General features: G+C 65.0%; 52 protein-coding genes (1 of these 52 only partly in view). 18 read left to right on the forward strand and 34 right to left on the reverse strand.

Annotation, left to right across the window (positions count from 1 at the left end):
• Positions 1-313 precede the first annotated feature (313 nt).
• Together FAZ11_RS10655 and FAZ11_RS10660 are read right to left on the reverse strand one after the other, a co-directional pair.
• Positions 314-1,261, reverse strand: coding sequence for a hypothetical protein (locus FAZ11_RS10655; RefSeq protein WP_137279085.1), 948 nt, complete (start codon positions 1,259-1,261; stop codon positions 314-316).
• Between the two features lie 185 nt (positions 1,262-1,446).
• A complete protein-coding gene (locus tag FAZ11_RS10660; RefSeq protein ID WP_058762095.1) occupies positions 1,447-1,977 on the reverse strand; it encodes a dihydrofolate reductase in 531 nt (176 codons plus the stop codon).
• Positions 1,978-2,058: 81 nt separating this feature from the next.
• Here FAZ11_RS10660 and FAZ11_RS10665 point away from each other — a divergent pair, with 81 nt between their 5' ends.
• Positions 2,059-3,447 carry a DUF2868 domain-containing protein gene (locus FAZ11_RS10665; RefSeq protein WP_058773924.1) on the forward strand — a complete coding sequence of 463 codons (1,389 nt, stop codon included), beginning with the start codon at positions 2,059-2,061 and terminating at the stop codon, positions 3,445-3,447.
• A complete protein-coding gene (locus tag FAZ11_RS10670; RefSeq protein WP_058773925.1) occupies positions 3,444-4,820 on the forward strand; it encodes a GTPase/DUF3482 domain-containing protein in 1,377 nt (458 codons plus the stop codon). The genes FAZ11_RS10665 and FAZ11_RS10670 overlap by 4 nt, the downstream gene beginning before the upstream one ends.
• Here the strand turns inward: FAZ11_RS10670 and FAZ11_RS10675 are convergent.
• The 4 genes from FAZ11_RS10675 to FAZ11_RS10690 all read right to left on the reverse strand — a co-directional run bounded on the left by FAZ11_RS10675 (position 4,817) and on the right by FAZ11_RS10690 (position 9,489).
• Positions 4,817-5,710: a proline iminopeptidase-family hydrolase gene (locus FAZ11_RS10675; protein WP_058773926.1), complete on the reverse strand. Its 894-nt coding sequence runs from the start codon at positions 5,708-5,710 to the stop codon at positions 4,817-4,819. The genes FAZ11_RS10670 and FAZ11_RS10675 overlap by 4 nt on opposite strands.
• 1,153 nt (positions 5,711-6,863) lie before the next feature.
• Positions 6,864-7,025: a DUF2474 domain-containing protein gene (locus FAZ11_RS10680; protein ID WP_074529420.1), complete on the reverse strand. Its 162-nt coding sequence runs from the start codon at positions 7,023-7,025 to the stop codon at positions 6,864-6,866.
• On the reverse strand, positions 7,025-8,047 hold the full coding sequence (gene cydB, locus FAZ11_RS10685; protein ID WP_058765116.1) for a cytochrome d ubiquinol oxidase subunit II: 1,023 nt from the start codon (positions 8,045-8,047) through the stop codon (positions 7,025-7,027). The genes FAZ11_RS10680 and cydB overlap by 1 nt, the downstream gene beginning before the upstream one ends.
• Positions 8,044-9,489, reverse strand: coding sequence for a cytochrome ubiquinol oxidase subunit I (locus FAZ11_RS10690; RefSeq protein ID WP_058765114.1), 1,446 nt, complete (start codon positions 9,487-9,489; stop codon positions 8,044-8,046). The genes cydB and FAZ11_RS10690 overlap by 4 nt, the downstream gene beginning before the upstream one ends.
• Positions 9,490-9,787: 298 nt before the next feature.
• Between FAZ11_RS10690 and FAZ11_RS10695 the strand changes: the two genes are divergently transcribed.
• The 4 genes from FAZ11_RS10695 (at position 9,788) to FAZ11_RS10710 (ending at position 15,504) form a co-directional block, all read left to right on the forward strand.
• Positions 9,788-10,999: an MFS transporter gene (locus FAZ11_RS10695; RefSeq protein ID WP_058765112.1), complete on the forward strand. Its 1,212-nt coding sequence runs from the start codon at positions 9,788-9,790 to the stop codon at positions 10,997-10,999.
• A gap of 150 nt (positions 11,000-11,149) precedes the next feature.
• Complete coding sequence (locus tag FAZ11_RS25700) at positions 11,150-12,796, forward strand: methyl-accepting chemotaxis protein (RefSeq protein ID WP_240043545.1); 1,647 nt, start codon at positions 11,150-11,152, stop codon at positions 12,794-12,796.
• Positions 12,797-12,878: 82 nt separating this feature from the next.
• Entirely contained in the window at positions 12,879-13,682 is an 804-nt protein-coding gene (gene fabG / locus FAZ11_RS10705; protein ID WP_058765109.1) for a 3-oxoacyl-ACP reductase FabG, read from the forward strand.
• Positions 13,675-15,504, forward strand: a complete 1,830-nt coding sequence (locus tag FAZ11_RS10710) for a glycoside hydrolase family 15 protein (protein WP_058773928.1) — start codon at positions 13,675-13,677, stop codon at positions 15,502-15,504. Before fabG ends, FAZ11_RS10710 begins: the two co-directional genes overlap by 8 nt.
• Before the next feature lie 236 nt (positions 15,505-15,740).
• Here FAZ11_RS10710 and FAZ11_RS10715 read toward each other — a convergent pair whose 3' ends face one another.
• From FAZ11_RS10715 to FAZ11_RS10745, 7 genes are all read right to left on the reverse strand, one after another.
• Complete coding sequence (locus FAZ11_RS10715; RefSeq protein WP_058763782.1) at positions 15,741-16,049, reverse strand: chaperone modulator CbpM; 309 nt, start codon at positions 16,047-16,049, stop codon at positions 15,741-15,743.
• Complete coding sequence (gene cbpA, locus FAZ11_RS10720) at positions 16,049-16,993, reverse strand: curved DNA-binding protein (protein ID WP_058773929.1); 945 nt, start codon at positions 16,991-16,993, stop codon at positions 16,049-16,051. Before cbpA ends, FAZ11_RS10715 begins: the two co-directional genes overlap by 1 nt.
• A 64-nt stretch (positions 16,994-17,057) precedes the next feature.
• The gene (locus FAZ11_RS10725; RefSeq protein WP_058763785.1) at positions 17,058-18,065 is read right to left on the reverse strand and encodes a transporter; all 1,008 of its coding nucleotides are present in this window, start codon (positions 18,063-18,065) and stop codon (positions 17,058-17,060) included.
• Positions 18,066-18,353: 288 nt separating this feature from the next.
• Complete coding sequence (gene lysS, locus FAZ11_RS10730) at positions 18,354-19,856, reverse strand: lysine--tRNA ligase (RefSeq protein WP_058773930.1); 1,503 nt, start codon at positions 19,854-19,856, stop codon at positions 18,354-18,356.
• A gap of 66 nt (positions 19,857-19,922) precedes the next feature.
• Positions 19,923-21,018 (reverse strand): peptide chain release factor 2 gene (prfB, locus tag FAZ11_RS10735; RefSeq protein ID WP_099049418.1). Its coding sequence is split into 2 segments (ribosomal slippage): positions 19,923-20,945 and positions 20,947-21,018, totalling 1,095 coding nucleotides; the frame shifts between segments, so codons are not numbered across the junction.
• Positions 21,019-21,118: 100 nt separating this feature from the next.
• Positions 21,119-22,741, reverse strand: a complete 1,623-nt coding sequence (locus tag FAZ11_RS10740; protein WP_058773931.1) for an MFS transporter — start codon at positions 22,739-22,741, stop codon at positions 21,119-21,121.
• A 96-nt stretch (positions 22,742-22,837) separates the two neighbouring features.
• Positions 22,838-24,511, reverse strand: coding sequence for a GMC family oxidoreductase (locus FAZ11_RS10745; RefSeq protein ID WP_058773932.1), 1,674 nt, complete (start codon positions 24,509-24,511; stop codon positions 22,838-22,840).
• Between the two features lie 142 nt (positions 24,512-24,653).
• Here FAZ11_RS10745 and FAZ11_RS10750 point away from each other — a divergent pair, with 142 nt between their 5' ends.
• A complete protein-coding gene (locus FAZ11_RS10750) occupies positions 24,654-25,571 on the forward strand; it encodes a LysR family transcriptional regulator (protein WP_058773933.1) in 918 nt (305 codons plus the stop codon).
• A 3-nt stretch (positions 25,572-25,574) separates the two neighbouring features.
• Here the strand turns inward: FAZ11_RS10750 and FAZ11_RS10755 are convergent, their stop codons facing one another.
• Positions 25,575-26,276, reverse strand: coding sequence for a tellurite resistance TerB family protein (locus tag FAZ11_RS10755; protein ID WP_058773934.1), 702 nt, complete (start codon positions 26,274-26,276; stop codon positions 25,575-25,577).
• 193 nt (positions 26,277-26,469) lie between these two features.
• Between FAZ11_RS10755 and FAZ11_RS10760 the strand changes: the two genes are divergently transcribed.
• On the forward strand, positions 26,470-26,940 hold the full coding sequence (locus FAZ11_RS10760; RefSeq protein WP_058763802.1) for a nuclear transport factor 2 family protein: 471 nt from the start codon (positions 26,470-26,472) through the stop codon (positions 26,938-26,940).
• 45 nt (positions 26,941-26,985) lie between these two features.
• On the opposite strand, the gene FAZ11_RS10765 is transcribed toward FAZ11_RS10760, so the two are convergent.
• The 13 genes from FAZ11_RS10765 to ffh form a co-directional block, all read right to left on the reverse strand.
• Complete coding sequence (locus tag FAZ11_RS10765) at positions 26,986-28,089, reverse strand: NADH:flavin oxidoreductase/NADH oxidase (RefSeq protein WP_058773935.1); 1,104 nt, start codon at positions 28,087-28,089, stop codon at positions 26,986-26,988.
• Between the two features lie 125 nt (positions 28,090-28,214).
• Positions 28,215-29,936: a single-stranded-DNA-specific exonuclease RecJ gene (recJ, locus tag FAZ11_RS10770; RefSeq protein WP_058773936.1), complete on the reverse strand. Its 1,722-nt coding sequence runs from the start codon at positions 29,934-29,936 to the stop codon at positions 28,215-28,217.
• Positions 29,936-30,475 (reverse strand): YaeQ family protein, encoded by a 540-nt coding sequence (locus tag FAZ11_RS10775; protein WP_058773937.1) that lies wholly within the window; start codon positions 30,473-30,475, stop codon positions 29,936-29,938. Before FAZ11_RS10775 ends, recJ begins: the two co-directional genes overlap by 1 nt.
• Before the next feature lie 272 nt (positions 30,476-30,747).
• Complete coding sequence (gene thrC / locus FAZ11_RS10780; protein WP_058773938.1) at positions 30,748-32,157, reverse strand: threonine synthase; 1,410 nt, start codon at positions 32,155-32,157, stop codon at positions 30,748-30,750.
• Between the two features lie 46 nt (positions 32,158-32,203).
• Entirely contained in the window at positions 32,204-33,508 is a 1,305-nt protein-coding gene (locus tag FAZ11_RS10785; RefSeq protein WP_058768640.1) for a homoserine dehydrogenase, read from the reverse strand.
• Positions 33,509-33,568: 60 nt separating this feature from the next.
• Positions 33,569-34,294 (reverse strand): DsbC family protein, encoded by a 726-nt coding sequence (locus FAZ11_RS10790; RefSeq protein WP_058763816.1) that lies wholly within the window; start codon positions 34,292-34,294, stop codon positions 33,569-33,571.
• 206 nt (positions 34,295-34,500) lie between these two features.
• Positions 34,501-35,391, reverse strand: coding sequence for a site-specific tyrosine recombinase XerD (gene xerD, locus FAZ11_RS10795; RefSeq protein ID WP_058763818.1), 891 nt, complete (start codon positions 35,389-35,391; stop codon positions 34,501-34,503).
• Positions 35,388-35,801, reverse strand: a complete 414-nt coding sequence (locus FAZ11_RS10800; RefSeq protein ID WP_058768638.1) for an acyl-CoA thioesterase — start codon at positions 35,799-35,801, stop codon at positions 35,388-35,390. Before FAZ11_RS10800 ends, xerD begins: the two co-directional genes overlap by 4 nt.
• A gap of 71 nt (positions 35,802-35,872) precedes the next feature.
• Positions 35,873-36,223 (reverse strand): 50S ribosomal protein L19, encoded by a 351-nt coding sequence (rplS, locus tag FAZ11_RS10805; RefSeq protein ID WP_007160957.1) that lies wholly within the window; start codon positions 36,221-36,223, stop codon positions 35,873-35,875.
• A 42-nt stretch (positions 36,224-36,265) separates the two neighbouring features.
• On the reverse strand, positions 36,266-37,006 hold the full coding sequence (gene trmD, locus FAZ11_RS10810; protein ID WP_058763822.1) for a tRNA (guanosine(37)-N1)-methyltransferase TrmD: 741 nt from the start codon (positions 37,004-37,006) through the stop codon (positions 36,266-36,268).
• Positions 37,007-37,009: 3 nt separating this feature from the next.
• Entirely contained in the window at positions 37,010-37,546 is a 537-nt protein-coding gene (rimM, locus tag FAZ11_RS10815) for a ribosome maturation factor RimM (protein WP_058768636.1), read from the reverse strand.
• 5 nt (positions 37,547-37,551) lie between these two features.
• Positions 37,552-37,800, reverse strand: a complete 249-nt coding sequence (rpsP, locus tag FAZ11_RS10820; RefSeq protein WP_058763826.1) for a 30S ribosomal protein S16 — start codon at positions 37,798-37,800, stop codon at positions 37,552-37,554.
• A 250-nt stretch (positions 37,801-38,050) separates the two neighbouring features.
• Positions 38,051-39,430 carry a signal recognition particle protein gene (gene ffh, locus FAZ11_RS10825; RefSeq protein ID WP_058763827.1) on the reverse strand — a complete coding sequence of 460 codons (1,380 nt, stop codon included), beginning with the start codon at positions 39,428-39,430 and terminating at the stop codon, positions 38,051-38,053.
• A gap of 136 nt (positions 39,431-39,566) precedes the next feature.
• On the opposite strand from ffh, the gene FAZ11_RS10830 reads away from it, so the two are divergent.
• Together FAZ11_RS10830 and FAZ11_RS10835 are read left to right on the forward strand one after the other, a co-directional pair.
• Positions 39,567-40,367, forward strand: coding sequence for a cytochrome C assembly family protein (locus tag FAZ11_RS10830; RefSeq protein ID WP_058763829.1), 801 nt, complete (start codon positions 39,567-39,569; stop codon positions 40,365-40,367).
• 189 nt (positions 40,368-40,556) lie between these two features.
• Positions 40,557-41,861: an MFS transporter gene (locus tag FAZ11_RS10835; RefSeq protein WP_058772151.1), complete on the forward strand. Its 1,305-nt coding sequence runs from the start codon at positions 40,557-40,559 to the stop codon at positions 41,859-41,861.
• 59 nt (positions 41,862-41,920) lie between these two features.
• Here FAZ11_RS10835 and purT read toward each other — a convergent pair whose 3' ends face one another.
• The 3 genes from purT to FAZ11_RS10850 all read right to left on the reverse strand — a co-directional run bounded on the left by purT (position 41,921) and on the right by FAZ11_RS10850 (position 43,995).
• On the reverse strand, positions 41,921-43,102 hold the full coding sequence (gene purT, locus FAZ11_RS10840; RefSeq protein WP_058767427.1) for a formate-dependent phosphoribosylglycinamide formyltransferase: 1,182 nt from the start codon (positions 43,100-43,102) through the stop codon (positions 41,921-41,923).
• Between the two features lie 21 nt (positions 43,103-43,123).
• Positions 43,124-43,321: a DUF1289 domain-containing protein gene (locus FAZ11_RS10845; RefSeq protein ID WP_058763835.1), complete on the reverse strand. Its 198-nt coding sequence runs from the start codon at positions 43,319-43,321 to the stop codon at positions 43,124-43,126.
• Between the two features lie 65 nt (positions 43,322-43,386).
• Positions 43,387-43,995 (reverse strand): CoA pyrophosphatase, encoded by a 609-nt coding sequence (locus tag FAZ11_RS10850; RefSeq protein WP_058763836.1) that lies wholly within the window; start codon positions 43,993-43,995, stop codon positions 43,387-43,389.
• Between the two features lie 105 nt (positions 43,996-44,100).
• On the opposite strand from FAZ11_RS10850, the gene FAZ11_RS10855 reads away from it, so the two are divergent.
• Positions 44,101-44,655 carry an NUDIX hydrolase gene (locus FAZ11_RS10855; protein ID WP_058763837.1) on the forward strand — a complete coding sequence of 185 codons (555 nt, stop codon included), beginning with the start codon at positions 44,101-44,103 and terminating at the stop codon, positions 44,653-44,655.
• Between the two features lie 212 nt (positions 44,656-44,867).
• Complete coding sequence (locus FAZ11_RS10860) at positions 44,868-45,404, forward strand: L,D-transpeptidase family protein (protein ID WP_058772150.1); 537 nt, start codon at positions 44,868-44,870, stop codon at positions 45,402-45,404.
• A gap of 46 nt (positions 45,405-45,450) precedes the next feature.
• Here FAZ11_RS10860 and FAZ11_RS10865 read toward each other — a convergent pair whose 3' ends face one another.
• Genes FAZ11_RS10865 through FAZ11_RS10880 form a run of 4 tightly spaced genes read right to left on the reverse strand, consistent with a single transcriptional unit; the run spans position 45,451 to position 48,901 of the window.
• Entirely contained in the window at positions 45,451-46,605 is a 1,155-nt protein-coding gene (locus tag FAZ11_RS10865) for an ABC transporter ATP-binding protein (RefSeq protein WP_058772149.1), read from the reverse strand.
• A gap of 10 nt (positions 46,606-46,615) precedes the next feature.
• Entirely contained in the window at positions 46,616-47,275 is a 660-nt protein-coding gene (locus FAZ11_RS10870) for an ABC transporter permease (protein WP_058763843.1), read from the reverse strand.
• A 3-nt stretch (positions 47,276-47,278) separates the two neighbouring features.
• Positions 47,279-48,181, reverse strand: coding sequence for a glycine betaine ABC transporter substrate-binding protein (locus FAZ11_RS10875; RefSeq protein ID WP_058772148.1), 903 nt, complete (start codon positions 48,179-48,181; stop codon positions 47,279-47,281).
• A 9-nt stretch (positions 48,182-48,190) separates the two neighbouring features.
• A complete protein-coding gene (locus FAZ11_RS10880) occupies positions 48,191-48,901 on the reverse strand; it encodes an ABC transporter permease (RefSeq protein ID WP_058772147.1) in 711 nt (236 codons plus the stop codon).
• Positions 48,902-49,625: 724 nt separating this feature from the next.
• Here FAZ11_RS10880 and FAZ11_RS10885 point away from each other — a divergent pair.
• From FAZ11_RS10885 to FAZ11_RS10910, 6 genes are all read left to right on the forward strand, one after another.
• Positions 49,626-49,817, forward strand: a complete 192-nt coding sequence (locus tag FAZ11_RS10885) for a hypothetical protein (protein ID WP_137279086.1) — start codon at positions 49,626-49,628, stop codon at positions 49,815-49,817.
• Between the two features lie 406 nt (positions 49,818-50,223).
• The gene (locus FAZ11_RS10890; protein ID WP_240043546.1) at positions 50,224-51,159 is read left to right on the forward strand and encodes a glycoside hydrolase family 5 protein; all 936 of its coding nucleotides are present in this window, start codon (positions 50,224-50,226) and stop codon (positions 51,157-51,159) included.
• Between the two features lie 287 nt (positions 51,160-51,446).
• Positions 51,447-52,622: an acyltransferase family protein gene (locus FAZ11_RS10895; RefSeq protein WP_058772145.1), complete on the forward strand. Its 1,176-nt coding sequence runs from the start codon at positions 51,447-51,449 to the stop codon at positions 52,620-52,622.
• A gap of 134 nt (positions 52,623-52,756) precedes the next feature.
• Positions 52,757-53,839, forward strand: a complete 1,083-nt coding sequence (locus FAZ11_RS10900; protein ID WP_137279087.1) for a helix-turn-helix transcriptional regulator — start codon at positions 52,757-52,759, stop codon at positions 53,837-53,839.
• A gap of 147 nt (positions 53,840-53,986) precedes the next feature.
• Positions 53,987-54,901: a hypothetical protein gene (locus FAZ11_RS10905; protein WP_137279088.1), complete on the forward strand. Its 915-nt coding sequence runs from the start codon at positions 53,987-53,989 to the stop codon at positions 54,899-54,901.
• 123 nt (positions 54,902-55,024) lie between these two features.
• Positions 55,025-56,031, forward strand: partial view of a peptide chain release factor 3 gene (locus FAZ11_RS10910; RefSeq protein ID WP_058763855.1) — the 5' portion only. The gene runs 577 nt beyond the window's last position; 1,007 of the gene's 1,584 nt are visible here — the first part of the coding sequence; the start codon lies at positions 55,025-55,027; its stop codon lies off the right edge, out of view.

The following is a 56,031-nucleotide window of genomic DNA, read 5'->3' on the forward strand; positions in this document are numbered from 1 at the left end:
AGGGAGCCGGCAGGCACATTCTACGAAACAGCATCGAGTGCTCAGGTTGGGTAGGTGCTCAGCCGGCTCCGGGTAATGAGGTAGCTAATCTCATTACCCAGGAGAGATACAAGGTTGGGTTGAGACGGCTCCATCGTCGAAGCCCAACAAATGGGCACGCTGCCTGTGTTGGGCTTCGCTGCGCTCAACCCAACCTACGCCTCGGAGCTTCCGTAGGTTGGGTTGAGACGGCTCCATCGTCGAAGCCCAACAAAAGGACGCGCTGCCTGTGTTGGGCTTCGCTGGCGCTCAACCCAACCTACGCGCCTGGGGCTCAAGCGCGATAGGCATCTATCTGCCGATAGAGCGAGAGCGCCGGCGCGACCTGTGGATTGGTCAGGGTGCTGGCATTCATCTGCGTCAGCACGGCGCCATTCAAGGTGTCGCGCTCATCGGCGCCGAGGTCCTGCAAGCCATAGCGGGTAATGGACTGCATCTTCCAGCTGGGACTGCCGTCGGCATCGGTGGCGATGCTGAACACCGGCTGGGTCAGCCCCTGGTCATCGGCCTGAGAGGCCGGGGCGACGCCGACCGGACTCACCTGGTCGAGCAACTGGGTGGTTTCCTGGCCCGGCCGCCAGGTGGGCGAACCCGGATTCACCGTCGCGGCGAGTTCGGAATCCAGGGTATCGGCTGGCGCCCAGGTCCAGGGCTCGGCCCCGTCCTTGGCGTTGGGCGCGGTCACTACCGAGAAGGCAGCGTTCTGGTCGTCGGTGCTACGCCCAGCCATTGCGAAGTAGGCCACCTGGCGTTCCGCCGGGGTGAAGGCGCCGGAGTCGTCGCGGGCAATGCGCGACAGGCTGTCGCCGTCCAGGCCGGCGAAGGGATTCTTGCTCGAGGCATCGCTGTAGCGACTGGAGTCGCCATAGAAGTTTACCAACAGATAATTGGCGGCCTGCTTGGCCAGTTCGGTACGCCCTGGAGTGGCATCATCCGGCAGTTCGCCGAGCACTCCTGCATCCTTGCCCTGGGACTGGATCTGCTGCTTGAGGTCCTGCATGAAGGCGTCCAGCTCGCCGCTGTCTGCCAGGCTGCTGGAGGGCTGCAGGGGCAGCAGGTTGGAGACCAGTTGTGCCGACGCCGACAGGTCCACCGCCACATCGGCGTCACCCGGGGTAACGCCAGGATTGGCGGTGGAACTCACGGCCAGACCGGCCTGGGGTTGGGTGACGCTGGCCAGGCTAGTCCCGGTCAGGTAAGGGTCCGTACGAATCGCCATCATCGCTGATTCCTCCTCGCACTGCACAAAGCGGGTTGAAACCTTCCCGGCAACGGCGGCGCCATGAACAGGGGGAAGGCTGCAGGTTCCGTTATGCCACAGCCTGGCTTAGGGTTGCCTTAAGCCCGGGCCAGAGCGGCTCGTCCCGCTCCGACGCCCTTGCCCTCGATGTTCCTGGCGCGTCGATGCTAGCGGGCGCTCGCGTGCTCGCGCCGCTCCCACACCTCGCAGGCATAGGCCGGGCGATCATCCTCGGCCGGATGCTCCTGCCGCGAGACGAGTTGCCAGTCGCGCTCGTCCCACTCCGGAAAGAACACATCCCCTTCCGGCGCCAGGGCGACGCGGGTCAGGTAGAGACGTTGTGCCACCGGCAGGGCCTCGGCGAACAGCTGGGCACCGCCGATCAGCATGATCTCGCCTGCCTCGCGCTCGAGTGCCCAGGCCTCGGCGCGCGCCACCGCCGCGGCCAGTGAGGAACGGACTTCGGCACCTTCGGCCAGCAGATCAGTCTGACGGGAGACCACCAGATTCAGCCGTCCCGGCAGCGGGCGGCCAAGGGAATCCCAGGTCTTGCGGCCCATGACCAGCGGCTTGCCGAGGGTCACGGCCTTGAAGTATTTGAGCTCCGCCGGCAGATGCCAGGGGAGGCGGTTTTCGATGCCGATGACACCGTTTTCGGCCACGGCGACGATCAGGCTCAGGGGAAGAGAGGTTTTCATGGTGACAGAGCATAACAGAGCCGTTAACAGCGAGGGCGCCAGGGACTATCCTCACGGTTTCTGCCGCAAGGGCACCCCCGCGTGACCGCTACTCCCCCTCCCGCCTTCGACGATCTCTGGCTCACCGAGGCCCTGCGCCTGACCGAGGAAGACAGCGGCCCCCTGGAAGACGCCGAGGCCAATCGCCAGGCGCGCGCGGCCGGCGGTCCCTTCGAGGCGCGACTGGTGACACGCGCCCGGCTGCTCGCCCAACGCGACGGCCTGCTGGCCGCGCGACGCCGCTGGCGCCAGGGCGCGGTACTCGCCGCCTGGCTCTTGGGCATAGTGGCGCTGTTCTGTGGCGCCGGCCTCGCCGCCGGAGCCCTGGGTGACGGCAGCCGGCCGGTCAATGTCTTCTGGGCCCTGGGCAGCCTGCTCGGGCTGAACCTGCTCAGCCTCGCGGTCTGGGCCATCGGGCTGCTAGGTGGCGGGCGGCAATTGGCCTCACCCCTGGCGCGCCTGTGGCTGTGGCTCTCCGGACGCCTGGCCCGGGATGCCCGGGCCCTGTACCTGGGCCCGGCGCTGGTCGGCCTGCTCGGGCGCACGCGCCTGCTGCCCTGGGCGCTGGGCGGCCTGGTCCACGGTCTCTGGCTGCTGATCCTCGGCAGTGCCCTGGCGACCCTGCTGGCGCTGTTGTCCGGACGCAGCTATCTGTTCGTCTGGGAGACCACCCTGCTCGGCAGCGATACCTTCGTCTTGCTGACCCAACTCCTGGGCGCCCTGCCCCAACTGCTCGGCTTTCCGCTGCCGGACGCCGCCAGCATCGCGGCCAGTGGCGATGCCGCCAGCCCTCTGGCTGCAGCGCGGCAGGCCTGGGCCGGCTGGCTGTTGGGCGTGGTGCTGGTCTACGGTCTGCTGCCGCGCCTGCTGCTCGCCCTCATCTGCCTGTGGCGCTGGCGCCAGGGACGCCGCCGCTTGCGCCTGGACGTGGAACGCCCCGGTTATCTAAGGCTGCGCGAGCGCTTGCTGCCCACCAGCGAACGCCTGGGCGTGAACGACGCGGCCCCCGCGCACCTGCCGGTACAGGATGCCGGTGGCCTGGTGCGTACCGGCGACGAAGCGCTGCTGGTAGGCATCGAACTCACCGACCACACCTGGCCGCCACCGCTGCCCGAGGGGGTGAGCGATGCCGGCATCCTTGACGACGGCCAGGGCCGCCGCCATCTGCTGGAACAACTGACCCGCTACCCGGCCCGCCGCCTGCTGATCGCCTGCGACCCACGGCGCTCACCCGATCGCGGTACCCTGGCCCTGTTGGCGGAATTGTCGCGCTGCGCCACGGCGACTCGCATCTGGCTGCTCCCCGCGCCCCTGGGCGGCAAGCTCGATCCGATCCGCCTGGACGACTGGCGCCAGGCGCTGGATAACCTGCGCCTGGCGCACTGCGAAGGGGGTCTCGAAGAATTGGCCTGGCTGGAGGCACATCCATGAGCGGCCCCCTGCGCCTGGCGCTGGTCGGTCACACCAACGTCGGCAAGACCTCCCTGCTGCGCACCCTGACCCGTGACGTCGACTTCGGCGAGGTCTCCCACCGCCCCAGCACCACGCGGCACGTCGAGGGCGCGCGGCTATCGGTGGACGGCGAAGCCCTGCTGGAGCTCTACGACACGCCCGGCCTGGAAGACGCCATCGCCCTGCGCGACTACCTGGAACAACTGGAGCGCCCCGGCGAACGCCTGGACGCCGCTACCCTGCTCGACCGCTTCCTCGACAGCGTGGAAGCCCGCCAGCGATTCGAGCAGGAAGCCAAGGTGATCCGCCAGCTGCGTTCCTCCGATGCCGGCCTCTATGTGATCGACGCTCGCGAGCCGGTGCTGGCCAAGTACCGCGACGAACTGGCGGTGCTGGCCGGTTGCGGTCGCCCCCTGGTGCCGGTGCTCAACTTCGTCGCCGCCGAGGGTCATCGCGCCGACGACTGGCGCGCCACCCTGGCCCGCCTCGGCCTGCACGCCCTGGTGCGCTTCGACAGTGTGGCGCCGCCCGCGGACGGCGAGGCGCGCCTCTACGAGAGCCTGGCGACCCTGCTGGAAAGCGGCCGCCCGGCGCTACAACGGCTGATCGCCGACCATGCCGAACAGGCCCAGCGGCGCCACCACGAAGGCGTACGGCTGATTGCCGAACTGCTGGTGGACGCCGCCGCCGCCCGCCGCAGCGTGGCGCCCGGCGAGGCCGAGGTAGCCACGGCGACGGCTGAACTGCGCGACGCCCTGCGCACCCGCGAGCAGCGTTGCGTGGAAGAGCTGTTGCGGCTGTTCGGCTTTCGCCCGGGCGACGCCCATGCCAGCGACCTACCGTTGCTGGACGGGCGCTGGGGCGACGATCTGTTCAATCCGGAAACCCTGCGGCTACTGGGCATTCGCCTGGGCGGTGGGGTGGCAGCCGGGGCGGCGGCTGGCGTCGGTCTCGACCTGCTCGCCGGCGGCCTGACCCTGGGTGCCGCTACGGTGCTGGGCGCCCTGGCCGGCGGCCTGGCGCAGACCGGCGGGCACTACGGCCGGCGCCTGTTCGGCAAGCTGCGCGGCGGTCGGGAGCTATCCATCGACGATGCGGTGCTGCGGCTATTGGCCGTGCGCCAGCGCCAGTTGCTGGCCGCCCTGGAAGCCCGCGGTCATGCCGCCCAGGGTGCCATCGAGGTCGCTGCGCCGGACGAACGACGCTGGCGGGAAGGCAAGCTGCCGCCCGCCGTGCAGGTGGCTCGCGCCCATCCGGAATGGTCGGCGCTCAATCCGCGTCCGCGCCTGCAGGCCGACGACCGCCAGACCCGCATCGACGAGATCGCCGACGCCCTGGACGCTGACGCCTAGCCGCGCTCCACCTCGGCGAGGAACACCGCCACCGTAGCCATGCAGGCCTCACGCTCTTCCACGTGGGGCATGTGGCTGGATGCCTCGAAGATGCGCCAGCGCACGTTCGGAATGAGTCGGTCGAAGGGCTCGACACAGGCCGGTGTGGCTTCATCAAAGCGCCCGGAGATCAGCAGGGTCGGCACCTGGATTTGCGCCAGGCGGTCGATCACGCTCCAGTCCTTGAGACTGCCGATCACATGGAATTCGGTGGGGCCGTTCATGGCGTGATAGACGGTGGGATCGGCATCGATGGCGGCGAAGGTGCGCGCCACCTCGGCGGGCATCGGCTGTACCCGGCAAACGTGACGGGCATAGAAGACGTCGCTGGCGGCGCGGTACTCGGGTGAGTCGGTGGTACCGGCGGCCTCATGTCGATCCAGGGTAGCCTGCACCTCGGGCGGCAACTCGGCGCGCAGTCCCGCCGCCGCCTCGCGCCAAAGCGCCATGGACGCCGGCGAGTTGGCGATGATCAGCCCCCGCAGTCCTTTCGGTTGGCGGACGCCATGCTCGGCACCCAGCATCCCACCCCAGGATTGACCGAGCAGCACGTACTCGGCGATGCCCAGGTGCTGCAGCAGATTGTTCAACTCATCGAGAAACAGCTCGACGGTCCAGAAGCCGGGATCGATACCCCGCAGATGGGTGGAGCGGCCATTGCCGAGTTGGTCGTAATGCACCACCGGCCAGCCGTACTCGGCCAGGTCCTTGAAGCTGTCGACATAGTCATGGGTACAGCCGGGACCGCCATGGGCCACCACCAGCGGCAGTCGCCCACTGGCTAGATCACCGGTGACCCGGTACCAGGTCTGGTGGCCTTGGAAATCGGCGTAGCCTTCTTGAACCTGCATGGATGCCTTCCTCGTCACGATGGGAACGGGATCAGGCTAACGGGCGGGAGAAAGGGGGATAACTGGGAAAAGTTGTAGGTTTGGGGGAGACTCTTCACGTTGGTGGGCCCCCTCTCCCGCGTGCGGGGGAGGGTTGGGGTGGGGGCGCTCAGCTCAGGTCGCCAAGCTAATTTTAGGAAGCTGCTGATGCTCTTTGTTCCGCCCCCGCCGGGCGGGTCACTTTTTTCAATCGCGAAAAAAGTAACCAAAAACGCTTGCCCCGACTGGCCGGTCCTGCGCTTTGCGCAGGATGCCCTCACGCCAGCGCCACTCCAGTGGGCCGGGGCCGAAGGACCGTCCTGGCCCTCGGCCCCTTTCGCGGCATCCATGCCGCTCACCCACTTCCGCGACACTGCCGTTCGGCCGGCCAGACGGGGCACTGGGGTGCCGGCTGAAAGTTGGGCTTTATAAAGGCGGTCTTGGTGCATCGAGCGGCTGCTTGTTGCTGTGAGTCGACGCTAGATTTGGCACCTACGCGGTATTGGCCACCTGAGTTAAGTCGGTTAAAAATCAGCAACTTGCGCCGTTATTCGGTGCCAAATAGCACGCCAAGGAAAATTGCGATTTTTCGTCATTTCTACTCACTCTTGCGAGACTTTTGGCACTTAAAATCGTTTCTAACCCGCGTGTTTCCTAGGGGTGCCAAAGCCATCATCTCCTCACACGGAATAAACCGCTTTTAAAAAGACACTTCCAGCCCGCACCCAGCGCCCTGTTCAGGAGGCCGAACGTAGCCGTCGTGGAGGTGGGTGAGCGGCAGGGATGCCGCGAGAGGCGTCGAGGGCCAGGACGGCCCTTCGACGTCGGCCCGCCGGAAGGACGGCGGAGCGAGGGGACCCGGAGCGCAGCGTAGGGCCGGATGACCAGGGCAAGCATTTTTGGTTACTTTTTGGGCGACTGCAAAAAGTAACCCGCCCGGCGGGGGCGGAACGAAAGCTATCCGAAAACGCCGTAAATCAGCTTGGCGACCAAGCTAAACGCCCCCACCCCAACCCTCCCCCGCAAGCGGGAGAGGGGGCGGTCCGGCAGGCGGGATTACCTTCCAGCACTGGACCAGGCCCCCGCGTAGGCTGGATGACGGCGCAGCCTCATCCAGCGCAACACCCAAGTCAGGTCAGTGCGACTTCAACCCCGCCGCCGTCAACACCAACCGCAGCACCCAGGCCACCACCCCCAGGGCGACCAGACTGCACGCCCAGATACCGGCCATCCAGGCCAGCCGCTGCCAGAGCGGCTTGCTGTCGGCGGGATTCGGTTCGCGCGAGCGGCCGGCCATCAGTGGTAACCCTCCCCTGCGCGCACCTTGCCACGGAACACGTAGTAGCCCCAGAAGGTGTACATCAGGGTGATCGGGATGATGAACAGGGTGCCGATGAGCAGGAACAGCTGGCTCTGCGGCGGCGACGAGGCCTCCCAGATGGAGACCGCGGGCGGGATGATGTTCGGCCAAAGGCTGATGCCCAGACCGCTATAGCCGAGGAAAATCAGTGCCAGGGTCAGCAGGAAGGGCGCATGGTGCGAGTCTTCGCGCAGGATGGCACGCAGCAGGGCCAGGGTCACCACGCCCACCAGGATGGGCACCGGCAGGAACCAGAACAGGTTGGGCATGCTGAACCAGCGATGGGAGATGGCCACATGGGTCAGCGGCGTCCAGATGCTCACCACCACGGTAAAAGCCAGCAGCAGGAACAGCAGCGGCTTGGTCAGGCGGCGCATGGTGGCCTGCAGTGGCCCCTCGGTCTTCATGATCAGCCAGGTGCTGCCCAGCAGCGCGTAGGCGGCGATCACGCCCAGGCCGCAAAACACCGAGAAGGGCGTCAGCCAATCCAGCGGACCGCCGACGTACTGGCGATTCTCCACCGGGAAGCCTTCGATGAAGGCGCCCAGGGCCACGCCCTGGCAGAAGCTGGCCAGCAGCGAGCCGAAGATGAAGGACTTGTCCCACAGGGCTTCCTTGCCTTCATGGACCTTGAAGCGGAACTCGAAGGCCACGCCGCGGAAGATCAGGCCGATCAGCATGAAGATCAGCGGCAGGTAGAGCGCCGGCAGGATCACCGAGTAGGCCAGCGGGAAGGCGCCGTACAGCCCTGCCCCGCCGAGCACCAGCCAGGTCTCGTTGCCGTCCCAGATGGGCGCCACGGTGTTCATCATGACGTCACGGTCTTCCTTGCCCTTGACGAAGGGAAAGAGGATGCCGATGCCCAGGTCGAAGCCGTCCATGACCACGTACATCATGAGGCCGAAGATGATGATGATCGCCCAGATCAGCGGGAGGTCGATGCCAGGGATGCCGTTCATGCGCGGTCTCCGGTCAGCTGGTCTTTGGGATTGTCTTCTTCCAGGCCGTCATCGGCGCCGGACAACGGACGCTTGGGATGGCGATCGGTACCCGGACCACCGGAGGTGGGCAGATCGCCTTCGCCGGTATGGGGCCCCTTGCCGATCATGCGCAGGGCATAGAGGGTGCCGATGCCGAACACGGCGAAATAGACCACCACGAAGGCCACCAGGGTGATGCTCAGCTGGGTGACGCTGTGGTTGGACACCCCATCCTTGGTCCGCAACAAGCCATAGACGATCCACGGCTGGCGCCCCACCTCGGTGGTGAACCAACCGGCCAGCAGGGCGATCAGGCCCACCGGGCCCATGCACATCACCAGGCGCAGGAAACCGCGGGTCTCGAACAGCTTGCCGCGCCAGCGCAGCCAGGCGCTCCACAGACCGGCCGCGATCATCAACAGGCCCAGGGCGACCATGATGCGGAACGACCAGAACACCACGTAGGCCGGCGGCCGGTCTTCCTTGGGAAAGTCCTTGAGGGCCGGGATCGGCTCGGTGAAGCTGTGCTTGAGGATGAGACTGCCGAGCACCGGGATCTCGACCTTGTAGAGGGTCTTCTCCTGCTCCATGTCCGGCCAGCCGAACAGGATCAGGGGCGTGGGCTCACCGGGCGGATTCTCCCAGTGCCCCTCCATCGCCGCGATCTTGGCCGGCTGGTACTTCAGGGTATTGAGGCCATGGGCATCGCCGACGAAGGCCTGCACCGGCGCCACCAGCAGGGCCATCCACATGGCCATGGAGAACATCTTGCGCACCGCCGGGTTGTCGTTGCCGCGCAGCAGGTGCCAGGCGGCCGACGCGCCGACCAGGAAGGCCACCGACAGGTAGGCGGCGATGGTCATGTGCGCCCAGCGGAAGGGGAAGGACGGATTGAAGATCACCGCCAGCCAGTCCGCCGGAACGATGCGACCGTCGAGGATCTCGTAGCCGGCGGGAGTGTGCATCCAGCTGTTGGAGGCCAGGATCCAGAAGGTCGACATCAGGGTGCCGATGGCCACCATCACCGTCGAGAAGAAGTGCAGGCCGCGGCCGACGCGATTCCAACCGAACAGCATGACGCCGAGGAAGCCGGCCTCGATGAAGAAGGCGGTGAGCACCTCGTAGGTCAGCAACGGCCCGGTCACGGCGCCGGCATAGTCGGCAAAGCCGCTCCAGTTGGTGCCGAACTCATAGGCCATCACCAGACCGGACACCACGCCCATGCCGAAGAAGATGGCGAAGATCTTCAGCCAGAAGTGATACAGATCTTTGTAGACGTGATTGTCGGTCTTCAGCCAGAGGCCCTCGAGCACGGCGAGAAAGCTCGCGGTGCCAATGGACAACGCCGGGAAGATGATGTGGAAGGACACGGTGAAGGCAAACTGGATCCGCGCAAGGTCCAGGGCTTCAAGGCCGAACATAAACTTTCCTCTCAGGCACGCCGGCCGTCGAGAGCGGCCGATCGAGTTGACGTTGACCGAAGTTCGAACCACTGCCATGCGGACGGTTCTAGCGAAACGCGCAAAAAACCGCCCTGGCTAGCGTCTTCAGCCTACCGCAAAGCTGACCTGGATCAACGTCAGGCTTTAGAGTAGTCCTCCTGGATACATTTGCTTACGTGGTTCGATGTCGCATTAGGCAGGCTGTCGCACCCGCAGTTGTATGACGATAACTCCCTAGGTGGCTTAAGATGCCGCCTCTGCCTCCCGAGCCTCGACCATGTCCGGCGATACCCTGCTGCTGCGTCACCACCGCCCCTTCGTTGCCTTCTGGTTCGCCCGTATCTGCACCGCCGGCAGTTTCCAGATGCTCACCGTGGCCATCGGCTGGCACCTCTATTCCCTCACCGGTAACGTGCTCGACCTCGGCCTGGTGGGCCTGGTGGAATTCTTGCCGCGGGTGCTGTTCATGTTGCATACCGGCCACGTCGCCGATCGCTACGACCGCCGCCGGGTCGCCGCCCTCTGCCAGACCGGCCAGGGGCTGATCGCCCTGGTGCTCCTGGTAGGCAGCCTGAACCAGGCAGTGACCCGCGACCTGATCTTCATCCTGGCCTTCTGCCTGGGTACCGCACGGGCCTTCGAGCAGCCCACCACCCAGGCCCTGCTCCCCAATATCGTGCCGCCGGCCATCTTTCCGCGTGCCATCGCCGCGGCGGCCTCGGCCATGCAGGGCGCCACCATCATCGCCCCCGCGCTGGGCGGCCTGCTCTATGCCCTGGGCGCGGCCTGGGTCTATGGTCCGGCCCTGTTGTTCTACGCCATAGCCGTACTCTTGGTGTCCAGCCTGCCCGCCCGGCAGACACCCAGCCAAAAGGAAAAACCGACCCTGGAAAACCTGCTGGCCGGTATTCGCTTCATCAAAAGCCGTCCGGACGTGCTCGGCGCCATCTCCCTGGACCTCTTCGCCGTGCTGCTCGGTGGCGCCACCGCCTTGCTGCCGGTGTTCGCCGCCGACATCCTGCTCACCGGTCCCTGGGGCCTCGGTCTGCTGCGCTCGGCGCCCGCGGTGGGCGCCCTGGGCATGTCTTTCCTGCTCGCCTACGTCAGCCTCAATCGCCACGTGGGACGCATCATGTTCGGTGCGGTGGGGATATTCGGCGTAGCCACCATCGCCTTCGGCCTCTCCACCTCGCTGTGGTTCTCGCTGTTCACCCTGGTGGTGCTGGGCGCGGCAGACATGGTCAGCGTGGTGATTCGCACCTCCTTCGTCCAGCTGGAAACCCCCGACGCCATGCGCGGTCGGGTCAGCGCGGTCAACGGCCTGTTCATCGGCGCCTCCAACCAGCTCGGCGAATTCGAATCCGGCCTCACTGCCCACTTCTTTGGCACGGTACCGGCAGTGGTGCTGGGCGGGGTCGGCACCCTGGTGGTGACGGGGGTGTGGATGAAGCTGTTCCCGGGCCTGGCCAAGCGCGATCGACTTCACTAAACGCACGAAGACGGCCGAAGGGTACCCATCGCCGGCGGCGTCGGGTCACTCATCCCACCCTGAGGACCGTTCGGCTCCTCAAAAGGTTATTGCGAAAACCTTAATCGCAAAATGTGATCCAAATCACACATCTTATGAGTCGAGGTTTGGATGCGTACTCCTCTTTCCATGGCGGCCCGTCTCGGTCTGGGCTTTGGTCTGATTCTGATACTGATGCTGCTGATCACCCTGGTGGGCGTTCAGCGCGTCGGCGTCATCAATGAAACCCTGACGTCAGTCAGCCAGGGCGCCAGCGTCAAGCAGCGCTATGCCATCAACTTCCGCGGCAGTGTCCATGACCGCGCCATCGCCATTCGCGACGCGGTCCTGATCCATGACGAGGCGGCCCTGGCCAACCGCCTGGCCGATATCGACCGTCTCAAGAACTTCTATCGCCAGTCCGCCGAGCCAATGGACAGCTTGTTCGCCAACCAGGGCGCCAGTGCGGATGAGCAGCGCCTGCTCGCCGCCATCAAGGATATCGAGAACACTGCCCTGCCACTGACAGAGCGCCTGCTGCAGCTGCGCCAAGCCGGTGACTACGAAGGGGCCCGGGTATTCCTGCTGGAGCACGTCTCGGCCGCCTACGTCGAATGGCTCAAGCGCATCAATGCGCTCATCGACCACGAGGAAGCCATCGCTGGTGGCCATCTGGCCGAGGTCAGGGATATCGCGGCGGGTTTCCGCGGATTGATGCTGATCACCTGTGCCATCGCCCTGCTGCTGAGCGTGACCGTCTCCCTACTGATCATTCGCCAGATGAGCGCGACCCTGGGAGGCGAGCCCCATGCGGTGGCTGCTGCCATTCGCCGATTGGCCGAAGGGCGCTTGGACGAGCAGCCCAGCACCCGGCATCCAGCGAGTGTCATGGGCACCCTGGGCAACGCCACGGCTCATCTGGGCGAGACCATCGTCCAGGTCAGGAGCACCGCCACCTCGGTGGCGGCGGCCGCCGTCCAGTTGCAGGACAACGCCCAGGCCAACCAGCGGCACACCGATGTCCAATCCAACCAAGCCCAGCACATGGCCGCAGCGATCACCGAATTGGCCGCCACCATCGGCGAGGTCGCCGGCTACGCCGCCCAGGCTGCGGTCGCCACGGGCAACGCCAGCGCCCAGGTGGACAACGGCAACCAACTGGTGACCCGCTCCGGCCAGGCCATCGGCCAACTGGTGCAGGCCCTGGAACAGGCCAGCGTCACCGTGCAACAGGTATCCAGTGACAGCGCCAGCATCGAGAACATCGTCGCCGTCATCAATGGCATTGCCGAGCAGACCAATCTCCTGGCGCTCAATGCCGCCATCGAGGCCGCGCGCGCCGGCGAACAAGGTCGCGGCTTCGCCGTGGTGGCCGATGAAGTCCGCAATCTGGCCACCCGTACCCAGGAGTCGACCCGCGAGATCCGCGGCATGATCGCCACGCTGCAGGACGTCGCCAGCCGCGCCTCGGTACAGATGGAGGAAAGTCGCGATCAGGCCCACGAGACCGCTGCCTTGACCCAGCGCGCCGTCGCGGCCCTGGCCGCGATCCACACCGACGTCAACTCGGTGAACGCCATGAACACCCAGATCGCCACGGCGGCGGCCCAACAGCGCGCGGTGGCCGAAGAGGTCAACGAGAATATCAACCGCATCCATGCCGCGACCCTGGAAACCGCCAGCGGCTCGCAGCAGATCACCGACGCCAGCCGTCAACTGGCGGAGCTGGCAGAAGACTTGGAAAACCGGATGAGCCTCTTTCGTACCCGCACGGCCTGACCCTCTCACAACGCGCAAAGCCTGAAACTAGACGGCCGCACAGCGGTCGCAGTCAGACACCTTTTCGCAAAGGAGTCTGGACATGCAGCTTTCCCTCAACGGTCAGGTCGCCCTGGTCACCGGCGGCAGTTCCGGGATCGGGGCCGCCGTCGCCGAGGCCCTGGCCAAGGCCGGCGCCGCCGTCGCCATCAACTACCACTCCCATGCCGAACCCGCCGAGGAACTGGCCCAGCGCATCCAGGATGCCGGCGGCCGCGCCATCGCCGTAGGTGGCGACGTGGGCGACGAGACCGCGGTGCAGGCCATGTTCGACCGCACCCTGGAAGCCTTCGGCCGGCTGGACATCCTGGTGGCCAATTCCGGCCTGCAGAAAGATGCCGCGGTCGCCGAGATGTCCCTCAAGGACTGGAACACCGTCATCAACACCAACCTCACCGGCCAGTTCCTTTGCGCCCAGGCCGCCATCCGCCAATTCCGTAAGCAGGGGCGCGATGAAAAGGTCTCGCGCGCCCTGGGCAAGATCATCCACATGAGTTCGGTGCACGAGGTCATCCCCTGGGCCGGCCACGTCAACTACGCCGCGTCCAAGGGCGGGATCTACATGCTGATGCGCAGCCTGGCCCAGGAAGTGGCGGCCGAGGGCATCCGCATCAACAGCATCGCGCCCGGGGCCATCGCCACGGCCATCAACGCCGACGTCGTCAATGACGAGGCGAAGGCTCGCGAACTGCTCAAGCTGATCCCCTACAAACGCATTGGCCAGGTGGAAGACATCGGCAACGCCGCGGTATTCCTCGCCAGCGACCTGGCCGACTACGTCGTTGGCACCACCCTCTTCGTCGACGGCGGCATGTGCCTCTATCCGGGATTCGAAGACAATGGCTGATTCCACCTCCGTGCACGCCCGCCGCAGTATCGGCGCCCACGGTGTCATCGGCGACCTGCGCACCTGCGCCCTGGTCGCCACCGACGGCACCATCGATCACTTCTGCTGGCCGAACCTCGACAGCCCCTCGGTGTTCGCCTCCCTGCTGGACTCGGAGAAAGCCGGCTATTTCAGCCTGGCTCCGCTGTGGGACGATGCCCGCGAACAGCAGCTGTACCTGCCGGATACCAATATCCTGCAAACTCGCTGGCTGTCGGCCGAAGGCGTCGCCGAGGTCACCGACCTGATGCCGGTGTGCAGCGCCGAGGACACCAAGCCGCGCATCGTCCGCCGCGTGCAGATGGTCGCCGGCCACGGTCGCATCCGCCTGCATTGCGCCCCGGCCCACGACTACGCCCGTGCCACCACCCGCGCCCGGCGCCTGGACGATGGCGCCCTGTTCGAGGCCGACGGCCAGCCCAGCCTGCGCCTGGCCTCGCCGGTGCCCCTGCAGATCGAGGGCAACGCCGCCTTCGCCGAATTCGACCTGCAGCAGGGCGAATCCCTGGACTTCGTCTTCGGCTGCGCCGAGGACGACAAGGTCGTGGCCGGCAGCAGCGAACTCTGCTTCCAGGACACCCTGGCCTACTGGACCCGCTGGGCCGCCCAGAGCCAGTACCAGGGCCGCTGGCGGGAAATGGTCACCCGCTCGGCCCTGGCGCTGAAACTGCTGACCTCCTGCAAGCACGGCTCCATCGCCGCCGCGGCCACCTTCAGCCTGCCCGAGTCCCTGGGTGGCGAACGCAACTGGGACTATCGCGCGTCCTGGATCCGTGACTCGTCCTTTACCGTCTATGCCTTCATGCGCCTGGGCTATACCCAGGAGGCCAAGGACTTCATCCACTGGGTCGGTCGTTGCATGGAGAACAGCCACCAGGAACCGGAGCGACTGCAGATCATGTATCGCCTCGATGGCGGCCTGGATCTGCCCGAAGAAAGCCTCGACCACCTGGCGGGCTATGCCGACTCGAGTCCGGTACGCATCGGCAATGAGGCATACAAACAGACGCAGCTGGATATCTATGGCGAGCTGATGGACGCGGTCTACCTGTCCAACAAATACGGCGAAGCCATCTCCCACCAGCGCTGGCGCCATGTGGTGCGGATGATCGATCACGTCTGCGAGGTCTGGAATACGCCGGACGCCGGTATCTGGGAGATGCGCGGCGAACCCGAGCACTTCCTGCACTCGCGGCTGATGTGCTGGGTGGCCATCGACCGGGCGCTGCGCCTGGCGGCGAAGCGCTCCCTGCCGATGCCCTACGAACGCTGGTACGCGACGCGCTCGGCGATCCAGGACGACATCTGGGATAACTTCTGGAGCGACGAGCTGGGTCATTTCACCGCGACTCGCCATGGCAAGAGCCTGGATGCGGCCATGCTGCTGATGCCGCTGGTACGCTTCGTCAGCGCCACCGACCCCCAGTGGCTGGCAACCCTCGACGCCATCAAGCAACACCTGACCTACGACGGCATGATCCGTCGCTACGACCCGGCCGACACCCCGGCGGACAATCTCGACGGCGAAGAAGGCGCCTTCGTCGCCTGCTCCTTCTGGTACGTCGAATGCCTGGCCCGCGCCGGCCGGGTGGACGAGGCGCACCTGGAGTTCGAGAAGCTGCTCGGCTACGCCAATCCCCTGGGGCTCTATGCGGAAGAACTGGACAAGCGCGGCTATCCCCTGGGCAACGTCCCCCAGGCCCTGTCGCATCTGGCGCTGATCAGCGCGGCCTTCTTCTTGGACCGCAAGCTCAGCGGCAAGGATCCGCAATGGCAGCCGTAGATGGAGTGCTATCGCGGCCATAGCGCCCCGTCATTGCGGCCGTTCCTCCTGCAATGCTCTTGTAAGAGGAGCGGCCCATGGCCGCGATAAATAAGGCCATCCTCACCCCAGCCTGCTTCCCGAGGAGAGCAACCCTCAGTAGGCTGGGCTGAGCGCAACGAAGCCCAGCACGGTCAGGCTCGACCACGGCTGTTGGGCTTCGGCGATCGAGCTGCCTCAACCCAACCTACTCTCCTTCACACATCTCGCAGCTCACCGGCGAAGCGCTCCAGCCGCTGGCGCAGGCGCTGGTTTTCCCGGCGCAGCTCTTCCACCTCATCCAGCAGGTGCAAGGCCAGGGCCGTAGCGGCCCAATCCAATTCCAGCTCCTGGCGCAGGCGCACCGCGCGGCGGGCGCGGTGCAAGGCGCCGGTGTCGAAGTGCCACTCGGCCGGTCGCTTGCCGCGTTGTGGGGCCAGGATGCCGTGCTCGACGATTTCCACCACCACGGGCTCGCTCACCTCGCAGAGCACGCAGAATTCCTGCAGGACGATCAGACTGCTCATCAGACTTTCCTCCAGTCTTGGCGGGGATCGAAGGCCGCCCGCTCGGCTAGTTGGCGCCACAGCGCCTGGGTTGCTTCATCGCCCTTGGGCGGCATCACCACCTTGAGCAGGGCATGCAGATCGCCCTGCCCATTCTTGCCGGCAAGGCCCTTGCCGCGTACCCGCAGCCGAGCACCGCTCTGGCTGCCGGGCGGGATGCTGAGCATGATCTGGCCGTCCAGCGTGGGCACCTGCACCTTGGCCCCCAGGGCCGCTTCCCAGGGCGCGAGCGGCACGCTGACCACCAGGTCCTGGCCATCCACGTCGAACAGGGGATGGGGCACCAGGCGGATGACCAGATAGAGATCCCCCGCCTCCGCGCCACCGACGCCCGGCTCGCCCTGGCCCTTGAGGCGGATGCGTTCGCCGTCGGTACTGCCGGCGGGAATCTTGACGTTGAGGGTCTTGGTGGTCTCGCCGACGCGCCGGCCCAACTCGTCGCGCTGCGGCAGGGTGAAACTCAGCGGCTTGGTGCTGCCCGCCTGGCTCTCTTCGAGGAACAATGGCAACTCCAGCTCGACGTCGCGCCCGCGCCGGGCGAAGCCCCCCTGCTGCGAGCGTCCAGCGGCGCCGAACAGGGATTCGAAGAAGTCGGAATAGTCTGCGCCGAAGCCGGCGTGGGGATCGCTGTAGTCATCGCCCGAACCCGGCTGCCAATCCGGCGGCACCTGGAAGCGCTCACCCTGCTGCTGGTAGAGGCGGACCTGGTCGTACTCGGCGCGTTTGTGCGGATCGCGCAGGACGTCGTAGGCCTCCGCGACCTCCTTGAAGCGAGCCTCGGCATCGGCCTCCTTGCTCACATCGGGGTGGTACTTGCGCGCCAGTTTGCGATAGGCGGTCTTGAGGGTCTTGTCATCGACATCGGGGGCGACGCCGAGCACCTCGTAGTAGTCCTTGAAGTCCATCGCGGTCTCCAGTGGGGGTTCCCCTAGAGACCGCGACCTACCTGCGACGGTTGCACGCAGCCGATCAGTCGCCGCGCTTGCGGAACGCCCACGTACCGGCTAGCACCGTGAAGGTGGCCACCAGCGCCACCAGGATCCAGAAGCCATGGGGCGAGCTGGCCAGGGGTATGCCACCGACGTTCATGCCGAAGAAGCCGGCGATGATGTTGATGGGCAGCGCCAGCACCGTGACCAGGGTCAGGGTGAACAGGGTGCGATTGGTCTGCTCGGCGGAGGAGGCGGCGATCTCTTCCTGCAAGAGCTTGAGCCGCTCGACCAGAGCGGAGAGATCGTCCAGCACCCGGTCGAATTCCTCGGTGGCCTCGCGCAGGGTCTGGATGTCGTCGCGGCGCAGCCAGGCCGGGGGCCGGTTGAGCAGGCGCAGCAGCGAACCCGGTTCCAGGGCCAGCAATCGCTGCAGCCGCACCAGGGCCCGTCTCAGGCCGCCCAGCTCGGCGCGGCTGGCGGCCAGACGCTGGGACAGCAGGCGATCCTCGATGGCGTCCACCTTGACCGTGGTGTCGCGGATGATGCCGGTGAGCACGTCGGCCTGGTCGCGCAAGAGGTGCACCAGCAACTCCAGGGTCGAGCCGAAGCCTTCGCCGCGACGCACCGCATGGCGCAGGCGATCCACCGAGCGCAGCGGCTGGGCCCGAGCGGTCACCAGCAGCCCCGGCCGGGCGCAGGCCCAGAGGGTGGCGACGTCCACCGACACCTGGCCGTAGGCGAGGGTCACGTCGTTTACCACCCCGAGCAGGGTGTCGTCGGCCGGCTCCAGGCGGGTCGAATGGGAGCCGGCGTGCAGGGATTCGAAGAATTCCTCGGGTAGCCCCAGGTGCTCGCGCATCCAGCGTTCGGCGGCGGCGTGGGCCAGATTGAAATGCAGCCAGCGAAAACCGCCCTCTTCCGCCTCCCAGGGCTCTTCCGGGGCCATGGTCAGGGCATGGCCAGGCTGGCCGGAGGTGAAGTGAAAGGCATAGAGCAGCCCCAGCCGTTCGGCGGCTGGATGCAGGGGAATCAGGGTGTTGGTCATGGCTACCTGCAGAGGGACGCGACATCAGGGCTCTGTTAGAGCCTGTTCAGAGCCTGCTGCGCGTCGGCCAAACGGCGTTGAAAATGCCCTGGGTCGCCAGCCCGGTCGGAATGCTCATTTACCATTCGTAACTCCGAGCGCGGATCCGACCCGCTTCCCCAGTCCTTTCACCTTGTTTGGCTCTAGCTCGCGAGGCTCTGAACAGGCTCATAGCAGGTCCAAATGAACCTTTGATGACAGAGCCTGGTAGGCAGGAGCCGGAGCGACGCCCCGAACGGGGCGTCACTCTTATTGCGGACGCATGTGCGGGAAGAGGATGACGTCGCGGATCGACGGCGAATTGGTCAGCAGCATCACCAGGCGGTCGATGCCGATGCCTTCGCCAGCGGTGGGCGGCATGCCGTATTCCAGGGCGTTGATGAAGTCAGCGTCGTAGTGCATGGCCTCGTCGTCGCCGGCGTCCTTTTCCTGGACCTGCAGCATGAAGCGCGCGGCCTGGTCTTCGGCGTCGTTGAGCTCGGAGTAGGCGTTGGCGATCTCGCGGCCACCGATGAACAGCTCGAAACGGTCGGTGACGTTGGGATTCTGGTCGTTACGGCGGGCCAGCGGCGAGACCTCGAAGGGATACTCGGTGATGAAGTGCGGCTGCTCCAGCTTGCTCTCCACCAGCTCCTCGAAAATCATCACCTGCAGCTTGCCCAGGCCCTCGTGACCGAGCACCTTGGCGCCAGCTTTCTTGGCGATGGCGCGGGCCTTCTCGACGTCGTTGAGATCGTCGGCGGTGAGGTCCGGGTTGTACTTGAGGATGGAGTCGTACACCGACAGGCGCACGAAGGGCTCGCCGAAGTGGAAGACCTTATCGCCATAGGGCACGTCGGTACTGCCGAGCACGGCCTGGGCCAGCTCGCGGAACAGTTCCTCGGTGAGGTCCATGTTGTCTTCGTAGTCGGCGTAGGCCTGGTAGAACTCGAGCATGGTGAACTCGGGGTTGTGCCGGGTCGAGACGCCTTCGTTACGGAAGTTGCGGTTGATCTCGAAGACCTTCTCGAAGCCACCGACCACCAGGCGCTTGAGGTACAGCTCCGGCGCGATGCGCAGGAACATGGCCATGTCCAAGGCGTTGTGGTGGGTCTCGAAGGGCTTGGCCGCCGCCCCGCCGGGGATGGTCTGCAGCATGGGGGTTTCCACTTCGAGGAAACCGCGCTCCATGAGGAACCGGCGGATGTGAGCGATGACCTGAGAGCGCACGCGGAAGGTCTGGCGGACTTCTTCGTTGACGATCAGGTCGACGTAGCGCTGGCGATAGCGCAGCTCGGTGTCGGTCAGGCCGTGGTGCTTGTCGGGCAGCGGACGCAGCGACTTGGTCAGCAGGCGCACGTCGCTCATGTTGACGTAGAGATCACCCTTGCCGGAGCGGGCCAGGGTGCCCTCGGTGGCGATGATGTCGCCCAGGTCCCAGGTCTTGACCGCTTCCAGGGTCTCGGCCGGCAGGGTCTTGCGGTCGACGTAGACCTGGATGCGCCCGCTGGTGTCCTGCAGCACCATGAAGGCGCCGCGGTTGAGCATGATGCGGCCGGCCACCTTGACCTTGATGCCCGCGGCTTCCAGCTCTTCCTTGGTCTTGTCGGCGTACTGCTGCTGCAGGTCACCGGCCAGGCTGTCGCGACGGAAGTCGTTGGGGAAGGGAATGGCCTGCTGATCGCGCAGTGCGGCAAGCTTTTCCTTGCGCTGGGCGATCAGCTTGTTGTCTTCCTGTTCCTGGGCTTGGGGGTCTAGGGGTTGTTCGCTCATGTCTGCTGTTTACCTGGGGAAGGGTGTTGCGGGCCGGCGCCCGGCGGGCGACCGGCCAGAGAAGGGTTAGATGCCCTGCTTGAGGCTGGCTTCGAGGTATTCGTCCAGATCGCCGTCGAGCACCTTGTCGCAATCGCTGCGTTCCACGCCGGTGCGCAGATCCTTGATCCGCGAGGCGTCGAGCACATAGGAGCGGATCTGGTGGCCCCAGCCGATATCGGACTTGGAGTCTTCCAGCGCCTGGGAGGCAGCGTTGCGTTTCTGCATCTCCAGCTCGTACAACTTGGCCCGCAGCATCTTCATGGCGGTGTCCCGGTTGGCGTGCTGGGAGCGCTCGTTCTGGCAGGCCACCACGGTGTTGGTGGGCACGTGGGTGATCCGCACCGCAGAGTCGGTGGTGTTCACGTGCTGGCCACCGGCGCCGGAGGAGCGATAGGTGTCGACGCGCAGGTCGGACGGATTGATCTCGATCTCGATGTTGTCGTCGATCTCGGGCGAGACGAAGACCGCGGTGAAGGAGGTGTGCCGCCGGTTGCCCGAGTCGAAGGGACTCTTGCGCACCAGGCGGTGCACGCCGATCTCGGTACGCAGCCAGCCGAAGGCGTATTCGCCCTTGATGTGCACCGTGGCGCCCTTGATGCCGGCGACCTCGCCTTCGGAGAGTTCGACGATCTCGGCGCTGAAGCCATGCTGGTCGGCCCAGCGCAGGTACATGCGCAGGAGCATGTTGGCCCAGTCCTGGGCCTCGGTGCCGCCGGAGCCGGCCTGGATATCCAGGTAGCAGTTGTTGGGGTCCATCTCGCCGCTGAACATGCGGCGGAATTCCAGCTTCTCGAGGATGCCGCGCAGGCGCTCGACCTCGGTCGCCACGTCATCGACCGCGCCCTGGTCTTCTTCTTCGGCGGCCATCTCCAGCAGATCGCTGGCATCGGCCAGGCCACCGCTCAGCTCGTCCAGGGTGCCGACCACCTGGGCCAGCTGGGCGCGCTCACGGCCGAGGTTCTGGGCGTACTCGGGCTTGTTCCAGACATTGGGGTCCTCGAGCTCGCGCTCGACTTCGACCAGGCGATCCTTTTTCAGATCGTAGTCAAAGATACCCCCGAATGGTCTGGGTACGGCTGGAGAGGTCCTTGATGCTGGTGACGATCGGGTTGATTTCCATGGGGGAAACACTCGCGAGAAAAGCTGTGGAAAAGCTCGCGAGTATAACCCAATCGGCGGCGAAACTCAGAGTGCGGCGGGATGCGCCGCCCGCCCGCGCCTCAATCGGCGTCGAGGTCGCGATGGCGGGTTTCCGGCAGGCACAAGAGCCCCACCACCAGGCTGATGCCGGTCACCAGCACCGGATACCAGAGGCCGTAGAAGATATCGCCGGTATAGACCACCAGGGCGAAGGACACCGTGGGCAGGAAGCCGCCGAACCAGCCGTTGCCGATGTGGTACGGCAGCGACATCGAGGTGTAGCGGATGCGCGTGGGAAACAGCTCCACCATCAGCGCTGCCAGCGGTCCGTAGCAGAGGGTGGCGATGAGGATCAGGGCGAAGATCACCGCCACCACCATGGGCTTGTTGACCTGGGCGGCGTCCGCCTTGGCCGGATAGCCGGCGGCCTGGACGGCAGCGCGCAGGGCCGGTTCGTCGTAGCCGACGATGAGCTTGTCACCGACGCTGACCTGCACGGCATCGCCCGGCGCGGCGGCCACGCTGCGATAGGGCAGCCCGCTCTTGGCCAGCAGCGTCTTGACCCGGTCGCAGGGGCTGTCGAAACGCGCCTTGCCCACCGGATCGAACTGGAAGGTGCAGGTGGCCGGATCGGCGGTCACTACGATGGGTGCCTGCTGGCTGGCCTGGTAGATCTGCGGATTGGCGTAGTGGGTCAGGGCCTTGAACAGCGGAAAATACAGCACCGTCGCCAGCAAGAGGCCGAGCATCAGGATCGGCTTGCGCCCGACCTTGTCCGACAGCCAGCCGGCAATGACGAAGAAGGGGGCCCCAAGGATGACGCTGATGATCAGCAGGTTGTTGGCCAGCACCGGGTCCAGCTTGAGCGTCTGGGTGAGGAAGAACATCACGTAGAACTGCGCCAGGTAGAAGGTCACCGCCTGGCCGCCGTTGATGCTGAACAGGGCGATCAGCACCACCTTGAGATTGCTCCAGTTGGTGAAGGAATCGCGGATCGGCGCCTTGCTCTGCTTGCCCTCGGCCTTCATGCGCAGGAAGGCGGGCGATTCGTGCATCGACATCCGAATCCAGGTGGAGATGGCCAAGAGGAAGATCGACAGCAGGAACGGCAGGCGCCAGCCCCAGACCTCGAACTGATCGCCGGTCAGATAGCGGCAGACCAGAATCACCACCAGCGACAGCAAGAGCCCCAGGGTCGCGGTGGATTGCAGCCAGCTGGTATGGGCGCCGCGCTTGCCGGGCGGTGCGTGCTCGGCGATGTAGGTGGCGGCGCCGCCGTATTCGCCGCCCAGGGCCAGCCCCTGCAGCAGGCGCAGCACCACCAGGATGATGGGCGCGGCCACGCCGATGCTGGCGTAGGTGGGCAGCAGGCCGACGCCGAAGGTGGCGATACCCATGAGGATGATGGTGGCGAGGAAGGTGTACTTGCGCCCAACCAGGTCGCCCAGCCGGCCGAATACCAGGGCGCCGAAGGGTCGCACCACGAAGCCGGCGGCGAAGGCCAGCAGGGCGAAGATGAAGGCGGTGGTGTCATTGACCCCGGCGAAGAATTGCTTGCTGATCACCGCCGCCAGGGCGCCGTAGAGAAAGAAGTCGTACCACTCGAAGACGGTCCCCAGGGACGAGGCGAAGATCACCTTGCGTTCTTCGCGGTGACTGACGACCGCGGTGGGTTGTACCCGGGGTTGGGCATAGTCTGACATCGCACGTTCTCCTGGCCCGGGATCGCCGGGCGCCAATTGTTGTTATGGGCGACTGCTACTACGGTGGAAACGGCGGGCGGCCCGCCGTCGGTAACACTAGGCGGCCGAGACCCGATCCGGCCGGGCGACCGCCGCGGGCAACTCGACGACGCCCTGCTCCCGCGCCTCGGCCAGCATGAAGCGGGCGGCCTGCTCGGCGATCATTAGGGTCGGCGAACAGCTGTTGCCGGAGACCAGGGTCGGCATGATGGAAGCATCGGCGACCCGCAGGCTGGGGATGCCGTGCACTCGCAGGCGGGCGTCCACCACGGCCTCCGCGCCCTGCCCCATGCGGCAGGTGCCGGAGGGATGGAAGATGGTGGTGCCTACGGCGCCCGCGGCTTGCCGCAATTCCTCTTCGCTCTGGTAGGCCGGGCCCGGCAAGTATTCCTCGGGCCGGTAGGCGGCCAGGGCCGGCGCGGCGACGATGCGTCGGGTCAAGCGGATGGCATCCGCGGCCACCTTGAGGTCTTCCGGCGCGCTGAGATAACGTGGCTGGATCAGCGGCGCCGCCAGCGGGTCGGCGCTACGGATCGCCACCTGGCCGCGACTGGCCGGGCGTAGGTTGCACACCGAGGCGGTGAAGGCGGGAAAGCCATGCAGGGGCTCACCGAAGCGCTCCAGCGACAGCGGCTGCACGTGATACTGCAGATTGGCCGAGGGCTGGCCCGGATCGGAGCGGGCGAAGGCGCCCAGTTGACTCGGCGCCATGGCCAGGGGGCCGCTGCGCTTCCAGAGGTACTCCAGGCCCATGCCCAGCTTGCCCCAGAGACTACCGGCCAGGGCATTGAGGGTCGGCACTCCGTGCACCCGATAGATCAGCCGCAGTTGCAGGTGGTCTTGCAGATTGCCGCCTACGCCTTCCAGCCGATGCTGGACGCCGATGCCGAGCCCTTCGAGCAGTGCCCGCGGCCCGATGCCGGAGCGCTGCAGCAGCGTGGGCGAGCCGATGGCGCCGGCACAGAGCACGATCTCCCGCCGCGCCACCAACCGCTGGGGCTCGGCCTGGCCCGGCAGCCGCGCCAGCACCGCCCGCGCCCTGCCCTCCTCCAGCAGCACCCGCTCCACCTGGACGCCAGTCAGTACCTCCAGATTGGGGCGCTGGCGGATCGGCCGGAGAAAGGCCTTGGCCGCATTCCAGCGCACCCCGTTGCGCTGGTTGACCTGGAAGTAGCCGCAGCCTTCGTTGTCACCGGTATTGAAGTCCTCCACCGGCGCGATGCCGGTTTCCCCTGCGGCGCGGCGAAAGGCATCGAGCAGGGTCCAGTGCAGGCGCTGGCGCTCCACCCGCCATTCGCCACCGGTGCCATGAAATTCCGAGGCGCCGTCGCAGTGATCCTCCATTGCCTTGAACAGCGGCAGCACGTCCTGCCAGGCCCAACCGGGATTGCCGGCGGCGGCCCAGCCATCGTAGTCCCGCGCCTGGCCGCGCATATAGATCATGCCGTTGATGGAAGAGCAGCCGCCCAGCACCCGGCCACGTGGATAATTCAGCGCCCGGCCACCCAGGCCCGCTTCCACCTCGGTCTTGAAGCACCAGTCGGTGCGCGGATTGCCGATGCAGAACAGGTAGCCGACCGGGATGTGGATCCAGGGATGGTTGTCGCGTCCGCCGGCCTCCAGCAGCAGCACACGGTGAGCCGGATCGGCGGAGAGCCGATTGGCCAGCAGGCAGCCGGCCGGACCGGCACCGACGATGATGAAGTCATAGTCCGCAGCAGAACGGGGCATGACGTTCCCTCGTGTTTTGTTGTTGTGGCTCCTATCCTAGTGTGCTCATCCGCGAACAGCAGTCGCCGAAAACGGGCAATGGTTGTGCAATTCTGCACAGCGCCATGAAAGCGGCGCGCTAGACGACTACAAGAGGGACAGCATGTTCGATTGGAACGATCTGCGCGTTTTCCTGGAAGTGCAGCGTCATGGTCGATTGTTGACCGCCGCCCGCAACCTGGGCGTCAGCCATGCGACCGTCTCTCGCCATCTGGAGGCCCTGGAACGCGCCCTGGGCAGCCAGTTGCTGGTACAACAGGCGAGCGGTTATCAGCTCACCCCCGCCGGCCAGGCATTGCTGACCCATGCCCAGGCGATGGAAGAAGCCGCCCTGCTGGCCCAGGAAGCCGTGACCCAGAGACTCAACCCACTAGGCCAAGTACGAGTGGGCGTGACCGAGGGGCTGGGCACCGGCTTTCTGGCTCGACGCCTGGGTGGACTGCTGCGGGACTATCCGGGGCTGGAGGTGGAACTGGTCTCGGTGCCGCGCTTCGTCAGCGTCACCAACCGCGAGGCGGACATCGCCATCACCCTGGAGCGCCCTACCGCCGAGGGCCTGATCGGCCGCCGGCTGACGCCCTATCGGCTGAGGTTCTACGCCAGTCGCGCCTATCTGGATCGGGCCCCGCCATTGAATGCCGGGGCCGACCTGGGTGAGCAGACCTTCATCGGCTATGTCGACGACCTACTGTTCTGCCGCGAGCTGCAATTCATCCAGGGCCTCTGCCCGGAGCCCCGGCTGGTCTTTCGCAGCACCAGCGTCATCGCCCAACGGGAGGCGGCCTGCGCTGGACTAGGCCTAGCGGTGCTGCCCTGCTACTTGGTGGGTACCGGCAGCCCGCTGGAATGCGTGCTGCCGGCAAGATCCTTTACCCGGGAATACTGGATCTCGACCCACCGCGAACTACACCGCTCCGCGCGCCTGCGCGTGGTCTGGGATTTCCTGCTGCAGCTTTGCGCGGCGGAGCGGACCCTGCTCCTGGGTGAAGAGGCCTTGAGTGAAGAGCCGCTGGCCGACTAGTCGTCAGACCGCCGCGGCCTGACGCTCTAGCTCGGCACGCAGACCAGGTTCCAGGCGCAACTGACGCGCCAGCTCGTCCAGGTAGGCCTTCTCCATGTACTGCTGGTCGTCGATCAGCATCAGACTGGCCAGGTACATCTCGGCGGCGATTTCCGGGGTTTCGGCAGCGGCGGCGACCTTGGCCGGGTCCAGTGGCTGCTCCAGCTCGCGCTGCAGCCAGCTGCGCAGCTCGGGGTCGTTGTCCAGCTTGGCCATCTCGGCCTCGATGGCTTGGCGCTCCTGGGCATCCACGTGCCCATCGGCCTTGGCCGCGGCGATCAGGGCGATGAGTACGGCTCGGCCATGGGCCTCGGCTTCATGTTCGGGCACCCGGTCAACGGTACGCGGCTCGGTCGCCGGCGCGCCTTGCGCCTGGCTGGTCTGCCAGGACTGGTAAGCCTTGTAGGCGACCATGCCGAGCGCCGCCAACCCACCATAGCCGACCGCCTTGCCACCCAGGCTGCGACCGCGCTTGCTGCCCAGCAGCGCGGTCAGGGCACCCGCGGCCAGGCCACTGTTGCCCAGGCCCGACAGTAGGCCACCGAGACCGTCCTTGCCGCCCGGCGCCGCGCCAGTGTGGGTCCGCGCGGAAGAATGGCCGGTCTTGTTGGCCAAGGCTTGCTGGCCGGCCTTGAGCAGTTGATCGAGCAGACCGCGGGTGTTCATGGGCAACCTCCACAAAGAGACAGGATTCAGCACATTGAGACCGCTGGCGGCGAAGTCTGGCTCCCGGTACCTGCTTACCGGATGTTGCGATCTAGACCGCCGGGAAAAGGCTGGTCGATACAAAATATTTCTGCCCTCGGGCCACGCTCGGCGCTACTCTTGCGCCATCCCCTTGCAGTTGTGGAGACACCCCATGCGTTCGCGTCTGGCTGTGCTGTTCGCGCTTTCGCTTGCCCTCATCGCTGGCCAGGTCCAGGCCGCGGCCGAGGACGCTCGCGTGATCGCCAACCGCTATCTCGATGCTTGGAATGACCACGATGCCGAAGCCGCCAGTGCCTTGCTCGATCCCAAGGTGCAGTACTTCGATAGTGGCACGGCGACGACCGAAACCAGCCGTACCCAGGCTCGGGACAGGATCGTGCGGGTCACCCTCAAGGCCGTGCCCGACCTGCAGGTGAAGATGGTGCACAAACCGGTCATCGGGCCGCGCAGCATTGCCTTCGAGTGGGAACTCACCGGCAATACGACCACCGCCGCCGGCAAGCAACCGGTCAAGATCCGCGGTGCCAGCATCATGAGAATCCGCGATGGTCGCATCTGGTACCTGGGCGACTACTACGACAGTGATGCTCTGGAAGCACTGCTGCGACCGGCCAAGCCGTAACGGATCTCAGCCAGAGCCACCCGCCTGGGTGGCTCATAGATGCCCCTATTTTGCGCCGAACGGCTTGCGCAGCGGTGTATCCCGATGCGCCGCCCGCACGTACTGCGGCGGCCAGGAGACCTTCTCGCGTAGCGCCTCGGCGGCGTTCAACGGCCAGTAGGGATCGCGCAGCAGTTCCCGCGCCAGCAGCACCAGATCGGCCTGGCCGGTACGCAGCACATGCTCGGCCTGGGCCGCGTCGGTGATCATGCCCACCGCTCCACTGGGAATCTCCGCTTCCTTGCGGACCCGCTCGGCGAACTGGGTCTGGTAGCCGGGCCCGGTGGGAATGTCGGCCTGGGCCGCGGTGCCGCCGGAGGAGACGTCGATTAGGTCGACGCCCAGGGTCTTGAGCCGGCGTGCCAACTCCACCGTCTCATCGACGTCCCAGCCATCCTCCACCCAATCGGTGGCCGACACCCGCACGAACAACGGCAGCTCCGCCGGCCAGACCGCACGCACATCGGCGGTCACTTCCAGCAGCAGGCGGATGCGATTCTCGAAATTGCCGCCGTAGTCATCGTCGCGGCGGTTGGAGAGCGGCGAGAGGAATTGGTGCAGCAGATAGCCGTGGGCGGCATGGATCTCGGCCACCTTGAAACCGGCCGCCAGGGCACGCTCGGCGGTGTCCACGAAGGCCCGGCGAATGCTGGCGATATCCTCGCGATCCAGCGCCGTGGGGCGGGTGTGCTGGGGATCGAAGGCCACGGCCGAAGGCGCCACCGGTACCCAGCCGCCTTCAGCGATGGGCACGCTGCCGTGCTTGCCGACCCAGGGCTGCCAGGTACTGGCCTTGCGCCCGGCATGGGCCAGCTGGATGCCGGCGACGCTGCCCTGGCCTTCGATGAACTGGGTGATGCGCCGTAGCGGCTCGATCTGCTCATCTTTCCACAGGCCGAGATCCTGGGGCGTGATACGACCGTCGGGCGTGACCGCGGTGGCCTCGAAGATCACCAGGCCGGCGCCGCCCACGGCGCGACTACCGAGGTGCACCAGGTGCCAGTCGTTGGCGAAGCCGTCTTCGCTGGAGTACTGGCACATCGGGGAGACCACCACCCGGTTGGGCAGGGTCAACTGACGCAGGGTCAGAGGCTGGAACAGGAGACTCATGGCGGACCTCGTCTGATCGGGATTCACCGCATTGGAGTGTTCCCGAACAGAATAGGTCGCTGTTCCGACAGGGCTCGTCTGAAAAGTCGCCGAGCGCCACCCGCCCGGTTACCGCTCGCCGATGTCTAGCGCGGTGCCAGGTGCACCACCAGCAATTGCACGCTCTCGTTGCCGCGGAATTCGTTCACATCCAGCCGATAGGCCAACTCGGCCCAGCGGATGTTCGGATCGGGCCAGGTGTCGCGGTCGATGTTGAAGGCGATGCCGTCCAGCTCCGGACCGCCCTGCTCGCTGCGCAGGGTCAGCTTGAGGTGCCGCTCCTTGAGCAGGCGCTGGGAGAGGATCTCGAAGGTGCCGTGGAACAGCGGCTCGGGAAACTGCTGGCCCCAGGGACCGGCCTGGCGCAGGGCCTGGGCCAGGTCGAGCTGGAATTCGGTTGGGGCGAGGCAGCCATCGGTCTGCAACCGCCCGCTGAGATCGTCGGCCTGCAAGTGGCGGCGCACCTCGGCATCGAAGGCCGCGGCGAAGGTCTCGTAGTGCGCCTGGGGCAGGCTGAGACCAGCGGCCATGGCATGACCACCGAACTTGGTGATCAGCCCCGGATGACGAGTCGCCACGGCGTCCAGGGCATCGCGGATATGCAGTCCGGCCACCGAACGCGCCGAGCCCTTGAGCATGCCGGTGCCGCTGCCGTCATCGGCGAAGGCCAGCGCCGGGCGGTGATACTTCTCCTTGAGCCGCGAGGCGAGGATGCCGATCACGCCCTGGTGCCACTCCGGGTCGAACAGGCAGAGACCGAAGGGCAGGTCGTCTTCCGGCAACTCCTTGAGCTGCTTGAGCGCCTCACGCTGCATGCCCTGCTCGATGCTCTTGCGATCCTTGTTGAAGTCGTCGAGCTGCTGGGCGTATTCGCGCGCCAGCTCGGGGTCCTCGCAGAGCAGCAGCTCGATGCCGATGGACATGTCGTCCAGGCGACCGGCCGCATTGAGCCGCGGGCCGAGGATGAAGCCCAGGTCGCTGGAAGCCACCTTGCCCGGCTGGCGCCCGGCGACTTCCAGCAGCGCCTTGAGCCCCGGCCGTGCGCGGCCGGCGCGGATGCGCATCAACCCCTGGTGCACCAGGATACGGTTGTTGGCATCCAGCGGGACCACGTCGGCCACGCTGCCGAGGGCGACCAGATCCAGCAATTCGGCCAAGTTGGGCTCGGTCAGGCCCTGGCGGGCGAACCAGCCGCTCTCGCGCAGGCGACTGCGCAGGGCCAGCATCACATAGAAGATCACCCCCACCCCGGCGATGCACTTGCTGGGGAAGGCGCAGGCCGGCTGATTGGGATTTACGATGGCATCGGCGGCGGGCAATTCGGCGCCCGGCAGGTGATGGTCGGTGATGACCACCTGCAGCCCGGCGGCCTTGGCCGCAGCGACGCCGTCCAGGCTGGAGATGCCGTTGTCGACGGTGAGCAGCACCTCGGGTTCGCGCTGCAGGGCCACGGCGACGATCTCGGGCGTCAGGCCGTAGCCGTATTCGAAGCGATTGGGCACCAAATAGTCGACCCAGGCCGCACCCAGGCGACGCAGCGCCAGCACGCCCACGGCACTGGCGGTGGCGCCATCGGCATCGAAGTCGCCGACGATGAGGATGCGCCGGCGCTCTTCCAGGGCAAAGGCCAGCAGCTCCACCGCCGCTTCGATGCCCTTGAGCTGGTGATAGGGCACCAGCCGCGCCAGGCCCTTGTCCAGTTCTTCTGGTTGGGTCACGCCGCGGGCGGCATAGAGCCGGGTGAGCAGCGGCGGCAGATCGCCCAGATCGGGCAATACCGCCGGTAGCGGGCGGGGCTCCAGGCGCATCAACGCTCGCCCAGCAGCCATTCCAGCTGCAGTTCGTGCTGACCGCGGTCGTCGGTGACGAACAGGGTGCCTTCGCTGATCATCACCTGCCAGGAGATGCTGCGCGGCAGGTCGCGGGCCAATTCGGCCAGCGGCTCGGCGGGCACCGCGGCGATGTGCAGATTCTTCAGCGTCCTGACCGCATCCACCACCTTGGTCTGCCAGACGCGCAGGTTGCCATAGGCCAGCAGGCTGGTGCGTTCAGTCCGGCGGCTGCACCAGGTCAGGCGCTCGGCATCGGGCTGACCGACCTCGATCCAGTGCAGCACCCGGCCATCGAGACTCTTCTCCCACAGCGCCGGCTCGTCGACGTCGGACAGGCCACGACCGAAGGCCAGTTGCTCGTTGTACCAGAGCACATAGGCCAGCAACCGCACCGCCAGCCGCTCCTCGGTCTCGGAGGGATGCCGCGCCACGGTCAGGCGCAGATTCTCGTAGACCCCACGATCCAGATCGGTGAGGTTGAGTTCGACTTTGTAGGGCGTGGCTTGCAGAGCCATGGGCGGGTCACCGGCAGGGAAAGCCGGACATTGTACCGGAAAAGGCAGGAGGGCTTGGGGACCGTGGATCCGTAGGTCAGGCTGAGCGCAGCGAAGCCCAACGCTAGAAGGTTCGAATCCGCCTTGTTGGGCTTCGACGATGGGACCGTCTCAACCCAACCTACCCGAGACGTAGGGTGGAAAACCGCGCAGCGTTTTCCAAGCTGGGCTTAGGACATCGGTGGGTAAGGCTGCGCCGTTACCCACCCTACGCCGCGATAAGCGCCTAAAACCTACAGCGGCTGCCCACGCTTGCCGTGGCGGCTGACGAAGGCCTGGACGGCGGCCAGGTCGTTGGGCAGCACGGTGCAGCGCTCTTCGCGTTGCAGCAGGTCGGCCAGGTGGGTCGGCAGGCTGAGGGTGGCGCCGATGCCGGCCTTTTCCACCGCTTCGGGGAATTTCACCGGGTGAGCGGTACCCAGCACCACCATGGGCGTGGCCAGGCTGCGACGGCATTCACGGGCCGCGCGCACGCCGATGGCGGTATGCGGATCCAGCACCTCGCCGGTGGCGGCATAGACCTCGGCGATGGTGGCGCAGGTGTCTTCGTCGCTCACCGCCAAGGAATCGAACAGCTTACGCGCCTCGGTCCAGCGATCATCCGCCACCGACAGCTTGCCACTGGCGCGGAAGCCGGCCATCAGCTCGGCCAGGGCCTGGCCGTCGCGACCGTGCAGGTCGAACAGCAGGCGCTCGAAGTTGGACGACACCATGATGTCCATGGACGGCGACAGCGAGGCTTCCAGCTCCTGCTTGTCGTAGCGGTTGCCGGACATGAAGCGGTGCAGGATGTCGTTGCGGTTGGTGGCCACCACCAGTTGGCTCACCGGCAGGCCCATGTTGCGCGCCAGGTAGCCCGCGAAGATGTCGCCGAAGTTGCCGGTGGGCACCGAGAAGGCGATGGAGCGCGCTGGGGCGCCCAGCTGCAGGGCCGCGTGGAAGTAATAGACGATCTGGGCCATGATCCGCGCCCAGTTGATCGAGTTGACCGCCACCAGCGGGGTACCCTTGAGGAAGCCCTGGTCGGCGAAGCTGGCCTTGACCATCTCCTGGCAGTCGTCGAAGTTGCCTTCGATGGCGATGTTGTGGATGTTGTCGCCCAGCAGCGTGGTCATCTGCCGGCGCTGTACTTCCGACACCCGCTGGTGCGGATGCAGGATGAAGATATCCACGTTGTCACAGCGCTTGCAGCCCTCGATGGCCGCCGAACCGGTATCCCCGGAGGTGGCACCCATGATCACCACGCGCTCGCCGCGCTTGGCCAGCACGTGGTCGAGCAGGCGCCCCAGCAGTTGCAGGGCGAAGTCCTTGAAGGCCAGGGTCGGGCCGTGGAACAGCTCCAGTACCCACTCGTTGGCGTCCAGCTGACGCAGCGGCGCGATGGAACTGTGGGCGAAACCGGCGTAGGTCTCTTCCAGGATGGCCTTGAATTCGGCATCGGCGATGGAACCGGCGACGAAGGGTTTCATCACCCGGAAGGCCAGCTCGTGGTAGGGCAGACCGGCCCAGGAGGCGATCTCCTCCAGGGAAAAGCGCGGCAGGTTCTCCGGCACGTAGAGACCGCCATCGCTGGCGAGACCCGCCAGCAGGACTTCTTCGAAATTCAGCGCGGGCGCCTGGCCGCGGGTACTGATGTAACGCATGACTCGACCTCGGTAAAGACGGCGGCGCCGCGCGCCGCCAGGCTGCTCAGTTCAGGTGCTCGACCCGGATGCGGACCACGTCGCCGACCACGTCGTCCAGGGCTTCCAGGGCGGCGATGGCCTCGACCATGTGGCGCTCGGTCACGCGGTGGGTGATGAGGATCATGGGCACCAGGCCGTCATGTTCCTCGGCTTCCTTCTGCATGATGGACTCGATGTTGATGCCACGCGCCGAGAGGATGCTCGCCACCTGGGCCAGCACGCCCGGGTGGTCCTTGGCCTGGATGCGCAGATAGTAGGCGCTCTCGCAGGACTCGATCGGCAGCACCGGATGGTCGGACAGCGCATCGGGCTGGAAGGCCAGGTGCGGCACGCGATTCTCCGGGTCGGAGGTCATGGCGCGGACCACGTCCACCAGGTCGGCCACCACGGCCGAAGCGGTAGGCTCGCGACCGGCACCGGCGCCGTAGAACAGCGTCGAGCCGACGGCGTCGCCGTTGACCATCACCGCATTCATCACGCCGTTGACGTTGGCGATCAGGCGATCGGCCGGGATCAGCGTCGGGTGCACCCGCAGCTCGATACCCTGGGCGGTGCTGCGCGCCACGCCCAGGTGCTTGATGCGATAGCCCAGCGCCTCGGCGTAGCCGACGTCGGCGGTGGTCAGGCGGGTGATGCCCTCGGTGTAGGCCTTGTCGAATTGCAGCGGGATGCCGAAGGCGATGGACGCCAGGATGGTCAGCTTGTGGGCGGCATCGATGCCTTCGACGTCGAAGGTCGGATCGGCTTCGGCATAGCCCAGCGCCTGGGCTTCGGCCAGGACGTCGGGGAAGGTACGACCCTTCTCGCGCATCTCGGACAGGATGAAGTTGCCGGTGCCGTTGATGATGCCGGCCACCCAGTTGATGCGGTTGGCCGCCAGGCCTTCGCGCAGGGCCTTGATCACCGGGATGCCGCCGGCCACCGAGGCCTCGAAGGCGACGATCACGCCCTGCTCGCGCGCCTTGGCGAAGATCTCGTTGCCGTGCACGGCGATCAGCGCCTTGTTGGCGGTGACCACGTGCTTGCCATTGGCGATGGCACGCAGCACCAGCTCGCGGGCCAGGGTGTAGCCGCCGATCAACTCGACGACCACATCGATCTCGGGATTGTCCGCCACCGCCAGGACCTCGGCGGTGATCGGCGTGCTGCCGGTATCGCAATGGGGATTCGGTCGACGCTGGGCGATCTGCGCCACCTCGATACCCCGCCCGGCGCGCCGGGCGATTTCCTCGGCGTTACGCTTGAGTACGTTGAAGGTCCCGCTGCCCACGGTACCCAGACCACAGATGCCTACTTTGACCGGCTTCACACCCTTATCCCCATGTCATGTGGCGCCGCTCCGCGGCCCCTAAAGTCTTTGTTACGGCGCCTAGCGCGCGCTGATGGCGGCTTCCGCCAACTGATCGGCCGGCTGATAGCCCGGGATCATCTGGCCATCGGCGAGGATGATCGCCGGCGTGCCCTGGATCCCCATGTTCTGTCCCAGCGCGAATTGCTGGGCGACCGGATTCTGGCAGGTCTCGGACTTGACCTCACGCCCGGTGAACATCTGGTTCAGCGCCGCGGGCTTGTCCTTGGCACACCACACCGCTTCCAGCTGCTTGGAGCCCGGCGAGCCCATGCCCTGGCGCGGGAAGGCCAGGTAGCGCACCTCGATGCCGCGCTTGTTCAGCTCGGGCACCTCGGCATGCAGCTTCTGGCAATAGGGGCAGGTGGTGTCGGTGAAGACGGTGATGTGCGCCTTGGTCTCGCCCTGGGCCGGATAGATGATCATCTGGCTACGGTCGAGGCCGTTGATCTGCCGTGCCACGGCGGCGTTCTCGGCCTTCTCGGTCAGGTTGGCGGCCTTGCCGTCCTTGACCTGATACAGATAGCCCTGCATGACGAACTGGCCATCGCCACTGGCGTAGAGCACCCGGCCGCCCTTGAGCTGGACCTGGTAGAGACCGTCCAGCGGACTCTTGGCGATGGACTCGATGGCGAGATTGGGTTGTAGCGCGGTCAGGCTCTGGCGGATGGCCTGCTCAGGTTCGGCCTGAGCCAGTTGCACGCCGAGCCCCAGGCAAGCGGCGAGCAACAGTTGGGAAATACGCATGGTTGACTCCTGTTGAGACGCCGGCAAGCCTACCACAGACGTACCGGCTAAGAGCCTGTTCAAAGGCTCGCGAGCTAGAGCCAAACAAGGCGAAAATGGCTGAGGAAGCGGAGTTTACAGGTAGTAAATGAGCATTCCGAAGCCATTTTCAACGCCGTTTGGCCGACGCGCAGCAGACTTTGAACAGGCTCTAAGGCGATTCCGCCCTAGCCGCGTGGATGGTGCTGGGCGTGCAGTTGTTGCAGGCGCACCCGGGCGACATGGGTATAGATCTGGGTGGTGGACAGACTGGTATGGCCGAGCAGCATCTGCACCGTGCGCAGATCGGCGCCATGGTTGAGCAGATGGGTGGCGAAGGCGTGCCTCAGGGTGTGTGGCGACAGCGAGGTGCGGATGCCGGCCACCTGGGCGTGCAGCTTGATGCGATGCCAAAAGGTCTGCCGCGTCATGACCGTGCCCCGCTGGCTGGGAAAGAGGACGTCGCCGGGCTGACCACCCAGCAGCAGCGGTCGCGCGGTCTTGAGGTAATCCTCCAGCCAGGCGATGGCCTCCTCCCCCAGGGGAATCAGCCGCTCCTTGCTGCCCTTGCCGAATACCCGCAGCGAACCCTCGCGCAGATTGACCTCGTCCAGGGTCAGGCTGACCAGCTCGGTCACCCGCAGGCCGGTGGCATAGAGCACTTCGAGCATGGTGCGATCACGCAGCCCGAGGGTGTCCTCGGTATCGGGCGCGGCCAGCAGGGCTTCAACGTCCGCTTCGGATAGGCTCTTGGGCAAAGGGGCGCCCAGCTGCGGCATGCTCACCAGCAGCGTGGGATCCTCAGCGATGCGGCTCTCGCGCACGGCATATTTATAGAAGCTGCGCAGACCGGAGAGAAAGCGCGCGGTGGAACGCGCCTGGTAGCCCTCGCTCAACCGCCAGCCGAGGTGATCGAGCACGGCGTCGCGGCCGACCGTCTCCAGGGTCAGGCCCCTCGCCTCCAGCCAGCGGGCGAAGGCCAGCAGGTCGGTGCGGTAGGCGCTACGGGTATGGGGCGACAGGCCCTTTTCCAGCCACAGGGCGTCGAGGAATTCCTCGATCAGCCGTTCGCTGCTCACGCGGCGAATCCCGGCAGGACCGGCGTCGGCTTGCCCGCCTCATCGACGGCAACGAAGCTGAAGGCCCCATTGATGGCGCGCTCGCGACCTTCCGCCAGCATGCCCTCGACGAACACCTCGACCTGCACCTTGAGGCTGGTGTTGCCGACCTTCACCACCCGCCCGATCAGCTCGACGATGGAACCGGCGGGAATGGGATGGTTGAAATCGATGCGATCGGTGGAGACAGTCACCAGCTTCTTGCGGCAGAAGCGCGTCGCCGTGATGAAGGACACCTCGTCCATCCAGGCCAGGGCGGTGCCGCCGAACAGGGTGTCGTGGTGATTGGTGGTGGGCGGGAATACCGCCTTGGCCACCCGGGTTTCCGCCAGTGCGGTGCGCCGCTGGATTTCCGCTTCGCGGGTCGTCATGCCTTACCTTTGTCTCAAACCTCAGAAACGAAAAAAGCAGCCGTAGCTGCTTTTTTCTGGTCACGCCGCGATCAGGAAAGCTTTTCCTTGATGCGGGCAGCCTTGCCGGACAGTTCGCGCAGGTAGTACAGCTTGGCCTTGCGCACGTCGCCGCGACGCTTGACGCTCAGGCTGTCGACCAGCGGGCTGTAGGTCTGGAAGGTACGCTCGACGCCAACGCCGTTGGAGATCTTGCGCACGGTGAAGGCGCTGTTCAGGCCGCGGTTACGCTTGCCGATCACCACGCCTTCGAAGGCCTGCAGACGCTGACGGTCGCCTTCCTTCACCTTCACCTGGACAATCACGGTGTCGCCGGGGGCGAACGCCGGGATTTCTTTGTTCATCTGCTCAGCTTCGATCTGGGCAATGATTTTGTTGGTCATGTCACTCTGCTCCTAAGACAGGCCGCGGCCCGCCATCGATACCTAACTATCGTTCCGCTGACGAAGATATTCCGCCAACAGGTTCTGCTCTTCTCCAGAAAGCGAGCGGCCATCCAGAAGATCGGCGCGTCGCTCCGCAGTACGTCCCAGGGACTGCTGCAGGCGCCAGCGCCGGATATGCTCGTGGTTACCACTGAGCAACACATCGGGTACGCGACGTCCCTCGTACACCTCGGGTCGGGTGTAGTGCGGGCAATCGAGCAGACCGTCGGTGAACGAGTCCTGCTCGGCGGAATCCACATGCCCCAAGGCTCCGGGCAGCAGTCGCGTGACCCCATCGATCAGCACCATGGCCGGCAATTCACCGCCGGACAGCACATAGTCGCCAATCGACCACTCCTCATCCACGTGCGTCTCGATGAAACGCTCGTCGATGCCTTCGTAACGCCCGGCGATGAGGATCAGATGTTCCTCTTGCGCCAGTTCCCGTACCGCCGCCTGGTCGAGCTTGCGACCCTGGGGGGACAGGTAGATCACCTTCGCCGCCGCCGATTCACCCTTGGCATCGGCCAGGGCGCGCTCCAGCGGTTGGATCTTCATGACCATGCCGGGACCGCCGCCGAAGGGCCGGTCGTCCACGGTCTGGTGGCGATCCTCGGTATAGCTGCGCGGGTTGTAGCAGGTCAGCTCCAGGAGCCCCTGCTTCATCGCGCGACCGCTCACGCCATAGGCGCTCACGGCCTCGAACATCTCGGGAAAGATGCTGATGACATCGATACGCATGGATTAGAAATCCGCGTCCCAGTCGACCTGCATCTCACCCTTGGCCAGATCCACCACCAGCACGTACTGGTCGGGCAGATAAGGCAGCAGACGCTCACGATCGTCGAGGCTGCCAGCACAGGGCTTGACCACCATGACGTCGTTGGCCCCGGTCTCCAGCAGATGATCCACCACGCCCAGCCACTGGCCTTCGCGATTGATCACCTTGAGACCTTCCAACTGATGCCAGTAATAGTCACCGGCGCCCAGTTGGGGCAATTCACTGCGCGGCACGCAGATCTCGAAACCAGCCAACAGACGGGCCTCTTCGCGATCATCCAGGCCCTGTAGACGTACCGTCAGGACCTTGCCGTGCAATCGTCCGCCGAGCACCTTGACCTGCCGGGTCTCGCCATCGCGCCGCAGCGTCCAGGTCCGATAGTCCAGCAGATTGTCGAGCGGATCGGTGAACGAGTAGATCTTGAGCTCACCCCGTACGCCAAAGACCGAAACAATCTTGCCCAGGACCACCAGGTCGGGGGCGGAGGTCGGCGTACTCATGGTCTTCAGGCGGTAGCCTGAGCGCTCTTGAGCAGCTGAGCGACGCGCTCGGACGGCTGAGCGCCCTGAGCCAGCCAGTAGTTGGCACGCTCTTGGTCTACCGACAGACGGACTTCGGCGCCGCTGGCGATCGGGTTGAAGAAACCGATGCGCTCGACGAAGCGACCATCGCGCGCGTTGCGGCTGTTGGTCACGGTCAGGTGGTAGAAGGGGCGCTTCTTGGAGCCGCCACGGGCTAGACGGATGGTTACCATTGAACTTCGTTCCTGTAGTCGGTGCTTGTAACTGTGGGCACGCTGGGCCACATGGCCCGAAAGGCCGCATATTCTAAGGGCTGTTACCCGGTTTGCCAATGGCTTTCAACGGTGCCTTAGGCATTGCGGCAGCCTGGAGACGCCAGCAGCGGAGCCTCGTCGCTCGCGAAGGTGCATCAGCACTGGTGCCAACGCCCCACGCAGAGCCCTTGCCGGTGCCGACCATCTGGCGACGGGCGGCACCTGGAAATCACATCTTGGGCATGCCGCCGCCGGGGAACATGCTGCCCATGCCCCGCATCATCTTGGCCATGCCGCCCTTGGCGGTGACCTTCTTCATCATCTTCTGCATCTGCTTGTGCTGCTTGATGAGGCGGCCGACATCCTGCACCTGGGTGCCGGAGCCGAGGGCGATACGCTTCTTACGCGAGCCGCTGATCAGCTCCGGATCGCGGCGCTCGGCCGGGGTCATGGAGTCGATGATGGCTTCCATCTGCTTGAAGTGCTTCTCGGCCGCGCCCTGGGCGTTGCCCATCTGCTGGATGTTCATGCCGCCCATCATGGTTGGCAGCTTGTCCATCAGCGAGCCCAGACCGCCCATGTTCTTCATCTGGCGCAGTTGGTCGCGGAAGTCTTCGAGATCGAAGCCCTTGCCCTTCTTGAGCTTCTTGGCCAGCTTGTCGGCCTTCTCGCGATCCAGGGTCTGTTCGGCCTGCTCGATCAGCGAGAGGACGTCGCCCATGCCGAGGATCCGCGAGGCGACACGGTCCGGGTGGAAGGGATCGAGGGCCTCGCTCTTCTCGCCCATGCCGATGAACTTGATCGGCTTGCCGGTGATATGGCGCACCGACAGGGCGGCACCACCGCGGGCGTCACCATCGACCTTGGTCAGGATCACGCCGGTGAGCGGCAGGGCGTCGTTGAACGCCTTGGCGGTGTTGGCGGCATCCTGACCGGTCATGGCGTCGACCACGAACAGGGTCTCGGCCGGCTTGGTGGCGGCATGGACCTGCTGGATCTCGTCCATCATTTCGCTGTCGACGTGCAGGCGACCGGCGGTGTCGACGATGACCACGTCGATGAACTTGAGCTTGGCCTCGCGGATGGCGGCCTGGGCGATGTCCACCGGCTTTTGGCTGAGGTCGGAGGGGAAGAAGGTGACGCCCACCTCCCCCGCCAGGGTTTCCAGCTGCTTGATGGCGGCCGGGCGATAGACGTCGGCGGAGACGACCATGACGGTCTTCTTCTTGCGCTCCTTGAGGAAGCGCGCCAGCTTGCCGGCGGTGGTGGTCTTGCCCGCACCCTGCAGGCCGGCCATGAGGATGACCGCGGGCGGCGCCACGTTGAGCGCCAGGTCTTCGTTGGCCGCGCCCATGATGGCTTCGAGTTCGGCGCGGACGATCTTCACGAAGGCCTGGCCTGGGGTCAGGCTCTTGGACACCTCGGTGCCGACTGCGCGCTCCTTGACCCGGTTGACGAACTCCTTGACCACCGGCAAGGCCACGTCCGCCTCGAGCAGCGCCATGCGCACCTCGCGCAGGGTGTCCTTGATGTTGTCTTCGGTGAGCTTGGCCTTGCCGGTAATGTGGCGCAGGCTTTGTGACAGGCGGTCTGTGAGATTCTCGAACATGCGGACATCCAGGGCGGAAACGGCGGCTGACCGCCGAGTATAGCGAAGACCGCCAGGCCAGGGTATCCGCCAGGCTTTCTGTGCCGGCCGGTCTGTGCCACACTCGCCTGCTTTCCGCTCTGCTGAAACCGGACTCATGCACGCCCTGCTGCCCACCCTCCTGGCCGCCGTCCTGTACCTCGCCGCGACCCTCTACCAGGGCAGTTGCCTGCTGCGCAAAAGGCCTTCGAGCAAGCCCCTGGTCCTGGGTGCCGGCGTACTGGCCCTGTTGCCCCATGCGCTGGCGGTCTATCTGCAGATGACCCTCGAGCCGACCCTGAGCCTGGACTTCTTCGACGCCTCCAGCCTGATCGCGGCGACCGCCATCGCGCTGATGTTGATCGGCTGCCTACGCATGCCGCTGCAGCCGCTGCTGGTGCTGGTCTATCCCCTCGGGGCGGTGACCGCGCTACTGGCGGAATTCGTGCCACCCGGCACGGTGGCGCCGCTGGACGTCTCGCCCAGGATCGTGGTGCACGTGCTGCTGTCGATCGTCGCCTACGGCCTCTTCACCCTGGCGGCACTGCAGTCCTGCCTGGTGCTGTTGCAGAACCATCAACTCAAGAACAAGCATCCCTCGGGGCTGATCCGCAGCTTTCCGCCGCTGCAGACCATGGAAAGCCTGCTGTTCGGCTTTCTCTGGGCCGGCTGGGTGGTGCTGTCGCTGGCGCTGATCTCCGGCTGGTTCTTCGTCGAGGACATGTTCGCCCAGCACCTGATCCACAAGACGGTACTCTCCTGCATCGCCTGGGTGGTGTTCGGCATCCTGCTGTGGGGCCGCCATCGCCTGGGCTGGCGCGGCCATAGGGCGATCCGCTGGACGCTGCTCGGTTTCATCCTGCTGATGCTGGCCTACTTCGGCAGCAAGCTGGTGCGGGAATTCATCCTGCATCGTTGACAGCCGTCCTTCCGCTACCCGCATAATCGGATGACCGATCCACGTTCGGCGCGCTCCGGCCAACAGCCGCTTCGCGCCAGGCACGTCATAATCAGGTCGTCCCGCCCGTCCCCATCCTCGGACAGCCGCTGCCCCATCGGGCCGCTCCGGCAGACGCCTCCTACAAGAACGACTGCCCGGTACCTCTGCATGTCCACTACCGCCGCCGCTTTCGACGCGTCCACGCCCGTTCCGCGCAATTCCCCGACCCGCGTGGCCACCGCCAGCTTCATCGGCACCGCCATCGAGTTCTACGATTTCTACGTCTACGCCACGGCCGCCGCCCTGGTGATCGGCCCGGTGTTCTTTCCCCAGGGCTCGGGCGTGGCCCAGACCCTGAGCGCCTTCATCACCTTCGGCATCGCCTTCCTGGCGCGACCGCTGGGCTCGCTGTTGTTCGGCCACTTTGGCGATCGCATCGGCCGCAAGTCCACCCTGGTGGCTTCGCTGTTGCTGATGGGCATTTCCACTACTCTGATCGGCCTCTTGCCCGGCTATGCCAGCATCGGCGTCTGGGCGCCCATCCTGCTGTGCGTGCTGAGATTCGGCCAGGGCCTGGGACTGGGCGGCGAATGGGGTGGTGCGGCGCTGCTGGCCACCGAGAACGCCCCACCCGGCAAGCGCGCCTGGTTCGGCATGTTCCCCCAGCTCGGTCCGTCCATCGGCTTCCTGCTGGCCAACGGCCTGTTCCTCGCCCTGGCACTGTTGCTGGACGACGAGCAATTCCGTGCCTGGGGCTGGCGCATTCCCTTCCTGCTCAGCGCCCTGCTGGTGGTGGTCGGCCTCTATGTACGGCTGTCGCTACACGAGACGCCAGTGTTCGCCGAGGCCATGGCCCGCCGCGAGAAGCTGCGCCTGCCCATGGCCGAGACCTTCGGCAAACATGGCAAGGCGGTGCTACTGGGGGCCCTGAGCATGGTGGTGTGCTATGCCCTCTTCTATATCTCCACGGTGTTCTCGCTGAGCTACGGGGTGAAGAACCTCGGCTACAGCCGGCAGGAATTCCTCGGCCTGCTGTGCATCGCGGTGCTGTTCATGGCCCTGGCGACGCCGCTGTCGGCCTGGCTGGCGGATCGCTTCGGGCGCAAGCCGGTGCTGGCGGCCAGCGCCCTCGCTGCCCTGCTGTCGGGCTTCGCCATGGAGCCGCTGCTGACCCACGGCTCGAGCCAGGCCGTAGGACTGTTCCTGGCCCTGGAGCTGTTTCTCATGGGCATGACCTTCGGCCCCATGGGCGCCCTGCTGCCAGAGATCTTTCCGACCCGGGTGCGCTACACCGGCGCCTCGGCAGCTTACAACCTCGGCGGCATCCTCGGCGCCTCGCTGGCCCCCTATGCCGCGCAGCAGCTGGTGGAAGCCGGTGGCCTGAGCTGGGTGGGCGGCTACGTCTCGGCGGCGGCAGCGATCAGTCTGCTGGCGGTGCTGTGCATGCGCGAGACCCGGGATCAGTCGCTGTAGAGTCTTCGGCGCATGAAAAAGGGCCCCGCGGGGCCCTTTTGCGTGGGGTAAAGACCGCGTTACAGCTCGACCTTCACCGCCTGGGAAGCGCGCACGGCCTTGGCGCGGGCGGCCTCGATGCTTTCGTCGCGCGCCAGGGCCACGCCCATGCGGCGCTGGCCCTTGACCTCGGGCTTGCCGAACAGGCGCAGCGCGGTGTCGGGCTCGGCCAGGGCCGCGCCCAGATTGGCGAAGGCGGTCTGGCGCGACGCGCCATCCACCAGGATCACCGCCGAGGCCGAAGGGCCGAATTGGCGGATGGCCGGGATCGGCAGGCCGAGGATGGCACGGGCGTGCAGGGCGAATTCGGAGAGGTCCTGGGAGATCAGGGTCACCAGGCCGGTATCGTGGGGCCGCGGCGAGACTTCGCTGAACCAGACCTGGTCGCCCTTGACGAACAGCTCCACGCCGAACAGGCCACGACCACCCAGGGCTTCGGTCACGGCGCGGGCGACCCGCTCGGATTCGGCCAGGGCCTTCTCGCTCATGGCCTGGGGCTGCCAGGATTCGTGGTAGTCGCCCTTGACCTGGCGATGGCCGACCGGCGCGCAGAAGGAGGTACCGCCGACATGGCGGACGGTCAGCAGGGTGATCTCGTAATCGAAATCGACGAAGCCCTCGACGATGACCCGACCCTTGCCGGCGCGACCACCTTCCTGGGCGTATTGCCAGGCGGCCTGCAGCTCGTCGGCGCTACGCAGCAGACTCTGGCCCTTGCCCGAGGAGCTCATGATCGGCTTGACCACGCAGGGATAACCCAGCGCCTCGGCGGCCGCGGCGTAGTCTTCGTAGGTGTCGGCGAAATGATAGGGCGAGGTGGGCAGGCCCAGTTCCTCGGCAGCCAGGCGGCGGATGCCTTCGCGGTTCATGGTGAGCTGGGCCGCACGGGCGGTGGGCACCACGGTGTAGCCCTCGCCTTCCAGCTCCACCAGGGTAGCGGTGGCGATGGCTTCGATCTCCGGCACGATGAAATGCGGCTGCTCGCGCTCGATCACCGCGCGCAGGGCGGCACCGTCGAGCATGTCGATGACGTGGCTGCGATGGGCGACCTGCATGGCCGGCGCATCGGCGTAGCGATCCACGGCGATGACTTCGACGCCCAGGCGCTGCAGTTCGATGACGACTTCCTTGCCCAGCTCGCCGGAGCCGCAGAGCAGCACGCGGGTGGCGCTGGGGGACAGGGGGGTACCGATACGGGGCATGGCAGAACTCTCCGGCTGATATCAGGTGAGGAAGGCCGCACCGGCCGCCCGCGCCCGCTCGTCGCAGCGCACCAGCACCTCGCGGCGCTCTTGGTCGCTCATGGACATCCAGCGGGTGATCTCGGCGGCGCTGCGTTGGCAACCGATGCAGATGTCCTGCTCGTCCAGGGCACAGACATGGACGCAGGGCGAACGCACGGGTGAATCGGCGGTGGTCATGCGGCTTCCCTCGAATGGCCGCGCATTGTGCCCGTTAACGTCCGACTTGGCATGTGCCTTTACGCTCAATCCCGCCGCGGCGGCGCCTTGAGCACGATGCCGGCGTCGTACAGCAGGTTGACCAGTTCGACGATGATCACCGCGGTCAGGCCCCAGATGCGGTACTCGCCGTACTGGTAGCTGGGCACCTGCCAGCGTAGGCCGTCGTGGTCGACCCTCAGGGTGAAATCCGGCGGCACCTCGCAGAAGAACCGCAGCGGCACGGTGAAGACCGCGGCGATCTCGGCTTCGCTGGGGGTGTAGTCGAGCTGGTCGGGAATCAGGGCGACGATGGGCGTGACGGCCAGGCCATAGCGCGACACCAACGGACTCAAGGGGGCGATCACCTCCACCAGCCCCGGCGGCAGACCGACCTCCTCCTGGGCTTCGCGCAGGGCGGTGGCGACCAGGTCGGCGTCCTCAGGGTCGCGACGACCGCCGGGCAGTGCCACCTCGCCGCCGTGGGTGGACAGGTTGCTGGCGCGCAGGGTGAGCAGCAACTCGGGATGCTCGCCGCGAATGATGGGCACCAGCACCGCCGCTTCCTGGTAGGTCTCGTTGCCGCTGAGGGTACGCGGCTGGTAGTGACGCAGGCGCTGGAGCAACTCATCCACGCCGTAACTCTCCTTGCTCATCGTATCCCTTGGATCATGGCACGCCCGCCGGGCAATCCCAAGCCCAGCCATCGCTTGCCGGCCCGCTGATCGCCCCGGCACACTGCAGCAAAACGAGGATTGTCCATGAAGCATTGCAACCACTGTGGCGGGCTGCTGGAAGAACGCGTTCCCGCTGGCGACAACCGCATGCGCCTGGTCTGCAGCCAGTGCGGCGCGGTGCATTACCAGAATCCGCGCGTGGTGGCCGGGTGCCTGGCGACCTGGGAGGGCAAGGTGTTGCTCTGCCAACGGGCCATCGAGCCACGGCGCGGCTACTGGACGCTGCCGGCCGGCTTCATGGAGAACGGCGAGACCACCACCGAGGCCGCCGCCCGCGAAACCTTCGAGGAAGCCGGCGCCTTGGTGCAGGGCCTGGAGCTCTATACCCTGTTCGATCTGCCGCACATTGACCAGATCTACATGCTATTCCGCGGCGAGCTGGTCGACGGGCGTTTTGGCGTGGGCGAGGAAAGCCTGGACGTGCGCCTTCTGGACGAAGCCGACATCCCCTGGTCGTCTCTGGCTTTTCCGACCATCAAGCGGACACTAGAATGCTTTTTCGCCGACCGCCGTCTCGGCGTCTTTCCGCTGCGCCATGAAGGCATGGCGCCCATGGTGGTCGAGCGCAAGCCTGCCTAAGAGCCTGCTCAAAGTCTGCTGCGCGTCGGCCAAACCGCGTTGAAAATGCCCTGGATCGCCAGCCCGGTCGGAATGCTCATTTACTACCTGTAAACTCGAGCGCGAGTCCGATCCGCTTCCTCAGCCATTTTCGTGGGGCGGCCTAGGCCTTGTTTGTCTCTAGCTCGCGAGACCTTGAACAGGCTCTGAGCTTTACCGAGGATCTACCCGACATGCGTCCGTTGCACCTGTTGTTGGCGCTCTGCTATGTGCTGTGCGGTTCCTTGCTTCCCCAGCTGGCTCAGGCCAGTACCAGTGTCACGGTGATCCGCCAGCCGGCCGCGCCGCTGATCGACAAGGTGCTGGTGATCAAGTCGCAGAACCGCCTGGAGTTGCTCAGCGGCAACACGGTGATGAAGTCCTATCGCGTCTCGCTGGGTAAGAATCCCCGCGGCCCCAAGCTGCGCGAAGGCGACCAGCGCACCCCGGAAGGCTTCTATTGGATCGACTGGCGCAAGACCAGCGACAAGTTCAACCTGGCCATGCACATCTCCTACCCCAATCGGGAAGATCTGGTCCGCGCGAGCCAGGCCGGCGTGCGTCCCGGCAGCATGATCATGCTGCACGGCACGCCCATCGACGACGAGTATCCGGAGTGGTACTTCAACTCGCTGAACTGGACCAATGGCTGCATCGCCCTGACCAACCACGACATGCGTGAGATCTGGGGGCTGGTCAAGGACGGCACCCTGATCGAGATCCGCCCCTGATCGTCCCGCCAGCACCGATCAGTCGATCGGTGCCTACCACCCTTCTCTACCCCGCCACCTGCTCCGCCGGCGAGACGATGCTGGTCTTGCCGCGTGAGCGGCCGCTGCTCAAATAGTCGGCGATGGACTCCTGGGTGACCTCGCCGAGGAAGTCGTTGTCGGCGCTGAGCACCGGCAGCCAGGAGCTGTTGAACTGGTACATGCGCGACAAGAGGATGCGCAGGTGCTCGTCGAAGGCCGCGGTGGCCTTGAACGGGGTGACGAAGGGTGCCACCGGGCCGCTCTGGCCGCGCAGGTCGCGGCGGCGCACGTAGCCCAGGCCCTTGTTGGCGGCATCGGTCACTACCAGGTAGCGGCGGTCGTGCTCTTCCATCAGTTCCACCGCATCACCGATCAGGGTTTCGGCCTGAATCGAAGGCGCGTTGTCGGCGGCATCCTCGGCGCGGATCAGCAGCAGGCGCTTCAAGGTGCTGTCCTGGCCGACGAAGTTGCTGACGAACTCATCCTTGGGATGGGCCAGCAGGGTATCCGGGTGGTCGAACTGCACCAGCCGACCGCCGCGGAACACGGCGATCTTGTCGCCCAGACGGATGGCCTCGTCGATGTCGTGGCTGACCATGATCACCGTCTTGTTCAGCGCCCGCTGCATCTGGAAGAACTCGTTCTGGATGGCATCGCGGTTGATCGGGTCCACCGCGCCGAAGGGTTCGTCCATCAGCAGCAGCGGCGCCTCGGCGGCCAGGGCGCGGATCACCCCGATGCGCTGTTGCTGGCCACCGGACAGCTCGCGTGGATAGCGCGACAGGTACTGCTTGGGCTCGAGCTGCACCATGCTCATCAGCTCGGTGGCGCGCTCACGGCACTTCTTCTTGTCCCAGCCCAGCAGCTTGGGCACCACGGTGATGTTCTCTTCGATGGTCATGTTGGGGAACAGACCGATCTGCTGGATGACGTAGCCGATATGGCGTCTCAGCGTCACCTCGTCGATGCCGGTGGTGTCCTCGCCATTGATCAGCACCCGCCCCGAGGTGGGCTCGATGAGGCGGTTGATCATCTTCAGGGTGGTGGTCTTGCCGCAACCGGAGGGACCGAGGAAGACGCAGATCTGGCCCTCCTCGACGGTGAGGCTCACGGCGTCCACTGCGGTCACGTCCTTGCCGTGTTGCTTGAAGGTCTTGGTCAGGCGGTCGAGTTCGATCATCTGGGACTCCTTAATGGGCGCTGCGCAGGCCGCGCGGGGTGAGGCGGCGTTGCAGCCACTGCAGGACGAGGTCGGCGACGATGGCCAGCAGGCTGACCAGCACGGCGCCGACGATGAGGGTGGCCATGTCGCTGCGGCTGATGGCGGTGAGGATGAGCACGCCCAGGCCACCGGCGCCGATGGTGGCGGCGATGGTCATGACGCCGATGTTCATGACCACGGCGGTGCGTACCCCGGCGAGGATCACCGGCAGGGCGATGGGCAGTTCGACCATGCGTAGGCGCTGCCAGAAGGTCATGCCGATGCCGGCACCCGCTTCACGGATACCCGGCTCGACGCTGGTCAGCGCCAGGTAGGTATTCCTCAGGATCGGCAACAGCGAATAGAGGAACACCGCGGTGATGGCCGGCAGCGGACCGAGACCCTGGCCGAACTTGGAATAGAACGGCAGCAGGAGGCCGAACAGGGCGATGGAAGGCAGCGTCATGACCACCGTGGCCACCGCCTGCAGCGGTCCGGCCAGCCAGGGATAGCGGGTCATGAGGATGCCCAGGGGCACGCCGACCAGGATCGCCAGGGTCACGGCGATACCGACCAGGGTGATGTGCTGGCGGGTCAGTTCGAGGACCTGCAGCCAGTCGATGTGCTGGAAGGAGGTGACGAAATCCATGGGTCATTGCCCTCCGCTTAGGGGGTGCTGGGCGAGGAAGTCGCGCGCCACCTGGGCCGGCGTCTGCCGCTCGATGTCCACCTTGGCGTTGAGCTGGCGCATGGTGGCTTGGTCCAGGCTTTCCGCCAGGGGTTTAAGCAACGCGGCGAGATCCGGATGCTTGGCCAGGTATTGGGCGTTGACCACCGGAGCGGCGGTGTAGTCGGGGAAGTAGCCCTTGTCGTCTTCCAACACCTTGAGCTTGAAGGCGTCCAGGCGGCCGTCGGTGGTGTAGACCAGCCCGGTGAACACCTGGCCGTTGCGCAGGGCGGTGTAGACCAGCCCCGGATCCATCTGGCGGATGTCGTCGCGGGTGTAGCTCAGGCCATAGGCCTTGACCAGGCCGGCGAGCCCGTCGGAGCGATTGGCGAATTCGATGTCCAGCGCGGTGAGGTGCTGCTTGCCGGCCTCGGCCTTGAGCAAGCGAGCCAGGTCGCTGATGGTGTTCAGCTCGGGATGCTGCTGGGCGACCTCTTCCGGCAGGGCCAGGGCATAGGTGTTGTTGAAGCGGGTGGGCGCCAGCCAAGCCAGCCCGACCTTGGCATCCAACTCCTTGACCCGCTGGTAGGAGGCCGCCTTGTCCAGCCGTTCGGTGACATGGTTGTAGGCCACCAGCGAGGTGCCGGTGTATTCCCAGGTGAGGTCGAGCTGGGCGTTCTTCACGCCGTTCCAGGCGATGGTGCTGCCCAGGCCACCAATGATCTCCGGCTGGTAGCCGTGACGGGACAGATACTGCCCGGTGAGTTCGGCGAGGATGGCCTGCTCGGTAAAGACCTTGGCGCCGATGCGGATGGGGTCGGCCTGGGCATTACTGACCAGGACGAGGCCGAACCAGGCCGCGCCGAGGGCGATAAACAACTTTTTCATCTCGTCTCCTTAGCGGGCCAGGCCGCGCTCCAGCCAGAGGGGGCTGGCGAGCAGCACCAGGCCGTCGAGCAACAGCGCCAACAGAGCGGTGGCGGCGGCGCCCAGCAGCAATTGCGACTGGTTCTCCAGGGCGATGGCGGGAAAGATCAGGCTGCCCAGGCTATTGGCGCCGATGAGGAACACCAGGGGCGTGGTGCCGACGTTGATCGCCAGGGCGACTCGTACCCCACCGACGATGATGGGCACCGCATTGGGCAGCTCCACCTTGGTCAGCACCTGGGCGGGTGTCATGCCGATGCCGGTGGCGGCTTCCTTGAGCGAGCCGGGTACGTTCTTCAAGCCCTCGTAGGTGTTGCGCACGATGGGCAGCAGGGAGGCGAGGAACAGCGCCAGGATGGCCGGGCCATCACCGATGCCGACGAGGCCCAGGGCGATGGCTAATACCGCCAGCGGCGGCACGGTATTGCCGATGTTGAACACCTGCATGAAGCGCTCGGCGCTGCGGGCGAAACGCGGCCGGCTGAGCACGACTCCAGCGGGGACACCGACCAGCAGGGCGCAGACCATGGAGACGGCCACGAGGTAGAGGTGGGCCTGAAGGTAGAACAGCAGATCGGCGCGATAGGTACGCAGGGTATCCATACCGATCCAGTGCACCAGCAGTGCCAGGATCACCGCTCCCACGGCTGCGCCGAGCAGGAGGGTCTTGAATTTCGCCATGTCAGGCTCCTTCAACGAGCGGACAGGCGACGTGCCTTCCAACGGCGGAACTCGCAGCAAGGCGAGGTGCACGACGGCTGCCCGGGTTCAGGGTCGAGACGCAGCGGGGCATGGCGGGAATGCCGGCTGGACCAACGGGGCGCGGGCGGAGCATTAGGCTCCGCAGCACCCTTGAGTGCCGCTCTCAAGGAACGGCATGGCACCTTGTCTCGACCGGGTTGGTTGACGTCCGAAGCAGGTCGATAGTTCGCCAACTTCCTTTTAGGCTAACCCAATAGACTGACTCAATGCCAACTCGGCTCGAGGAATTGCCACTCCTGGAGCAACCGGATGAGCTAGCCAAAGACGCGGGTAGTGGCGAGAAGGCAGGAGGCGCGAGCTAGACGAAGCAGGCAGACAGGGGAAGATAAACTTAATCCAGTTTTTGTTATCCCTTACACAGCCTTCATCTGACCAACTTCACACTGCGCAAGCTGAACCCTTTCAGTTTCGTGCAAAGCCACACAAGTCAGCTGACGTATGGTCATGACTGAAACATCTTTCTGTGAGCCAGTGCGACGCCATCCCTTTGGCACCTCTTTACCATTCTGACGAGTGGCTGACGCTTTGAGGGATCATTCAGCCATCACAAGGTCAATAGGTGGCCCAGTGATAGCACTCAACGCCGTTTCTGGTACCGCTATAACAACAGACTAATCACCGAGCTAACTTCAAAGGGAACGTTATGAATGACATGACGGCTTGTGCATCGTTGGACTCCGCTACTCTCTCCCCTGCCCCCGTACTGCTACTGCAACCCAAGGTGGAAAATTGGGTGGTGGTCTATGCTCACGGTGGCCTGATCGCCGAATTCAACGACGAGGCCTCGGCCCGCCGCGAAGCCGAGCAGTGGGCCGGGATCTGTCTGCGTCGCTAGCGAACTCATCCGAATGATCTGCCCTGCGCCGTCGCCGACGGAAAGCAGTCGCAGGCAGCTCATCACCCGTTCCAACCTCTCGCGCCGCTTTTGCTTGGGCGATCCGACCTAGTCCAGGCGGTCTGTCGTATACCCTATCCAGCTCTCATTTCTGATCTACTCGCCGGCCTTAACGTTGCCTAGTGCACCTTCTGCGTACAGGCGCGCAACTTAACCGCTTCCATTCAGGCCTCATAAGCGAATCGAGCACCTATCTGCTCGCCGTCTTCCGTCACTGTCTGAGACCTTGCCGATGACGCTTCGCCTGAAATCCGCTTTCGCGACTCTCTTCGTCCTCCTCTTCAGCCTGGGAACCGCACCGGCGTTACAAGCCGACCCCCGAGATTTTCCCACCGATCTCATCGGATTGAATTTCTCCGGTGCTGGATTCGCTCCTCACGTACTGCCGGGTAAACCTGGGACCAACTATTTCTTTCCCGAAGCCAGCCATTACCGCCGCTGGAGCGCCAAGGGTATCCGGGTGATCCGCTTCCCCATCATCTGGGAACGCCTGCAGCCGCAGTTGAACAAGGACCTGGATCCTACGTACGTCAAGCTGATCGACCAGACGCTCGACAATGCCAAGCGTTACCGCATGAGCGTGGTGCTCGACCTGCACAACTACATGAGATATCGCGGCCAGATCATCGGCAGCCAGGCCGTGTCCTACCAGGCCTACGCCGACGTGCTGCGGCGGATCGCCCAGCGCTGGCATGGGCATCCCGCGCTGGTCGCCTACGACATCATGAACGAACCCCACGATGCGGTAGAGCAGTGGCCGATCGCCGCCCAGCACGGTATCGACGCCGTGCGCAGCGTGGATCGCGCCCGGCCGATCCTGGTCGAGGGCAACGGCTGGTCCAGCAGTTACCTCTGGCCGCGCTATAACGCCAAGCTGCTCGAGCTCAAGGATCCGGCGGACAACCTGATCTTTTCCGCCCATGTCTATTTCGATAACGACGGCGGCGGCAAGTACCTGAAGAAGGACCTGACCGCCTTCGACCCGGACGTCGGTATCCGCCGCGTGGAACCCTTCATCACCTGGCTCAAGCAGCACGGCAAGCGCGGTCATATCGGCGAATTCGGCGTGCCGGACAACGATCCGCGCTGGCTCGCGGCCATGGATCGCCTGCTGGCGCGGCTGCGCAAGGAATGCATTCCGGCCATGTACTGGGCAGCCGGCCCCAACTGGGGCGACTACCCGCTGGCGATCGAGCCGGTGAATGGCAAGCCGCGCCCGCAATGGGCGGTCTTGCAGAAGTACGTCAAGCCGTCCGACTGCGCAACGCTCGGCCCGCGCTGACGGCAAGCGCCGCTGGCCACGCCAGCGGGCGCTCCCCGGCGATCACCGAAGAACTGAACGCAAATCGGTGATCGCAATCACAAAAGTCTCGACCCTGCGGAGAACTCTTAAGGTTTTGGCAATCAAACCGTAACAGAAAGTAATAGTTCGACTATTGAAATCGTCGCGACAACAAGAGCCAGGATGCCATGCCCTCTTCCGCCTTCCCTTCCCCATTCCCTCATTCCCTTCCCTAACGGCGGCCATTACTCACCTGCCCTCACCCATCGCACCGTCAGGGAAATCCCATGGAAAGATTCACCGCTCTGGATAGTTTTCGCGGCCTCTTGGCCGTGGCCGTGGTCCTGTTCCACACCTATGTCGCCCAGGCAGCATCGGAAAATCCGCTGATCGCCAACGCCTATCTGTTCGTCGAATTCTTCTTCGTGCTCAGCGGCTTCGTCCTGATGCACACCTACGAGACCCGCCTACGCAGCCCGGACGACTATCGCGACTTCACCATCAGCCGCTCGGCCCGCATCCTGCCGCTGCACCTGGCCATGCTGGCGCTCTATGTCCTGCTGGAGACCGGCCGCCTGCTGGCCGAGCAACTGGGTATCAGCTTCAACGACCCGGCCTTCAGTGGCGCCACGGCTCCCGAGCAATTCCTGCCCAATCTGCTGCTGCTGCAATCCTGGCTGGGCGAAGCCATCACCGGCTCGTTCAACTATCCCTCCTGGAGCATCAGTATCGAGTACTACCTCTATTTGATCTTCGGACTGCTGGTCCTGAAAGGCCAGGGACACCACCGCCAGTGGTTCCTGGTCATCGCCCTGCTGGCCTTCCTGCAACTGCTGTTTCCCATCCTGCCGCTGAAGACCGAGATCTTCCGTGGGCTATCGTGCTTCTTCGCTGGCGCCTGCACCTATCGCCTCTACGTCTGGATCAAGACACACGACCAGGAGCCATTCGGCGGCACCCTGCTGGAGGTGGCCTGCCTGATCGCCGCCGCCGCGGTAATGACGTCCGAGCTACCCGTCGCCAAGAAAGGCGTGCTGGCCAGCCTGGTGTTCTGCGTCACCATCCTGACCTTCGCCTTCGAGCGAGGCCTGGTCTCGACGGTGCTGCACCAGGGCATCTTCGTCCGACTGGGCATGCTGTCCTACTCGATCTACCTGGGCCATGCCGCGGTGATCTTCCTGTTCAAAAGCGCCTTCATCGTGCTGGGCAAGCTGTTGCACCAGGATCTCACGGTGGTGGCGCCCTCCCACGACGTGCCGGTGCCTTTCATGATCCGCTACATCGCCACCGGCAGCCCGTTGTTGGACAACCTGGTGGTACTGCTGGAACTTGTAGTGGTCTTCGCCCTGGCCTGCTTGACCTACAGATACATCGAGCTTCCCGGCATGGCCCTGGGTAAGCGCCTGGTGCGCAAGAGAGGCAAGGCGCCGTTCAGCGAGGGCAAGATCCAGCCGCAGCCCTAGGCGAGCCCAAGCCGCTTACCTGCCATCGGGTGCCACCATTGTGCAGTCGCAATACTGGATGCATCCTTAAGGCTGGCAGCGAAAGGTAGGAGATAGACGTCTTCGCTGGTGACGCGACAGGGATGGATCCTGCCATGCAGCGACACTACGACGAGCTGGTGCGACTCTGCTACGAATGCGTTTTGGACGAGAGCCGCTGGGAAGCTTTGCTGGAACGGCTGATTCCGCTCAGTGGGCGGCAGCAGGGTGGGGTAATGATCCAGGCGCAAGGCCGGGATTTTGTCGATGTTTCGCAGTATCACCGCTATGACGAAGCCGTCCTGGCACCCTACGCCGCTTACTACCACCTGCTGGACCCAGGTCGTGAATGCATGCCTCAGCGCGCCGTTGGCCACTGGTACCACGACTGGCGCGACATCGGCACCGAACGCATCAAGCGCGATCCTTACTACCAGGACTACCAGCATCCACTGGGGCTGGGTAACAACTCCTGCGTGAAACTGTACGAAACCGCTTCCGCCAAGGCCTATCTGACGCTGATCACCGAGGTTGATTGCAGCCCGCCCGAAGCGAGCCAGCAACTGTTGCTGGAACAGCTTTCGCCTCACCTGCGGCTTGCGGGAACCTTCGCCAGCCATCTGGCGGCATTGAGCAGGCAACTTCACCATCAGTCGCTGCTTCTCGAACAATCCGGTCATTACCTGTGGCTCGTCGATGGTCAAAGTCAGCTGATCTTCGCCAGCCGGCACGGCGAGGCCCTGTTGCGCTCATCGGACGGTCCGTTGCGCATCCTTCAGGGGCGGATAAGGGCGCGTCGCGAGGACATCCAGCTCGGTAGGACGATCCAACGCGCTGCCGGCATCGGGAGTCCACCTAGCGCCAGCCTGATCAGACTTGACGACCAGCAAGGCCGCCAGTTGCTGGTGGTACCGGTTTCGCCCAGCCTGATTCCGAACGGCAGTGCTCCCCTCGTTCTGCTGACGCTATCCCACCGCGCGCTCGACAAGGAAAGAGTGCGTGACCTGTTCAAGCTCACCCCTGCCGAAACCCGTCTGGCACTGTTACTGATGGAAGGCCTGACACCAGAGGCCTGCGCGACACGCCTGACCGTGAGCATCACCACGATCCGCAGCCAGTTGCGCGCGCTGTTACGCAAGACGGACACCGAGCGACAGGCGGAGTTGGTGGCGCTCTTGGGAAGAGTAGCGGGAGGCTGAGGGTTTCATCCAAGTGGAGGATGAACACGGATCGGGAAGCCCTCTAGCCTGGACCTCCCTGGGCAGTCGGCGCCGAGGTTCCGCCAGGGAAAGGACACGCTGGCCCCTTTGGGCCAGCGTCTCGCCAGAGCCTTCCGAGGACGAACCATGCGCGCGAGCTATCTTCTTCCGTTGATTGCTGTGATAGGGCTATCGGGTTGTGCTAACTGGAGCACCCTGTATCGAAAACCAAATTTCTCAGAGTCCGATTCATTACTGACTGATATAGGTGCAAGGGCTATTTTCGTTACTCCTCAAGATACGAAGGAGGGCCCAAACATTAATCTGCGCAATACACCGAAAACCATTGTCTGCGCAGAGCCGAGTCCAGATTCCATGCAAGCCTATGCCGCCAAACTCAACTGGAAGTTGCTATCGGACTCGGCTGTAACCCGGGATGCTGCCTTGGCCTACAGTACAGCCGCCAGTTACGTAGGCAATCGCACCCAGACGGTACAGCTACTACGAGACCAGCTGTATCGACTGTGTGAAGCCTATGCCAATGGCATTATCGACTCGGATACCTACACCATGCTGATGAGCAGGAGTCAGAGGTACACACTGGCGTTGGCCATGATCGATACTTCGCCGCCCTCTGTCACCCCTCCTCCCATAACTCCGGAAAAACCCGATCAAGATGATCCTAAGCCCAAGGCTCAAGAAAAAAAGATGCCGAATGAACGTTCCGTTACTACCAGGCCTGAGCCAAATCTTGAATCCATAAAAATGTTGGTAGGTGCAGGTGACGAAGCCTATGTCTGTCTAAATTTTTTGAAACAGGCAGATACGGCCGCCAAGCCCACAGCCAATCAAGGGAAAGTTGAACAGTTCTGCCGAGCCCTTTTCGACGAAAAAATTAGAACAGCAAAGCTTGCAAACAACGCCTATGAATCTGCAATAAAACAGGCGGAAAAGACGGGAACACCAGTTAGTCCGGTAGAAAGTCCACTCCCCCCTAACGTGATAGACAGAATAAGAATTTTCCATCTAGAAAAACCCCTTCCGCTTCCTCCCCAGCTTTAATGAATCCTCCGCAAGATCAGCGATTGCAGAAGACGTGCGATCCCAGTCGCTGGTCTGCGGAGCTTTAACTCTTGCTCTGCTATACTCCGCCCCCTCTTTTTTCGCTCTCGCCCAGGTTCATCCATGACCACCCAGGCCGCCGAAGTCGCCAAGCGCCGTACCTTCGCCATCATCTCCCACCCCGACGCGGGCAAGACCACCATCACCGAGAAGCTGCTGCTGATGGGCCAGGCCATCGCCGTGGCGGGTACGGTGAAGTCGCGCAAATCCGACCGCCATGCGACCTCCGACTGGATGGAGATGGAAAAGCAGCGTGGCATCTCCATTACCACCTCGGTGATGCAGTTCCCCTACCGCGAGCACATGATCAACCTGCTCGACACCCCCGGTCACGAGGACTTCTCCGAAGATACCTACCGCACCCTGACCGCGGTGGACTCGGCGCTGATGGTGCTCGACGGCGGCAAGGGCGTCGAACCCCGGACCATCGCCCTGATGGATGTCTGTCGCCTGCGCGACACTCCCATCGTCAGCTTCATCAACAAGCTCGACCGCGACATCCGCGACCCCATCGAACTGCTCGACGAGATCGAGGCGGTGCTCAAGATCAAGGCCGCGCCCATCACCTGGCCGATCGGCAGCTATCGCGACTTCAAGGGCGTCTATCACCTCTCCGACGACCGCATCTACGTCTACACCCCAGGCCACGGTCACGAGCGTATCGCCACCAAGACCATCGACAAGCTGGACTCCGACGAGGCCCGCGCCCACCTGGGCGATCTCTATGAGCGTTTCGTCGAGGAGCTGGAGCTGGTGCAGGGCGCCTGCCACGAATTCGACAACGACGCCTTCCTGCGCGGCGAGATGACCCCGGTGTTCTTCGGCACCGCCCTGGGCAACTTCGGTGTCGACCAGGTATTGGACGCCGTGGTCGACTGGGCGCCGCGCCCGCTGTCGCGCGCCGCCCACGAGCGCACCGTGGAGCCGGTGGAGGAGAAGTTCTCCGGCTTCGTGTTCAAGATCCAGGCGAACATGGACCCCAAGCACCGCGACCGTATCGCCTTCATGCGTATCTGCTCGGGCAAGTACGAGAAGGGCATGAAGCTACGTCACGTGCGGATCAAGAAGGA

The sequence above is a fragment of the Pseudomonas rhizoryzae genome, assembly GCF_005250615.1.
GTDB classification, from domain to species: domain Bacteria; phylum Pseudomonadota; class Gammaproteobacteria; order Pseudomonadales; family Pseudomonadaceae; genus Chryseomonas; species Chryseomonas rhizoryzae.

What these genes read in the sequence shown, in the direction of transcription:
- thrC (WP_058773938.1), bottom strand. Translation starts at nt 32,157, where the DNA reads ATGCGTTACATCAGTACCCGCGGCCAGGCGCCCGCGCTGAATTTCGAA.
- FAZ11_RS10760 (WP_058763802.1), top strand. Translation starts at nt 26,470, where the DNA reads ATGCGTTCGCGTCTGGCTGTGCTGTTCGCGCTTTCGCTTGCCCTCATC.
- FAZ11_RS10900 (WP_137279087.1), top strand. Translation starts at nt 52,757, where the DNA reads ATGCAGCGACACTACGACGAGCTGGTGCGACTCTGCTACGAATGCGTT.
- FAZ11_RS10690 (WP_058765114.1), bottom strand. Translation starts at nt 9,489, where the DNA reads ATGTTCGGCCTTGAAGCCCTGGACCTTGCGCGGATCCAGTTTGCCTTC.
- FAZ11_RS10880 (WP_058772147.1), bottom strand. Translation starts at nt 48,901, where the DNA reads ATGGCGAAATTCAAGACCCTCCTGCTCGGCGCAGCCGTGGGAGCGGTG.
- cbpA (WP_058773929.1), bottom strand. Translation starts at nt 16,993, where the DNA reads ATGGACTTCAAGGACTACTACGAGGTGCTCGGCGTCGCCCCCGATGTC.
- FAZ11_RS10715 (WP_058763782.1), bottom strand. Translation starts at nt 16,049, where the DNA reads ATGAGCAGTCTGATCGTCCTGCAGGAATTCTGCGTGCTCTGCGAGGTG.
- FAZ11_RS10865 (WP_058772149.1), bottom strand. Translation starts at nt 46,605, where the DNA reads ATGATCGAACTCGACCGCCTGACCAAGACCTTCAAGCAACACGGCAAG.
- FAZ11_RS10675 (WP_058773926.1), bottom strand. Translation starts at nt 5,710, where the DNA reads ATGCAGGTTCAAGAAGGCTACGCCGATTTCCAAGGCCACCAGACCTGG.
- fabG (WP_058765109.1), top strand. Translation starts at nt 12,879, where the DNA reads ATGCAGCTTTCCCTCAACGGTCAGGTCGCCCTGGTCACCGGCGGCAGT.
- FAZ11_RS10695 (WP_058765112.1), top strand. Translation starts at nt 9,788, where the DNA reads ATGTCCGGCGATACCCTGCTGCTGCGTCACCACCGCCCCTTCGTTGCC.
- purT (WP_058767427.1), bottom strand. Translation starts at nt 43,102, where the DNA reads ATGCCCCGTATCGGTACCCCCCTGTCCCCCAGCGCCACCCGCGTGCTG.
- FAZ11_RS10845 (WP_058763835.1), bottom strand. Translation starts at nt 43,321, where the DNA reads ATGACCACCGCCGATTCACCCGTGCGTTCGCCCTGCGTCCATGTCTGT.
- FAZ11_RS10750 (WP_058773933.1), top strand. Translation starts at nt 24,654, where the DNA reads ATGTTCGATTGGAACGATCTGCGCGTTTTCCTGGAAGTGCAGCGTCAT.
- recJ (WP_058773936.1), bottom strand. Translation starts at nt 29,936, where the DNA reads ATGCGCCTGGAGCCCCGCCCGCTACCGGCGGTATTGCCCGATCTGGGC.
- FAZ11_RS10740 (WP_058773931.1), bottom strand. Translation starts at nt 22,741, where the DNA reads ATGTCAGACTATGCCCAACCCCGGGTACAACCCACCGCGGTCGTCAGT.
- trmD (WP_058763822.1), bottom strand. Translation starts at nt 37,006, where the DNA reads ATGCGTATCGATGTCATCAGCATCTTTCCCGAGATGTTCGAGGCCGTG.
- ffh (WP_058763827.1), bottom strand. Translation starts at nt 39,430, where the DNA reads ATGTTCGAGAATCTCACAGACCGCCTGTCACAAAGCCTGCGCCACATT.
- FAZ11_RS10885 (WP_137279086.1), top strand. Translation starts at nt 49,626, where the DNA reads ATGAATGACATGACGGCTTGTGCATCGTTGGACTCCGCTACTCTCTCC.
- FAZ11_RS10895 (WP_058772145.1), top strand. Translation starts at nt 51,447, where the DNA reads ATGGAAAGATTCACCGCTCTGGATAGTTTTCGCGGCCTCTTGGCCGTG.
- rplS (WP_007160957.1), bottom strand. Translation starts at nt 36,223, where the DNA reads ATGACCAACAAAATCATTGCCCAGATCGAAGCTGAGCAGATGAACAAA.
- FAZ11_RS10875 (WP_058772148.1), bottom strand. Translation starts at nt 48,181, where the DNA reads ATGAAAAAGTTGTTTATCGCCCTCGGCGCGGCCTGGTTCGGCCTCGTC.
- FAZ11_RS10775 (WP_058773937.1), bottom strand. Translation starts at nt 30,475, where the DNA reads ATGGCTCTGCAAGCCACGCCCTACAAAGTCGAACTCAACCTCACCGAT.
- lysS (WP_058773930.1), bottom strand. Translation starts at nt 19,856, where the DNA reads ATGAGCGAACAACCCCTAGACCCCCAAGCCCAGGAACAGGAAGACAAC.
- FAZ11_RS25700 (WP_240043545.1), top strand. Translation starts at nt 11,150, where the DNA reads ATGCGTACTCCTCTTTCCATGGCGGCCCGTCTCGGTCTGGGCTTTGGT.
- FAZ11_RS10670 (WP_058773925.1), top strand. Translation starts at nt 3,444, where the DNA reads ATGAGCGGCCCCCTGCGCCTGGCGCTGGTCGGTCACACCAACGTCGGC.
- FAZ11_RS10830 (WP_058763829.1), top strand. Translation starts at nt 39,567, where the DNA reads ATGCACGCCCTGCTGCCCACCCTCCTGGCCGCCGTCCTGTACCTCGCC.
- FAZ11_RS10790 (WP_058763816.1), bottom strand. Translation starts at nt 34,294, where the DNA reads ATGCGTATTTCCCAACTGTTGCTCGCCGCTTGCCTGGGGCTCGGCGTG.
- FAZ11_RS10800 (WP_058768638.1), bottom strand. Translation starts at nt 35,801, where the DNA reads ATGACGACCCGCGAAGCGGAAATCCAGCGGCGCACCGCACTGGCGGAA.
- FAZ11_RS10860 (WP_058772150.1), top strand. Translation starts at nt 44,868, where the DNA reads ATGCGTCCGTTGCACCTGTTGTTGGCGCTCTGCTATGTGCTGTGCGGT.
- rimM (WP_058768636.1), bottom strand. Translation starts at nt 37,546, where the DNA reads ATGAGTACGCCGACCTCCGCCCCCGACCTGGTGGTCCTGGGCAAGATT.
- FAZ11_RS10725 (WP_058763785.1), bottom strand. Translation starts at nt 18,065, where the DNA reads ATGACCAACACCCTGATTCCCCTGCATCCAGCCGCCGAACGGCTGGGG.
- rpsP (WP_058763826.1), bottom strand. Translation starts at nt 37,800, where the DNA reads ATGGTAACCATCCGTCTAGCCCGTGGCGGCTCCAAGAAGCGCCCCTTC.
- FAZ11_RS10835 (WP_058772151.1), top strand. Translation starts at nt 40,557, where the DNA reads ATGTCCACTACCGCCGCCGCTTTCGACGCGTCCACGCCCGTTCCGCGC.
- FAZ11_RS10855 (WP_058763837.1), top strand. Translation starts at nt 44,101, where the DNA reads ATGAAGCATTGCAACCACTGTGGCGGGCTGCTGGAAGAACGCGTTCCC.
- FAZ11_RS10660 (WP_058762095.1), bottom strand. Translation starts at nt 1,977, where the DNA reads ATGAAAACCTCTCTTCCCCTGAGCCTGATCGTCGCCGTGGCCGAAAAC.
- FAZ11_RS10755 (WP_058773934.1), bottom strand. Translation starts at nt 26,276, where the DNA reads ATGAACACCCGCGGTCTGCTCGATCAACTGCTCAAGGCCGGCCAGCAA.
- FAZ11_RS10765 (WP_058773935.1), bottom strand. Translation starts at nt 28,089, where the DNA reads ATGAGTCTCCTGTTCCAGCCTCTGACCCTGCGTCAGTTGACCCTGCCC.
- FAZ11_RS10905 (WP_137279088.1), top strand. Translation starts at nt 53,987, where the DNA reads ATGCGCGCGAGCTATCTTCTTCCGTTGATTGCTGTGATAGGGCTATCG.
- FAZ11_RS10655 (WP_137279085.1), bottom strand. Translation starts at nt 1,261, where the DNA reads ATGATGGCGATTCGTACGGACCCTTACCTGACCGGGACTAGCCTGGCC.
- FAZ11_RS10745 (WP_058773932.1), bottom strand. Translation starts at nt 24,511, where the DNA reads ATGCCCCGTTCTGCTGCGGACTATGACTTCATCATCGTCGGTGCCGGT.
- FAZ11_RS10870 (WP_058763843.1), bottom strand. Translation starts at nt 47,275, where the DNA reads ATGGATTTCGTCACCTCCTTCCAGCACATCGACTGGCTGCAGGTCCTC.
- cydB (WP_058765116.1), bottom strand. Translation starts at nt 8,047, where the DNA reads ATGAACGGCATCCCTGGCATCGACCTCCCGCTGATCTGGGCGATCATC.
- FAZ11_RS10680 (WP_074529420.1), bottom strand. Translation starts at nt 7,025, where the DNA reads ATGGCCGGCCGCTCGCGCGAACCGAATCCCGCCGACAGCAAGCCGCTC.
- FAZ11_RS10710 (WP_058773928.1), top strand. Translation starts at nt 13,675, where the DNA reads ATGGCTGATTCCACCTCCGTGCACGCCCGCCGCAGTATCGGCGCCCAC.
- FAZ11_RS10850 (WP_058763836.1), bottom strand. Translation starts at nt 43,995, where the DNA reads ATGAGCAAGGAGAGTTACGGCGTGGATGAGTTGCTCCAGCGCCTGCGT.